56 protein-coding genes and 2 pseudogenes (2 of these 58 only partly in view) are annotated in these 56474 nt (G+C 72.8%); 28 read left to right on the forward strand and 30 right to left on the reverse strand.

The features are described from left to right. The 4 genes and pseudogenes from BJY14_RS17975 to BJY14_RS17985 all read right to left on the reverse strand — a co-directional run. Positions 1-211, reverse strand: partial view of an IclR family transcriptional regulator gene (locus BJY14_RS17975; protein ID WP_179844671.1) — the 5' end (the start) only. Its footprint begins 575 nt before the window's first position; 211 of the gene's 786 nt are visible here — the first part of the coding sequence; the start codon lies at positions 209-211; the stop codon falls past the left edge of the window. A 43-nt stretch (positions 212-254) separates the two neighbouring features. Next, positions 255-1706, reverse strand: coding sequence for an FAD-binding protein (locus tag BJY14_RS17980; protein WP_246396830.1), 1452 nt, complete (start codon positions 1704-1706; stop codon positions 255-257). Between the two features lie 10 nt (positions 1707-1716). Further along, a pseudogene (locus BJY14_RS47720) lies at positions 1717-1875 on the reverse strand (FAD-binding protein); the annotation flags it as partial. A gap of 77 nt (positions 1876-1952) precedes the next feature. Further along, positions 1953-2861: a cyclase family protein gene (locus BJY14_RS17985; protein ID WP_179844673.1), complete on the reverse strand. Its 909-nt coding sequence runs from the start codon at positions 2859-2861 to the stop codon at positions 1953-1955. A 232-nt stretch (positions 2862-3093) separates the two neighbouring features. On the opposite strand from BJY14_RS17985, the gene BJY14_RS17990 reads away from it, so the two are divergent. The 13 genes from BJY14_RS17990 (at position 3094) to BJY14_RS18050 (ending at position 17012) form a co-directional block, all read left to right on the forward strand. Then, the gene (locus BJY14_RS17990; protein ID WP_218905470.1) at positions 3094-3933 is read left to right on the forward strand and encodes an isocitrate lyase/PEP mutase family protein; all 840 of its coding nucleotides are present in this window, start codon (positions 3094-3096) and stop codon (positions 3931-3933) included. A 13-nt stretch (positions 3934-3946) separates the two neighbouring features. Continuing rightward, complete coding sequence (locus tag BJY14_RS17995) at positions 3947-5251, forward strand: 3-isopropylmalate dehydratase large subunit (protein WP_179844675.1); 1305 nt, start codon at positions 3947-3949, stop codon at positions 5249-5251. After that, the gene (locus BJY14_RS18000) at positions 5248-5781 is read left to right on the forward strand and encodes a 3-isopropylmalate dehydratase small subunit (protein ID WP_179844676.1); all 534 of its coding nucleotides are present in this window, start codon (positions 5248-5250) and stop codon (positions 5779-5781) included. Before BJY14_RS17995 ends, BJY14_RS18000 begins: the two co-directional genes overlap by 4 nt. A gap of 1 nt (position 5782) precedes the next feature. Next, complete coding sequence (locus BJY14_RS18005; RefSeq protein ID WP_179844677.1) at positions 5783-7471, forward strand: alpha/beta fold hydrolase; 1689 nt, start codon at positions 5783-5785, stop codon at positions 7469-7471. A gap of 27 nt (positions 7472-7498) precedes the next feature. Beyond that, positions 7499-8677: an ABC transporter substrate-binding protein gene (locus BJY14_RS18010; RefSeq protein WP_179844678.1), complete on the forward strand. Its 1179-nt coding sequence runs from the start codon at positions 7499-7501 to the stop codon at positions 8675-8677. 19 nt (positions 8678-8696) lie between these two features. Continuing rightward, positions 8697-9581: a branched-chain amino acid ABC transporter permease gene (locus BJY14_RS18015; protein ID WP_179844679.1), complete on the forward strand. Its 885-nt coding sequence runs from the start codon at positions 8697-8699 to the stop codon at positions 9579-9581. A 2-nt stretch (positions 9582-9583) separates the two neighbouring features. After that, the gene (locus BJY14_RS18020) at positions 9584-10480 is read left to right on the forward strand and encodes a branched-chain amino acid ABC transporter permease (protein ID WP_179844680.1); all 897 of its coding nucleotides are present in this window, start codon (positions 9584-9586) and stop codon (positions 10478-10480) included. Beyond that, positions 10477-11238 carry an ABC transporter ATP-binding protein gene (locus BJY14_RS18025; RefSeq protein WP_179844681.1) on the forward strand — a complete coding sequence of 254 codons (762 nt, stop codon included), beginning with the start codon at positions 10477-10479 and terminating at the stop codon, positions 11236-11238. The genes BJY14_RS18020 and BJY14_RS18025 overlap by 4 nt, the downstream gene beginning before the upstream one ends. Positions 11239-11255: 17 nt before the next feature. Continuing rightward, on the forward strand, positions 11256-11999 hold the full coding sequence (locus BJY14_RS18030; protein ID WP_179844682.1) for an ABC transporter ATP-binding protein: 744 nt from the start codon (positions 11256-11258) through the stop codon (positions 11997-11999). Next, positions 11996-13615 carry a class I adenylate-forming enzyme family protein gene (locus BJY14_RS18035; RefSeq protein ID WP_312879293.1) on the forward strand — a complete coding sequence of 540 codons (1620 nt, stop codon included), beginning with the start codon at positions 11996-11998 and terminating at the stop codon, positions 13613-13615. The genes BJY14_RS18030 and BJY14_RS18035 overlap by 4 nt, the downstream gene beginning before the upstream one ends. A 180-nt stretch (positions 13616-13795) precedes the next feature. Continuing rightward, a complete protein-coding gene (locus tag BJY14_RS18040) occupies positions 13796-15301 on the forward strand; it encodes an alpha/beta fold hydrolase (RefSeq protein WP_179844683.1) in 1506 nt (501 codons plus the stop codon). A 265-nt stretch (positions 15302-15566) separates the two neighbouring features. Continuing rightward, positions 15567-16190 carry a sugar transferase gene (locus BJY14_RS18045; RefSeq protein WP_179844684.1) on the forward strand — a complete coding sequence of 208 codons (624 nt, stop codon included), beginning with the start codon at positions 15567-15569 and terminating at the stop codon, positions 16188-16190. Between the two features lie 132 nt (positions 16191-16322). After that, complete coding sequence (locus tag BJY14_RS18050; RefSeq protein WP_218905472.1) at positions 16323-17012, forward strand: class I SAM-dependent methyltransferase; 690 nt, start codon at positions 16323-16325, stop codon at positions 17010-17012. A 7-nt stretch (positions 17013-17019) separates the two neighbouring features. Here BJY14_RS18050 and BJY14_RS18055 read toward each other — a convergent pair whose 3' ends face one another. Continuing rightward, the gene (locus BJY14_RS18055) at positions 17020-18270 is read right to left on the reverse strand and encodes an MFS transporter (RefSeq protein WP_179844686.1); all 1251 of its coding nucleotides are present in this window, start codon (positions 18268-18270) and stop codon (positions 17020-17022) included. A 4-nt stretch (positions 18271-18274) separates the two neighbouring features. Further along, complete coding sequence (locus BJY14_RS18060; protein ID WP_179844687.1) at positions 18275-18850, reverse strand: ArsR/SmtB family transcription factor; 576 nt, start codon at positions 18848-18850, stop codon at positions 18275-18277. Between the two features lie 140 nt (positions 18851-18990). On the opposite strand from BJY14_RS18060, the gene BJY14_RS18065 reads away from it, so the two are divergent. From BJY14_RS18065 to BJY14_RS18075, 3 genes are all read left to right on the forward strand, one after another. Then, the gene (locus tag BJY14_RS18065; RefSeq protein WP_179844688.1) at positions 18991-20085 is read left to right on the forward strand and encodes a phospholipase D-like domain-containing protein; all 1095 of its coding nucleotides are present in this window, start codon (positions 18991-18993) and stop codon (positions 20083-20085) included. A 149-nt stretch (positions 20086-20234) separates the two neighbouring features. Then, positions 20235-20663 (forward strand): DUF7144 family membrane protein, encoded by a 429-nt coding sequence (locus BJY14_RS18070; RefSeq protein ID WP_179844689.1) that lies wholly within the window; start codon positions 20235-20237, stop codon positions 20661-20663. 125 nt (positions 20664-20788) lie between these two features. Continuing rightward, positions 20789-22171, forward strand: coding sequence for an MFS transporter (locus BJY14_RS18075; protein ID WP_179844690.1), 1383 nt, complete (start codon positions 20789-20791; stop codon positions 22169-22171). On the opposite strand, the gene hslR is transcribed toward BJY14_RS18075, so the two are convergent. The 5 genes from hslR to BJY14_RS18100 form a co-directional block, all read right to left on the reverse strand. Further along, the gene (gene hslR / locus BJY14_RS18080) at positions 22168-22572 is read right to left on the reverse strand and encodes an Hsp15 family ribosome-associated heat shock protein (RefSeq protein ID WP_179844691.1); all 405 of its coding nucleotides are present in this window, start codon (positions 22570-22572) and stop codon (positions 22168-22170) included. The two genes, BJY14_RS18075 and hslR, sit on opposite strands and share 4 nt — an antisense overlap. A 38-nt stretch (positions 22573-22610) precedes the next feature. Further along, positions 22611-23576, reverse strand: coding sequence for a 1-acyl-sn-glycerol-3-phosphate acyltransferase (locus tag BJY14_RS18085; protein WP_179844692.1), 966 nt, complete (start codon positions 23574-23576; stop codon positions 22611-22613). Position 23577: 1 nt separating this feature from the next. After that, positions 23578-24414: a patatin-like phospholipase family protein gene (locus BJY14_RS18090; protein WP_179844693.1), complete on the reverse strand. Its 837-nt coding sequence runs from the start codon at positions 24412-24414 to the stop codon at positions 23578-23580. 186 nt (positions 24415-24600) lie between these two features. After that, a complete protein-coding gene (locus BJY14_RS18095; protein WP_246395966.1) occupies positions 24601-26529 on the reverse strand; it encodes a glycoside hydrolase family 3 protein in 1929 nt (642 codons plus the stop codon). Between the two features lie 469 nt (positions 26530-26998). Beyond that, positions 26999-28009 carry a DUF2382 domain-containing protein gene (locus BJY14_RS18100; protein ID WP_179844695.1) on the reverse strand — a complete coding sequence of 337 codons (1011 nt, stop codon included), beginning with the start codon at positions 28007-28009 and terminating at the stop codon, positions 26999-27001. A gap of 352 nt (positions 28010-28361) precedes the next feature. Here BJY14_RS18100 and BJY14_RS18105 point away from each other — a divergent pair, with 352 nt between their 5' ends. Beyond that, the gene (locus BJY14_RS18105; protein ID WP_179844696.1) at positions 28362-29369 is read left to right on the forward strand and encodes a matrixin family metalloprotease; all 1008 of its coding nucleotides are present in this window, start codon (positions 28362-28364) and stop codon (positions 29367-29369) included. A 57-nt stretch (positions 29370-29426) separates the two neighbouring features. On the opposite strand, the gene BJY14_RS18110 is transcribed toward BJY14_RS18105, so the two are convergent. The 3 genes from BJY14_RS18110 to BJY14_RS18120 form a co-directional block, all read right to left on the reverse strand. Next, the gene (locus BJY14_RS18110; protein ID WP_179844697.1) at positions 29427-29987 is read right to left on the reverse strand and encodes a class E sortase; all 561 of its coding nucleotides are present in this window, start codon (positions 29985-29987) and stop codon (positions 29427-29429) included. A gap of 110 nt (positions 29988-30097) precedes the next feature. Then, entirely contained in the window at positions 30098-31108 is a 1011-nt protein-coding gene (locus tag BJY14_RS18115) for a chaplin family protein (protein ID WP_179844698.1), read from the reverse strand. Positions 31109-31304: 196 nt separating this feature from the next. Further along, positions 31305-32456 (reverse strand): hypothetical protein, encoded by a 1152-nt coding sequence (locus BJY14_RS18120; protein WP_179844699.1) that lies wholly within the window; start codon positions 32454-32456, stop codon positions 31305-31307. Positions 32457-32820: 364 nt separating this feature from the next. Here BJY14_RS18120 and BJY14_RS18125 point away from each other — a divergent pair, with 364 nt between their 5' ends. Beyond that, the gene (locus BJY14_RS18125) at positions 32821-33072 is read left to right on the forward strand and encodes a hypothetical protein (protein ID WP_179844700.1); all 252 of its coding nucleotides are present in this window, start codon (positions 32821-32823) and stop codon (positions 33070-33072) included. Between the two features lie 73 nt (positions 33073-33145). On the opposite strand, the gene BJY14_RS18130 is transcribed toward BJY14_RS18125, so the two are convergent. The 3 genes from BJY14_RS18130 to BJY14_RS18140 all read right to left on the reverse strand — a co-directional run bounded on the left by BJY14_RS18130 (position 33146) and on the right by BJY14_RS18140 (position 36303). Beyond that, entirely contained in the window at positions 33146-34399 is a 1254-nt protein-coding gene (locus BJY14_RS18130; RefSeq protein ID WP_179844701.1) for an NAD(P)-binding domain-containing protein, read from the reverse strand. Between the two features lie 28 nt (positions 34400-34427). After that, positions 34428-35726 (reverse strand): carboxylate--amine ligase, encoded by a 1299-nt coding sequence (locus BJY14_RS18135; protein ID WP_179844702.1) that lies wholly within the window; start codon positions 35724-35726, stop codon positions 34428-34430. Between the two features lie 391 nt (positions 35727-36117). Further along, positions 36118-36303, reverse strand: a complete 186-nt coding sequence (locus tag BJY14_RS18140; protein ID WP_179841657.1) for a hypothetical protein — start codon at positions 36301-36303, stop codon at positions 36118-36120. Positions 36304-36385: 82 nt separating this feature from the next. Between BJY14_RS18140 and BJY14_RS47725 the strand changes: the two are divergent. Beyond that, positions 36386-36613: pseudogene (locus BJY14_RS47725) on the forward strand (glycosyl hydrolase); the annotation flags it as partial. Between the two features lie 239 nt (positions 36614-36852). On the opposite strand, the gene BJY14_RS18145 reads toward BJY14_RS47725, so the two are convergent. Genes BJY14_RS18145 through BJY14_RS18175 form a run of 8 tightly spaced genes read right to left on the reverse strand, consistent with a single transcriptional unit; the run spans position 36853 to position 46421 of the window. Further along, the gene (locus BJY14_RS18145; protein WP_179844703.1) at positions 36853-38295 is read right to left on the reverse strand and encodes a glycosyltransferase; all 1443 of its coding nucleotides are present in this window, start codon (positions 38293-38295) and stop codon (positions 36853-36855) included. Continuing rightward, the gene (locus BJY14_RS46555; protein ID WP_218905474.1) at positions 38288-39466 is read right to left on the reverse strand and encodes a GNAT family N-acetyltransferase; all 1179 of its coding nucleotides are present in this window, start codon (positions 39464-39466) and stop codon (positions 38288-38290) included. The genes BJY14_RS18145 and BJY14_RS46555 overlap by 8 nt, the downstream gene beginning before the upstream one ends. Continuing rightward, positions 39463-40206: a YveK family protein gene (locus BJY14_RS44465; protein WP_218905476.1), complete on the reverse strand. Its 744-nt coding sequence runs from the start codon at positions 40204-40206 to the stop codon at positions 39463-39465. The genes BJY14_RS46555 and BJY14_RS44465 overlap by 4 nt, the downstream gene beginning before the upstream one ends. Further along, positions 40193-41326, reverse strand: a complete 1134-nt coding sequence (locus tag BJY14_RS18155; protein WP_179844705.1) for a glycosyltransferase — start codon at positions 41324-41326, stop codon at positions 40193-40195. Before BJY14_RS18155 ends, BJY14_RS44465 begins: the two co-directional genes overlap by 14 nt. Further along, entirely contained in the window at positions 41323-42000 is a 678-nt protein-coding gene (locus BJY14_RS18160) for a polysaccharide deacetylase family protein (RefSeq protein ID WP_179844706.1), read from the reverse strand. The genes BJY14_RS18155 and BJY14_RS18160 overlap by 4 nt, the downstream gene beginning before the upstream one ends. After that, a complete protein-coding gene (locus BJY14_RS18165; RefSeq protein WP_312879296.1) occupies positions 41972-43699 on the reverse strand; it encodes a lipid II flippase MurJ in 1728 nt (575 codons plus the stop codon). The genes BJY14_RS18160 and BJY14_RS18165 overlap by 29 nt, the downstream gene beginning before the upstream one ends. After that, positions 43696-45018, reverse strand: a complete 1323-nt coding sequence (locus tag BJY14_RS18170) for an O-antigen ligase family protein (RefSeq protein ID WP_179844707.1) — start codon at positions 45016-45018, stop codon at positions 43696-43698. The genes BJY14_RS18165 and BJY14_RS18170 overlap by 4 nt, the downstream gene beginning before the upstream one ends. Continuing rightward, a complete protein-coding gene (locus BJY14_RS18175; protein WP_179844708.1) occupies positions 45015-46421 on the reverse strand; it encodes an exopolysaccharide biosynthesis polyprenyl glycosylphosphotransferase in 1407 nt (468 codons plus the stop codon). The genes BJY14_RS18170 and BJY14_RS18175 overlap by 4 nt, the downstream gene beginning before the upstream one ends. A gap of 373 nt (positions 46422-46794) precedes the next feature. Between BJY14_RS18175 and BJY14_RS18180 the strand changes: the two genes are divergently transcribed. After that, the gene (locus BJY14_RS18180; protein WP_246395968.1) at positions 46795-48012 is read left to right on the forward strand and encodes a L,D-transpeptidase; all 1218 of its coding nucleotides are present in this window, start codon (positions 46795-46797) and stop codon (positions 48010-48012) included. Positions 48013-48065: 53 nt separating this feature from the next. Continuing rightward, entirely contained in the window at positions 48066-49178 is a 1113-nt protein-coding gene (locus tag BJY14_RS18185) for a hypothetical protein (protein ID WP_179844709.1), read from the forward strand. Positions 49179-49463: 285 nt separating this feature from the next. Here the strand turns inward: BJY14_RS18185 and BJY14_RS18190 are convergent, their stop codons facing one another. Continuing rightward, on the reverse strand, positions 49464-49787 hold the full coding sequence (locus BJY14_RS18190; protein WP_179844710.1) for an ATP-binding protein: 324 nt from the start codon (positions 49785-49787) through the stop codon (positions 49464-49466). Between the two features lie 227 nt (positions 49788-50014). On the opposite strand from BJY14_RS18190, the gene BJY14_RS18195 reads away from it, so the two are divergent. The 4 genes from BJY14_RS18195 (at position 50015) to BJY14_RS18210 (ending at position 52311) form a co-directional block, all read left to right on the forward strand. Continuing rightward, entirely contained in the window at positions 50015-50824 is an 810-nt protein-coding gene (locus BJY14_RS18195; RefSeq protein ID WP_179844711.1) for a helix-turn-helix domain-containing protein, read from the forward strand. After that, complete coding sequence (locus tag BJY14_RS18200; protein ID WP_179844712.1) at positions 50821-51006, forward strand: DUF397 domain-containing protein; 186 nt, start codon at positions 50821-50823, stop codon at positions 51004-51006. Before BJY14_RS18195 ends, BJY14_RS18200 begins: the two co-directional genes overlap by 4 nt. Before the next feature lie 39 nt (positions 51007-51045). Then, positions 51046-51372, forward strand: coding sequence for a DUF397 domain-containing protein (locus BJY14_RS18205; protein ID WP_179844713.1), 327 nt, complete (start codon positions 51046-51048; stop codon positions 51370-51372). 363 nt (positions 51373-51735) lie between these two features. Beyond that, the gene (locus BJY14_RS18210; RefSeq protein WP_179844714.1) at positions 51736-52311 is read left to right on the forward strand and encodes a dihydrofolate reductase family protein; all 576 of its coding nucleotides are present in this window, start codon (positions 51736-51738) and stop codon (positions 52309-52311) included. A 256-nt stretch (positions 52312-52567) separates the two neighbouring features. Here the strand turns inward: BJY14_RS18210 and BJY14_RS18215 are convergent, their stop codons facing one another. The 3 genes from BJY14_RS18215 to BJY14_RS18225 all read right to left on the reverse strand — a co-directional run bounded on the left by BJY14_RS18215 (position 52568) and on the right by BJY14_RS18225 (position 54323). Then, positions 52568-52993 carry a hypothetical protein gene (locus tag BJY14_RS18215; RefSeq protein WP_179844715.1) on the reverse strand — a complete coding sequence of 142 codons (426 nt, stop codon included), beginning with the start codon at positions 52991-52993 and terminating at the stop codon, positions 52568-52570. 263 nt (positions 52994-53256) lie between these two features. After that, positions 53257-53865: an IS630 family transposase gene (locus tag BJY14_RS18220; protein ID WP_179844716.1), complete on the reverse strand. Its 609-nt coding sequence runs from the start codon at positions 53863-53865 to the stop codon at positions 53257-53259. After that, complete coding sequence (locus BJY14_RS18225; RefSeq protein ID WP_179844717.1) at positions 53775-54323, reverse strand: winged helix-turn-helix domain-containing protein; 549 nt, start codon at positions 54321-54323, stop codon at positions 53775-53777. The genes BJY14_RS18220 and BJY14_RS18225 overlap by 91 nt, the downstream gene beginning before the upstream one ends. Before the next feature lie 69 nt (positions 54324-54392). Between BJY14_RS18225 and BJY14_RS18230 the strand changes: the two genes are divergently transcribed. After that, the gene (locus BJY14_RS18230; protein WP_179844718.1) at positions 54393-54653 is read left to right on the forward strand and encodes a hypothetical protein; all 261 of its coding nucleotides are present in this window, start codon (positions 54393-54395) and stop codon (positions 54651-54653) included. Between the two features lie 391 nt (positions 54654-55044). Continuing rightward, the gene (locus BJY14_RS18235; RefSeq protein WP_179844719.1) at positions 55045-55446 is read left to right on the forward strand and encodes a hypothetical protein; all 402 of its coding nucleotides are present in this window, start codon (positions 55045-55047) and stop codon (positions 55444-55446) included. Positions 55447-55658: 212 nt separating this feature from the next. On the opposite strand, the gene BJY14_RS18240 is transcribed toward BJY14_RS18235, so the two are convergent. Then, positions 55659-56021, reverse strand: coding sequence for a hypothetical protein (locus tag BJY14_RS18240; protein WP_179844720.1), 363 nt, complete (start codon positions 56019-56021; stop codon positions 55659-55661). A gap of 210 nt (positions 56022-56231) precedes the next feature. Here BJY14_RS18240 and BJY14_RS18245 point away from each other — a divergent pair, with 210 nt between their 5' ends. After that, positions 56232-56474: the 5' end (the start) of a hypothetical protein gene (locus tag BJY14_RS18245; RefSeq protein WP_179844721.1), read on the forward strand. Its footprint extends 810 nt past the window's final position; the window shows 243 of its 1053 coding nt (coding positions 1-243); its start codon is at positions 56232-56234; the stop codon falls past the right edge of the window.

Raw genomic sequence — 56474 nt, forward strand, 5'->3', positions numbered from 1 at the left:
CCTCGCCCCGGGTCAGCCAGCCGGCCTGGATCAGTGTCGCGGCGAGCCGGTGGACCGTGGTCTTGTTCATGCCGGTGGCCGCGGTGAGGTCCGCGAGGGTGAGGTTGGGTCTCTCCCGGGTGAAGCTCTCCATGAGCTGGCAGGCCTTGAGCACCGACACCACGACGTTCTTGGGGTCGACGCCCGGGCCCTCCTGGTCATCGGAGGCCATCTGACCTCCCTGAGCGTTCCGTAATCCGGTCCATATTCCGATTCTATCGATCCCTGGGGGGCGGCGAGCTCAGGGCGTGCGTGGCCGCGGCGTAGGCGTAGGTGTGGTTGCGCGCGTTCGCGAGGCCGGTGACATAGCCCTTGAGCTCCTTGGTGGCGGCGGCGTTGCCGGTGGCGTAGAGGCCGGTCACCGTCGAGCCGTCCCGCCGTCTGACGCGGGCGTGGCCGTCGATCCACAGCCCGAGCGTGCCCATCCCGAAGCCGACGATCGACAGGGGGAGGGCGTAGTAGGGCGGTGTGGCGAGCGGGCCGAGGTTCGGGTTGGGCGTGTGGAGGGGATCGCCGTAGGCGCGGCGGATGAAGGGGAGGGAGCCGCGGTGGAACTCCGGGTCCTCGCCGCGTTCCGCGTTCCCGTTGTAGGTCGCGAAAGTCGCGGCCAGCCCGTCGGGGTCGATGCCCGCGGCGCGCGCGAGCTCCTCCGGCGAGTCCGCGCGGACGATCGAGTCCGGCCAGGGGTCCCCCGGTCCGTAGGGTCCCAGCCGGTAGCGGCGGTGGAACTCCTCGTCGGCCAGGAACCAGCAGGGGTGGTTGGCCCACCGCTTGTTCCTGCCGTCGAAGCGGCGCAGCGCCCCGATCAGCGCGCCGTAGTAGCTCTCGTCGCCGAAGCGGCGCCCGTCCCGGTTGACGATCATCGAGTGCGGCAGTCCGAGATGCTCCAGCAGCGGCCGGCACAGCGGCACGTCGCTGCCGGGGTGGGTCTCCCCGGGGAAGTGGAAGCCCACGCTGAAGAAGGGGTCGGCGCCCCGGACGGTCGCCGCGCCCGCCCGCTGCGCCAGCAGCAGGGCGTCGCCCTCCACGACGGGCGGTGCGGATTCGACGAGGGCGGGGACGTCCTCCAGCTCGCCGGCGTCGGGGGCGTAGCCGTACCCGCCGGAGGCGATCAGCACGCCGTGCCTGGCCCTCACCGTCACGCGTCCGTCCGGCCCTTCGAGGACCGCGCCCGTGACCGCGTTGCCGTCCGTCAGGAGCTCGGTCGCGCGGTGCCGCAGGAGGCAGTCGACGCCGCGCTCGACGAGCGCCGCGCGGACGAACGCCGCCGAAAGGCCGGAGCCGTGCGTGAGCAGGTCCTGTTCGGCGCCGCGCCGCCGGTCGTCGGCGGGGTCGAGGGCACGCGCGGAATAGATGTCGCTCCGCGGCACGCCGATCTCGTAGTAGGGGCTCGGCCTCAGCTTGTCCCGCCAGGCGCCGAGGGCCGCGCCGGGGAGGACGCACTCCAGCAGGCGCCCTTCGGCGGTCGATCCCGGTGCCGGGTGATAGAGATCGGGGCAGTCGCGGATCACCTCGAACGGCACGCCGGCCGCGCGGTACCACCGGGTGGCCTCGACGGCGAGTTCCAGGTAGGCGCGCCGGGCGCGGCGGTCGACCGGACGGCCCTCCCCCTGAACGTGGTCCATGTACGCCTCGGTCGCGGCGAGCGAGTCGTCGCCGCCGGCCAGGGCCGCTGGCGCCGACCCAGACGAAGCCGCCGCTGTAGGCGGCCACGCCGCCCACCATGTCGGACCGTTCCACGACCAGGACGTCCGCCCCGAGGTCGTGGGCGCGGACGGCACCGGCCAGGCCGCCGAGGCCGCCTCCGACGCACAGGAAGTCGACGGTGCGTTCCATGTTCACCTCTCGGCCGTGGTGGCGGGGGGCATGTGCCTCCTCGACGGGCTGCGTTTCGGGTGGAGCACCGTTCGCCCTCAGAGCACGGCGACGGGGGTGACCGGCGAGCCGGTGCCTCCGGGGACGGCCAGCGGGCCGATGACGAGCATGAAGTCGTCGCGGCCCTCGGCGGCGAGCGCGTCCGCCAGTTCGTCGAGCGCCATGCTGTGCACGAGGTGGACGCCCAGGTAGACGAGCGCGAGCACGTGCACCGGGAGCCGGCAGTCGTCGACCGCGACGGGGAAGGCGTCGCCGGGGCCGTCCGTCCCGACCACGGCGGCGTCCCGGTCGGCGACGAAGCGCAGCGCGTCGGGGTGCAGGCCGGACAGGTGCCCGTACCGGTCGCCGGAGTCGGGGGCGGGCGCGGGCGCGGGCGCGCTCCACCGGCCGGTGCGGACGATCAGCGCGTCGCCCGGGCCGAGGCCGGGCGCGGCGGCGGCGAGTTCGTCGTGGCCGACGGCCGTGCCGGCGGGAAGGTGCTCCACCCCGCGCAGCCGCGGGATGTCGGCCAGGACGGCGCGGGTCACCACGGGGACGGCGGCCGTGATGTCGCATCGGGCCGCGCCGTCCGGGCCGGTCATCGACGCGAAGTCGCGGCCTCCGTACCCGCGGCCGCGGTGCCCGATGTGGCTCAGCGCGTCCATGTGCGTGATCTCCAGGCCGTGGCACTCGGAGGTCAGCCGGTCACTCGCGGCCTGGACGTCGCCGCCCGCGTTGGAGCCCCACCACGTGATCATCTGGTGTTCGAAGGCGGTGTCGCCGGCGCGGGGGTAGTAGGCCGGCAGTCCGTTCCTGAGCGGTCTGGTCAGCGAGATCGCGCGGCCGGTGCGGACGCCGCCCGCGGCGGCGCGGACGCGCTCGGGTCCGGCGAGGTTGAGCGCGCCGCGCTCGTCCTCGTCCCCCCAGCGGCCCCAGTTCGCGCCGAGCCCCGGCCAGAACGTGTCCATGTGCTCCCCCAGCCGCGCATCGATCGGAAGATGTTCCGGATGACGGACTATCACACGAGAGCTTCGGCGCCGTCAACACTCCCGCCGAATCCCTTTGACCAGCCCTCTTCTGATCGGATCTCGCCGGATCGAACTCATTGACAGCCACGAAACCGGTATCTAGTGTCATCCCCGAAATCTGTTCCGCTATCCGGAAAGGCTGGCCATGACAGCGACGCGCCTCCGTGAACTGATGGCAGACGACGTGGTCTTCGCCCCCGGCGTATGGGACGGGCTGACCGCCCGCCTGGCCGAGCAGGCCGGCTTCCCGGCCCTCTGCGCCTCGGGCTTCGCGATCTCCGCGGCACTCGGCCTGCCCGACGCGGAGCTGTACACGATGTCGGAGAACCTCGACGCCGTCCGCAGGATCGCCGAGGCGAGCGACCTGCCGGTCATCGCCGACATCGACACCGGCTACGGCAACGCCCTGAACGCCGCCCGGACGGCCCGCCGGTTCGCCGACGCGGGGGTCGCCGCGGTCTTCATGGAGGACCAGGAGGCCCCGAAGCGCTGCCCGATCTGCGTCGGCGACCCCGTCCCGGTGATCTCCCTGGAGGAGGCCGCCGGGAAGATCCGGGCCGTCCGCGACGCGGCCGGCGACCGGCTGGTGGTGATCGCCCGCACCGACACGGCGGGCGAGGAGGCGCTGGAGCGGGCGGAGGCCTACGCCGCCGCGGGCGCCGAGATGATCATGCCGGTCACCAGGACCTTCACCGGCGTCGACGAGTGGGCCGCCTGCGCCGAGCGCGCCGGCGTCCCGCTGATGGCCACGCTCACCGCGTCCACCTGGGTCGAGCGCGACTTCACCCCGGAGGTGCTGCGCGAGGTCGGCGTGCGGCTGGCGCTCCTGCCCACGCAGATCCTCCTGTCCGCCACCGGGGCGATGCGCGCGACGCTCCGCCGGCTGCGGTCCGGGGAGCCGCCCGCCGAGGTCAGCGCGGACGCGCTCCCCCACCACGACTTCGTCGACCTGATCGGCTTCGCCGACATCGAGAAGGCGCAGGAGAAGTACCTGCCCGCGACCGGAGCCTGAGAAGGGAGTGCGGATGACCAGCACGGACCAGGACCCCGCGCCCCCGGCCGGGACGGCGCGGACCATCACCGAGAAGATCCTCGCCCGCGCGGCCGGGCTCGACGGCGTGCGCGCCGGGCAGAACCACGCCTTCCGGCCGGACTACATGGTGGCCTACGACTTCCCCGGCTACACCGACCTGATGTTCAAGCAGATGCACGACGACTTCGGGATCACCGAGGTCGACGACCCCGAGCGCTACCTGATCTTCATCGACCACATGCTGTCCAAGGGCGACGGCCGCGAGCGGCAGGTCCACGACGTCACCCGGCGCTGGGGCGAGTTCTACGGCATCACCGTGCACGAGGGCCGCGGCATCGGCCACCAGGTGGCGGCCGAGATGGGGTACGCGCTGCCTGGAACGTTCCTCATCCACTTCGACGGGCACATCAGCGGGCTCGGCGCGTTCGGCGCCCTCGGCTGGGGCGTGCGCCGGGACCTGCTGGAGGCCTGGGTCAGCGGCCGGATCTTCCTGGACGTGCCCGCCTCCACGCGCTTCGACCTCACCGGCGCGTTCGCCCCCGGCGTCGACAACCGCGACCTCATCCACGAGATCATCTCCCGGGTCGGCGCGGACGGCTGCGCGCACCAGGTCATGGAGTTCACCGGCCCCGGCGCGGAGGCGATGAGCATCGGCCGCCGGCAGGGCCTGTGCGGGATGGCCATGTTCACCGGCGCCGTCTCGGCCGTCTTCAACCCCGACGGGCTGTCCCTGGAGTACGCCCGGCGCGTCGCCCGCACGGAGTTCGAGCCGCTGTCCAGCGACCCGGGCGCCTCCTATGCCGCGACCCACCGGATCGACCTCGACACCCTGCGCCCCAGGGTCGTGCTCCCCGGATCGGCCCGTGCCGCCAACACCCTCGGCGTGGACGAGGCCGCCGGGACGCCCATCACCCGCGCGTTCATCGGCTCCTGCGCCAGCGGCCGGATCGAGGACATCAGGGCCGCGGCCGAGATCCTGCGCGGCCGCCGCGTCGCCTCCGGCGTGCAGCTCAACGTCGTCCCGACCTCGCAGGTCATCCACCGGCAGGCCGAGGAGGAGGGGCTGCTGGACGTGCTGCGCGAGGCCGGGGCGGACGTGGCCGTCTCCAGCTGCGACTTCTGCTTCGGCTACGCCAGGCCGCTCCAGGAGGGCGAGAGCTGCATCTCCACCGGGGTGCTGAACATCTCGGGGCGCATGGGCAGCCCCGGCGCCGACATCTACATGGGATCGGCCTACACCGTCGCGGCCAGCGCCGTGGCCGGCCGCATCACCGACCCGCGGGAGGTGATGGCGTGACGGCGCCCGTCGTGCCCGGCGTCCTGCGCGGACGCGTCGCCTGGGTGTTCGGCGACGACTTCGACGTCGACCTGATCGTCGGCGTGGAGAACATCAAGTACTACGACGCCGACAAGCTGCGCGCCGTCTGCATGCGGGCCTTCGACCCCGGTTTCGTGGACAGCGTCGAGCCCGGGGACGTGGTGGTGGGCGGACGCAACTTCGGTTACGGGCACCCGCACTACCCGCCGCTGGTCGCGCTGCGGAACGCGGGCATCAGCGCCGTCCTCGCCGAGTCGTTCTCCCCCGGCTTCTGGCGCGGTGAGACCTACAACGGGATGCCGCTGGTGACCGTGCCGGGCATCGCCTCGGCCGTGCGGCGGTTCGACGCCGTCGAGGTCGACTGGCGCAGGGCCCGGGTGCGGCTGGCGGACGGCACCGAGCTGGCGGGCTCCCCGCCCAGCGAGCGCGTCGTCAAGGTCATCGAGGCCGGCGGCAGCCTGAACCTGCTGCTGCGCGAGCACGCCCGCCGGAAGCCGGCGGAGGGCTGACATGCGGGGACGCCATTTCGACACCGGCCACGGCCAGATCCGCGTCTGGCTCACGGACGACCGTCCGGGCGTGCTGGTGCTGCCGGGCATCCGCTGGTCGGGCCGGCCGCTCACGGAGGAGATCGCGCTCTGCGCGCCCGGGCATCCGGTGGCGGTGGCCGATCTGCCGGGAGTGGGCGGGTCCGCGCCCGGAGCGGCCGACGGCGTCGGCGCGGCCGCGGACGCGCTCGCCCAGGTGGCGGGCGCCCTGGGCGTCCACACCGTCGTCGGGCTGGACATGAGCTGCGACCTGGCCGCGGCCGTCGCGGGACGTGTCCCGGGCTGCCGCGAACTCGTCCAGGTGGACCGCGGCCATCTCACAGCCGCGCGGGAGACCGCGCCACCCGACGTCACGCCGCGCGGCGACGGCACCCACCTGTCTCGGCTGTGGCAGACGGTGCGGAACGCCCATCTGTTCGCGCCGGGCTCGGAGCGCGCGACGGTGCCGGGACGGGCCGAACTGCCCAGCCCGGCCGCGCTGGACCGCACCGTCGTCGCGTTCGCGGAGCGGCCCGAGGCCTTCACCGCACTGTGGCAGACCTGGTGCCGCGCGGGCGAGGACCCGCTCGCCGGCGGCCGTCCGGTCACCGCCCAGGTCAACCCGGAGGGCACCGGCCCGACATCCGTCCACGAGTGGCTCGGCAGGCTGTCGAAGGCCCACGGGCACCCCGCGCCCGAGACGCCGGACGGGACGTCGCCGGACAGGCCGGAGGCGGCGCGTGACCGCGCACGGCGGGCGCTGCCCCTGGCCGGAGGTCAGGCGTGCGGGACGCCGTCCAGCCCGGTCGTCATCCGGGAGACGGCGATCCGGCGCGCGTTCACCGACACCTCGGTGGGGCAGATCCACGTGCGCCTCGCGGGAGACCCGGCGGCGCCGCCCCTGCTCGCGCTGCATTCGGCACCCGGGTCGGCGGGGCTCCTCGAACCGCTGATGCGCGGTCTGGCCGAGGACTTCCACGTGATCGCCCCGGACTACCCGGGCAACGGCGAATCCGACAAGCCGTGGCGCGACGGGATCGACATCGGCCGGCTCGCCGACGTGATGGCCGAGGTCGCCGAGCGGCACGCGGGCTGCCCGGCGTTCCTCTGGGGCACGCACACCGGAGCACTGATCGCGCTGGAGATGTGCGTGCGCCGAGCCGACCTGGTGCGGCGCGCCGTCCTGGAGGCGCCGCCCCTGCTGCCGCCCGACTTCACCGCCGACATCCTGGAGCACTACCTGCCGCCCCTGCGGGCGGACCGTTTCGGCTCCCACCTGGTGCGGGCGTGGGGCATGCGGCACGACATGTTCCTGTTCTGGCCGTGGTACCGGGACCGGACCGCAGCCGACCGTCCGCTGCGGGTCCCGCGCGCCCGCGAACTGCACGACTGGACCGTGGGCCTTCTCCAGAGCGGCCCGACCTACCACCTCAGTTACGCGGCGGCCTTCCGGTACCCGACCCGGGACCGGCTGCCGAAGCTCACGGTGCCGGCGCTGATCTGCGCCGGGCCCGACGACATGCTGGCCGACAACCTCCCGGCCCTGCGCTCCGCGGCACCGGACGGCGTCACCCTCGCCACCACGCCCGCGACCTGCTGGTACCCCGACCAGGATCCCGCCGCGGTCGCCGAGACCGTCCGGCGCTACCGGGACTATCTCGCCGCCGCCTGACGGCGCCTTCTCCGAGGAGACCACCCCATGGCACGACCCACCGTCCGCCGCAGGCGGCGCGCAGCGCTCGCCGTCGCCACGGCCGCCTCCCTCCTGCTGGCCGCGGCGTGCGACAGCGGAACGCAGAGCGGCGAGATCAAGATCGGTTTCATCACCGCGACCACCGGGCCCGTCGCCTTCGCCGGGCAGACCTTCGGCAACGGCACCCAGCTGGCCATCGACCAGCTCAACCAGGAGGACTACCTGGGCGGCGGACGCAAGATCAAGCTGGTGAGGAAGGAGGGCGCCGAGAACCCGGCGCGCGCCGTCGAGCAGGCCAAGCAGCTCGCCGGGGACCAGGGCGTCGTGGGCGCGATCTGCTGCATCCTGTCGCCGGTGGCCGGGGCGGTGAAGCCCATCACGTCGGCCGCCAAGCTGCCGCTGGACATCTACGGCGCCACCGACCTCGGCCTGGAGGACCCGCCGTACGTGGTGCGCACCACGACCCTGCCCCAGGACGCGAACCGGAGCCTGGCGCGGAAGGTGGTCGCGCAGGCCAAGCCCGCCTCGGTCGCCTACGCGGTCACCCAGGACAACTCCGGCTGGGTCTCCCAGCTCAAGAGCTTCCAGGAGGGCTTCGCCGGAACCGGGGTCCGGGACCTCGGAACGGTCAACACCCTCGCCGCGCAGACCGACTTCAGCGGCGCGGCGGGCCAGCTCATGGCCAAGAACCCGGAGGCCGTCGTCATCGCCGCGCTCCAGCAGTCGTCCATCTCGCTGATCAAGGCACTGCGCAGCCGCGGCTACCGGGGGCTGATCGTGACGGCCGAGACGATCGGGAGCCCCGGGGCGTTCAAGGCCGCCGGGCAGACGCTCGCGGACGTCCCCTTCCCCGTCTACTTCTTCGCCGGCAAGGCCAGCGCCCAGGGCCAGAAGTTCGCCCAGAGCTACAAGGCCAAGTACGGGACGGACCCCGACGACTACGCGGCCCAGGGCTACATGGCCGCGTACATGATGGCCACGGCCGCGAAGAACGCGGGCAAGGACGTCACGCGCGAAAGCGTCACCAAGGCGCTGTCGAACATCAAGAGCCTCGACGGCACCATCTACGGGTCGGTGCGGTTCGAGAACGGCCAGCTCCACGCCCCCGACAGCATCGTGCACATCACCTGGACCAAGGACGGACGCCAGACCGAATGGACGCCGTCCGGCCGGAGTGCTTCCTGAAAGGCCCGGTGAACTGAGCATGCTGTTCGTCCAGCAACTCATCAACGGCATCGCGCTCGGCGCCGTCTACGCGTTGTTCGCGGTCGGCTTCGGCGTGGTGTTCTCGACAATGCGGATCCTGAACCTCGCGCAGGGCGTCTACGCGACCTGGGGCGCGCTCGTCGCCTACTGGGCGGTCGCGGAGCTCGGGCTGCCGTTCGCCGTCGCCTGCGTGGCCGGCATGGCGGGGGGAGCGCTGACGGCGGTCATGGTGGACCAGGTCGCCTTCCAGCCGCTGCGCTCGCGCGGCGGCGAGCAGCTGCTCGGCACGATCATCACCAGCGTGGCGCTGTGGATCGCCCTGCGGGAGGTGGCCAGCCTGGCCACCGGCGCCGCCCCCCTCGGCTTCCCGCCCGGCACGGTGCCGGGCGGCCTCCTGCACATCGGCGGGGTCCGGGTGCTGACCACCCAGATCATCGCCGTGGTCTGCGCGGTGGCGGTGACCACGCTGATCCACCTGCTGTTCCGGCACACCAGGCTGGGCGCGGCCATCCGCGCCGTCGGACACGACCGCGGCGCAGCGATGCTCGGCGGCGTCAACCCGCGCACGGCCATCCTCACCGCGGCGGCGCTGGCCGGGGCCGCGACCGGGCTCGCCGGGGTGCTCTACGCCGACAACCAGACCTTCACCTTCGCCCTGGGGGACGGGCTGCTGCTCCAGGGCTTCGCCGCGGTCGTCATCGGAGGCATGGGGGACGCGCGAGGCGCCGCGTTCGGCGGGTTCATGATCGGCATCGTCCAGGTGCTGTCGGCCCAGTACATCTCCAACTCCTTCCAGGACGCGATCACGTTCGGGCTGCTGCTCGTCGTCCTGGTCGCCCGGCCGCGCGGCCTGTTCCGGACCGTCGAACTGGGGAGGGCCTAGCGATGGGAACCCAACTCACGCTGCTGACCAGCGCCGTCGAGTTCGCGCTCGCCGGTGCGCTGCTCGCGCTCAGCACGTACGTGACGCTGTGGGCGGGGCTGCTCAGCTTCGCCACCGTGAGCTTCGCCGCCGTCGGGGCGTTCACCGCGACGCACCTGATGTCGTCGGCGGGGCTCGGGCTGTGGCCCTCGCTGGCCGCCGGCGGAATCGGCGGCGGCGTGCTGGCCGGCGCGGCCGGCGTGCTGCTCATCCGGCTGGCGGACCACTGGATGGCGCTCGCCACGGTCGCCCTGATCCTCGTGACCCGGGTGATCGTGGTCAACCTCGGCGACCTCACCGGCGGCTCCGCGGGCGAGGTCGTACCGGCGGAGGTCCACCTGTGGGAGCTCGTGCTGGTCGTGGCGGTGGCGTGCCTGCTGCTGGCCCGCCTCGCCCGGTCCCGGTTCGGGACCGCGGCGGTCGCGACGCGCGAGGACCCGACGGCCGCCGCCACCATGGGCGTGCGGGTGCGCCGCGTCCAGGTGGCCGCGTTCGTCATCAGCGGCGTCCTCGGCGGCGTCGCCGGCGTCCTTCAGGCCGGGCTGCTGCGCTACATCGACCCGGACACCTTCTACATCGACCTGGCCGTCACGGTCATCGCCTGCGTCGTCCTCGGCGGCGCGTACCACTGGTTCGGGTCGGTCATCGGCGCGGTCGTCTTCACCGGGCTGCCGGTGTACGTCAACCAGTTCGTCGGCCAGGGCCAGTCCATCATCAACGGCGCCCTGCTGCTGGTCATCATGATCTGGGTGCCGGGCGGGCTGGTGGACCCGCTGCGCTGGCGCAGGCTGCGGGAGCGGCGGGCCCCCGCCGCCCCGGCGGCCGGCGCCGCGGCCGGACCCGTGGAGGTGCGGTCATGACCGGGGACGCCCTCGTCATCGACGGGCTGGCCAAGCGGTTCGGCGGGCTGAACGTGCTGACGTCCGTCGGCATCACCGTCCCGCGCGACACCGTCTTCGGCATCGCCGGCCCGAACGGGGCGGGCAAGACGACGCTGCTGAACATCGTCAGCGGCCTGATGCCCGCCGACGCCGGTTCCATCGCCCTGTTCGGCGACGCCTGCCACGACCTGCGGGCGGCCGCCCTCGCCAGGAAGGGCGTGGCCCGGACGTTCCAGAACATCCGGCTCCTGCGCGGCCTCACCGTCCTGGAACAGGTGCTGGCCGGCGCGTACCGGCACCGGCGCGTCGGCAGCGTGCGCGGGCTCGCCGGGACGCCGCGCGCCCGCGCCGAACTCCGCGAACTGCGGGAGCGGGCGCTCGAAGCCCTCGACGCCGTCGGCCTGCGCGACGCCGCCGGCCGGCTCGCCGAGACCCTCCCCTACGGCGACCAGCGGCGGCTGGAGATCGCGCGGGCGCTGGCGTCGCGCCCCCGGCTGCTCCTGCTGGACGAGCCCACGGCCGGCATGAACGCCGCCGACTGGGGCGGGATCGGGGACCTGATCACGAGACTGCGCGACGACGGCACCACCATCGTCGTGGTGGAGCACAACATGCGGCTGATCCAGACCATCTGCGACCAGGTCGCCGTCCTGGCGTCGGGCGAGGTCATCGCCTGCGACGACCCCGACGTCTGCCTGCGCCGGCCCGAGGTGCGCAAGGCGTACTTCGGCAAATGAGAGGAAGGGGCCACACCATGCTGACCGTCGAGTCGCTCGAGGTGACCTACGGTTCCATCCGCGCCGTCGCGGGCCTCGACATCGCCATCGGCAAGGGCGGTGTCACCGCCCTGCTCGGCGCCAACGGCGCGGGGAAGTCGAGCACGATGAGCGCGATCGGCGGACTGCTCCGGCCGTCCGGCGGACGCGTCCTGTTCGACGGGGCGGACATCACCGGCATGCCCGCCCACCGGGTGGCCCGCCGGGGGCTGGCGCTCGTCCCCGAGGGCCGGATGGTCGTCGGGTGCCTCACCGTCCAGGAGAACCTGGACCTGTCCGCCTACGCCCGCGGCCGGCGCCGCACCGCCCTGGTCGACGAGGTGTACGACCTGTTCCCCCGGCTGGCCGAGCGCCGCGCGCAGACCGCCGCGCTCATGTCCGGCGGCGAACAGCAGATGCTGGCGATCGGCCGCGCGCTGATGACCGCCCCGTCCGTCCTGCTGCTGGACGAGCCCTCGATGGGCCTGTCCCCCGCCATGGTGGACACCGTCTTCTCCGCGATCACCGCGATCCGGGCCTCGGGCATGACGATGCTCCTGGTCGAGCAGAACGCCGCGCTCGCCTTCCCGCTGGCCGACCACGCCTGCCTCGTCCAGCGGGGGGCGATCGTCGCCGAGGGCACCCCGGAGGAGCTGGAGCGGGACCCGGCGACCATCGCACGGCACCTGGGCATCGACGAGGAGCCGCGCCCGGACCGGACGTCGAAGGGAGTCACCGCGTGAGCCCCCACTGGCACTCCCTGTACGGCGAGGGCGTCCCCGGGGAGATCGACCCCGGGCCGGAGAACGTCGTGGAGATGTTCCGCCGCCACGCCGCCGCCCGCCCGGACGCACCGCAAATCCGCTACTTCGGTGCGACCCTCGACCGCGCCGGGACCGACAGGCTGAGCGACGCGTTCGCGGCGGGACTCGAACGGCGCGGCGTCGGCGCCGGGGACCGGGTCGCGGTGGCGTTGCAGAACACCCCCGCCTGCGTGCTGGCCGTGCTCGCCGTGTGGAAACTCGGCGGCACGGTCGTGCCGGTCAACCCGATGTACAAGGCGCGGGAACTGGCCCACCTGCTCGCCGACTCGGGCGCCCGGGTCCTGGTGGCCCACCCCTCCGCGCGCGCGGAGGTCGCGGCCCTTCCCGCGGGCGGCGCCCCAGAGCACGTCCTGTACTCCCGCGGCGGCGCGTTCGCCGGCGACCTGGGCGGCCCGTGGCCGCAGGAGCCGGACGACGTCCTCGCGATCCTCGATGAGGGCGGCGTCCCCCGGGCCCCGGTCTCCCCCCGTCCCGGCGACGCCGCGCTGCTCAGCTACACGTCCGGGACGACCGGCCCCGCCAAGGGCGCGATCAACACCCACCGCAACCTCGCGTACCAGGTCGCGGCCTGCCGCGCCTGGATCGGCCTGGACGAGCGCGACTCCGTCCTCACCATCGCCCCGCTGTTCCACATCACCGGCCTCGCGATGCACCTGGCCCTCGGCCTCGGCGCGGGGCTGCCGCTCGTCCTCACCCACCGCTTCGACGCCGCCACGACCGCCGCCCTCGTCGAGCACCACCGGCCGACCTTCACCATCGGGTCGATCACCGCGTTCATCGCGCTGCTCAACGAGCCCGCCGCCCGCGACCGCGACCTGAGCTCGCTGACGAAGGTCCTCAGCGGCGGAGCCCCCGTCCCCGCGGCCACGGTGCGCGCGTTCGCCGACGCGTTCGGCACCTACGTCCACAACGCCTACGGGCTGACGGAGACGACATCGGCCGCCGTGGCCGTCCCGCTCGGCAGGACGGCGCCGGTCGACGAGGCGTCCGGCGCCCTCGCGATCGGCGTCCCCCTGCCGAGCGTCCACGTGGAGATCCGCGACGAGCGGGGAGAGCCCCTCCCGCCGGGCGAGATCGGCGAGCTGGCGATCACCGGCCCGCAGGTCGCCGCCGGGTACTGGCGCAACCCCGGGCAGACCCGCGCCTCCTTCCCGGACGGGGTGCTGCTCACCGGCGACGTCGGCTTCATGGACACCGCGGGCTGGGTCTACCTGGTCGACCGCAAGAAGGACATGATCGTGGCCGCCGGCTACAAGATCTGGCCGCGCGAGGTGGAGGACGTCCTGTACGAGCACCCCGACGTGCGGGAGGCTGCCGTCATCGGCGTCCCCGACCCCTACCGCGGTGAGACCGTCCACGCCCATGTCAGCCTGCGGCCCGGCGCCACCGTCACCGCCGAGGAACTGCGCGCCTTCTGCCGCGAGCGGCTGGCCGTCTACAAGGCGCCGGCACGAGTACGGATCGAGGAAGAACTGCCCAAGAGCGTCTCCGGCAAGATCCTCCGCAGAGCCCTGCGCGAAGAACCACCCACCTGACGCGCGGGAAGCGGCGTCCCGGACCGACCAGCAGCGTCCCGGACCGACCAGCCCGGTGACGTGTCGCCCACGACCGCCGCGCGGCGCGCCATGGCCCGGTTCGATCACTCTCGGGTAGGGGTGGGGGGTTCCCCTTGCGGGGCGATGCGCGGTCGGCGGGCCGGCGTTCATTCTCCGTGCATGCAACTGATCTCCAGAGTGGTGGGACTGCCGGCGGCCGCGCTCGCCGTGGTCGCGGCCGGCGGCATGGCCGCCGCGCCGGCGGGAGCCGGGACGCCTCAGCAGGCGCCGCGGAGCGAGTCGGTCAACTGCGTGCCGGTGGCCCGTGCGGTGTGCGGGACGGTGCGGGTGCCGCTGGTACGGGCGCGTCCCGACCTCGGCAGCACCACCGTCGCCTACACGTTGATCGGACACCGCGACACGTCCCGTCCCGCCGGGGGAACGGTGACGATCAACCCGGGAGGCCCCGGCGACTCGGCGATCGCGTCCGCCTCCAGGTACGCGCGGATGTTCCGCGGCCTGCTGGAGGACCACGACCTGCTGCTGGTCGATCCGCGCGGGGTGAACCGCTCCGATCCGGTCACCTGCGGGGCCCTCGGCTCGCTGCCCGCGACCCGTGACGGGTTCGTCCGGGCGGTCGGCGAGTGCGGCCGGACGCTGGGGGTCCGCGCGCGCGGCTACAGCTCGGCCGAGACCGCCGACGACATCGACGCCGTCCGCGCCAGGCTGCGGATCAGGCGGCTGGACCTGTTCGGGGAGTCCTACGGCACCTACCTCATGACCGTCTACGCCCAGCGTCATCCCGGCCGGGTGCGCTCGGTGGTGCTCTCCAGCGCCTACCCGCTCGACTTCGACATGTGGGCGCGCCCCAACGCGAGCGCCGCCCGCCGAGCGCTGCGGCTGATGTGCCGGCGCAGCGCGGGCGCCTGCGACGGCGACCAGGTCCTGCGCGACACCGCGCGGCTCTCCCAGCGGCTGCGCGCACGGCCGATCCCCTACACGCTGGACGGTCAGCGGCGGCTGCTGGACGACACCGCACTGGCCGCGATCATCTACGACTCGGCCAAGTCGGCCCCCGCCGGGATCGGCGACCTGCCCGCCATGGTCCGCAAGGCCCTGCACGCCGATGACACGGCGCTGGTCGACGCCGCCCGGCAGACATCCCCGCTGAGCGGTTCGGCGCTCCGCCGCGCCGAGGAGCAACCCTTCAATCCCGAACTGGCCGCGGCCGTGATGTGCAACGACTACCCGACCCTGTGGAACCGCCGAGCACCGGTCCCCACCAGGCTCCGGCAGTTCTCGGCCGGACGCGCGGCACTGTCCGAGCGGACCTACTGGCCCTTCGGCAAGACGGCCTGGACCAGCATGAGCTACGACCAGGGCAACGCCTGCATCCGCTGGCCCGACCGCCACGGCCCAGTGCAGCCGACCGACGGCCCGCTCCCCGACGTCCCGGTCCTGGTGGTCTCCGGCGACCTGGACGCCAACACCCCGACCAGCATGGGCCGCCAGGCCGCGCGCCAGTTCCGTCACGCCACGGTCGTCGAGGTGCCGAACGTCGGTCACGTGGCCGAACAGGAACCCAGCGGCTGCGTGGCCGCGATACAGACCGGCTTCATCCGCGGCCTGAAGATCCGAGGCACCTCCTGCCTGGCCGACATCCCGCCCGTCCCCGTACGGCCCTGACCGATCCGGCTCCCGAACTGGCAGCGCGGCTCCGAAAGCATCCCGGTCCGGGCGGTGGCCCAATATTTGGTCGCCCGAAAAATGGATGTATTGAGCGACCGATATAGGTGGCCCCCTATTGGTCCGCCGGGACGGTAGGGGACGAAGGAGGGGCGCCCAAGACCTGGCGTCCACAAACGAGATGAAGAAACAAGAGTCGCTGCATGTACTGCAGCAAAGGATCACAGCGATCCGGGAATCGGTCTCGGATCTCCCTGGAGCGGGGTTGACCGGTCCCGCCTGGACGCTCAGTGCCGAGAAGCGGACGCTGGACCTACTGATCGCCACAGCGCTCTCACCGGTGTACGTGCCCACGGCCGCCGTCGGAGCAGCGCTGATGTTCCTGGAGGACGGCCGGGCGCCGATCTTCCGGCAGTGGCGGATCGGCAGGGACGGCGTGCCGTTCAAGCTCGTCCATGTCCGGACGATGCGGGACGGCAAGGGTCTAGACGCGAGCCTCGGCTCCAACGACCCTCGGGCGTCCCGTCGCGGGAGGATCCTGCGCAAGGGAACCTTCGACCAGTTCCTGGAGGTGCACCACGTGTTCCGCGGCCACATGTCGATGGCCAACCCGCGTCCCCTGCTGGAGTTCGACCGGGAGCTGATGAGAGAAGTCCTGCCCCGCTCCGTGTACAAGGAGTGGAGCTGGGCGGCGACGATCGGCAGGCCCGGCATGTACAGCACGTTCGGGAACGTGAGCATCGGTCTGGAGCCGCTGAGCGAGGAGTTCCTGCTCCGGCGGTCCGAGTGCGACATCCAGGACGCGCACTGCGCGAGCCTGGAGCGGGATCTGAAGATCCTGAGTGATACGGCGAAGATCGGCTGGTCCTTCGTCAGCCGCGCCTCGTAGGTCGCCGAGCACCACCGGGGGGAGGGCGCGGCCGGCGGCCGCGCTTTCCCTCCCATCGGTTCGCAGGATGACGAGCGACGACGGAAGTAGGGTCGAGTGGTGTTTTCGGAGCGGGGGCCCTCCCTTCGGGAGTTGGCGGTTCAGGCGTTGTCCTCTGTCGAGCGCGGGTATGACCTGCTGGCTCCCAAGTTCGATTACACGCCCTTCCGGACGCCTGACCAGGTTCTTGAGGCGTCGGCCGAGGCGCTGCGGGCGTACGGGCCGTTCGGTGAGGGGCTGGACGTGTGCTGCGGGACGGGCGCGGGCATGCGGGTGCTCGGGGCTTTGTGCGAGGGGCGCGTCACGGGGGTCGACTTCAGCGCGGGGATGCTTGCGCAGGCGCGGCAGGCGCACCCGGAGGCGGGGTGGGTGCGGGCCGATGTTCGGGCCCTGCCTTTCGATGGGGCCTTCGACCTCGCGGTCACCTTCGGGGCGCTCGGGCATCTGCTGCCCGGCGAGCGGCCCGCGGTGTTCGCCGGGGTGTATCGCGCGCTGCGGCCCGGCGGAGTCTTCGCCTTTCCTGTCGGAGCGCCGCCCCCCGTCGCGTCGCGCCTGTACTGGGCGCTGCTCGGGTTCGATCTGGTCATGCGCGTCCGGAACGCGGTGTGGCGTCCCCCGTTCGTCATGTACTACCGGACCTGTCCGCTGCAGGCGCTCCGGCGCGACCTGGCAGCTGCCGGTTTCCGTGTGACGACCGTCCCCTTGGATGCCTTGGGCACGCGCGAGGACGGCGGTCCGCGTGGGCGGCTCGTGCTGGCGCGCAAACCCGGATCGCAAGACTGACCCACGCTCAGCCGGGGTGCGCCGGGAGATCCCGGTCATGGCGGAAGGGGCCTGCCAGGAGGATCAGGCCGGTGAGTGCCAGCACGCCCGTGGTGATCCACATGGCGGGACGGACGCCCAGGGCCGTGCCCAGGGCACCGCCCGCCAGGGCGCCCAGAGGGATGGTGCCGTAGCTGACGAGTTGCATGCTCACGGTGATCCGGCCGAGCAGGGGACGGGGGCTGTAGGTCTGCCGGAAGGTTCCCTTGAGGACGTTGCCCGCCGCGGCGCCCGCGGCGATGACGAACCCGCCGGCGAACGCCGGAAGCAGCCCCGCCCCCGGTCCGGTGAGGGGGATCAGCAGGCCGAACGGCGCGGCGCCGATCTCGGCGGCGAGCAGGGTGCGGGCCGCGCCGAAGCGGCGGGACGGGACGGGGACCGCGGCGGCGCCGAGGACGGCGCCCAGGCTGGTCGCGGCGGCGAGGGCCCCGACCGTGCCCGGGGTGACGCCGACCTCGCGGACGAGGAACACCACCAGGATCGACTGGTACCCGAACAGGCAGATGTTGCTGGCGGCCGAGAACAGCGTCAGCACCCGCAGGTAGGGGTCGCGGGCCACGAAGCGAAGGCCCTCGGTGATCTCCTGGCGCAGCGTCCCGCGCCGGGCGGGGGCGGGGCGAGGCTCGCGCGTCCGGATCGCCAGCAGGCAGACGGCCGAGACGAGATAGCTGAACGCGTCCAGCAGGAGGGCGTTCACCGCCCCCGCGAGCTGGGTGACCAGTCCTGCCAGGCCGGGGCCGCCGACCTGGGCGGCGGCCTCGGTCGCCTGCACTCTGGCGTTGCCTTCGGCCAGTTCGCCGGGGTCCAGCAGGGACGGCAGGTAGACCTGGTAGGCCGTCTGGAAGAACACGCTCGCGCAGCCGGCGCCCAGCGCGGCGCCCGCCAGGTGGACGATGGTCAGCCGGTCGAACCAGGCGGCGGCCGGGACGCTGAGGAAGAGCAGGAGGGCCAGCAGGTCGCAGGCGAGCATCACCGGCCTGCGCGGCAGGCGGTCGACCCAGGCGCCCGCCGGAAGGCCGACGAGCAGCCACGGCGCCCAGGCCGCGGCCGAGAGCAGCGCCACCTGGAGGGTGCTCGCGTCGAGCGTGGCGACCGCGACCAGCGGGAGGGCCACGCTGGTGACGCTGCTTCCCAGCTTGCCGGTGGCCTGGCCGATCCACAGCAGGCGGAAGTCGCGGTGCCCGCGCAGGCCGACGCGCGCCGGGGCGACGGCGGTCACGGTGTCACGGTTCGGCGGGGACGCCGTGGGCGAACAGGAAGACCGGCTCGCGGGCCTGCCCGTCGTCCGGGACGCCCCGCCGCCCCCACCGGTCGAGCAGCGCGAGGATCTCCCGCTCCAGTTCGCCCAGTTCGGCGGGTGTCAGGTGGAGCCACTTGTCGACGGAGAAGGCGGCCCCGTTCCATGCCTCCCGCTGCTCCCGGACGGCGTGCCAGGCGCGGACCAGGCCGATCTGCCGGTCGAGCGCGAGGGAGACCGCCGCGCCGGCCACCGCCTGGCGGGACGGGTCGTCGTCGAAGTCGCCGGTGACCCAGCGCAGTTCCGGTGCCGCGAGCCGCCACCAGCGCTCGCGGCGGTCCCGGGCGAGTTCCGGCGCCTCCACGATCAGGTCCGCTGCGGCGAGCACCTTCAGATGGTGGCTGATGTTGGCCACGGCCTGGCCGGTCCGGTCGGCGAGGGCGCTCGCGGTGGACGGGCCGTAGACCTTGAGGACGTCCAGGAGGCGCCGGCGGAGCGGGTGCGACATCGCTGCCAGCACGCGGGAGTCGGTCACCGTGGGCACGCCGTCCGGGTCGGTCATGCCGCCATGGTGACATGCACAAGAGTTATTGCGCAATGACTCTTGTACAACGGGGGTCGAGAGTGGCCACGTCGAGGCCGGTGGAGAGCGGGCGAGCCGGGGAATGCTGCCAGCGAGGCGGTCGCGGATTTGGGGGCGCCATGCCGGTACGGGTGGGCGGAATCGAGTTGCACGCGGGTCCGACGTCGCTCGGCGGGCCCGACGATCTGGACGCGGTGATCCGCGAGTTCATCGGCGGAGCGCGGCACACGCTGCGGATCGCGGTGCAGGAGCTCGACTCCCGGGCGGTCGCGGACGCCGTCCTCGCCGCGCGGGCGGCCGGGGTGCGGGTGCAGATCATTCTGGAGGGCGACTACCTGCGGGAGGAGCGGCCCGCCGCGGACCCCTGGGCGGCGGCGGGGGCCAACGAGGAGAACCGGCTCATCTACGCGGCGCTGCTGCGCGCGGGGGTGGACCTCATCACCGACCTGAACTCGGCGATCTTCCACCAGAAGTTCATCGTGCGGGACGCCGGGGAGTCGACGGCGGCGGTGCTGACCGGGTCGGCGAACTTCACGCTCACCGACACGGGGACCAACCCGGCAGGGACTGGCAAGGCGGGCAACAACCTCAACCATGTGGTGGTGCTGCGGGGCCAGCGCGCCGCGTCCCTGTACCTGGAGGAGTTCCTGCGGATGCGGTCGGGGACGTTCGGGGCGCTGCACGAGCGGGTCGAGGCGCGTCCGGCGGAGTTCCGGCTGGGCCGGGTGCGGGTGAAGCCGCTCTTCGCGCCCCGGCACGGGCCCGAAATGGAGATCATGAAGCAGATGCTCAAGGCGTCCGCGAGCGTGGACTTCGCGATGTTCACCTTCGCCCGCTCGTCCGGCATCGACGACACCATGATCCGGCTCGCGGGCCCGCTGCGGATCCGCGGGGTGCTGGACCACGGGCAGGGCGTCCAGGACTGGGCCGCGACCGGGCCGCTGAAGGCCGCCGGGGTGGAGCTGTTCGCGAACAGGCGGGGAACCGGGGTGCGGAAGGTGCACCACAAGCTGATGGTCGTGGACGAGCGGCTGGTGATCGCCGGCAGCTTCAACTACACCGCGCCCGCGACGACGCTGAACGACGAGAACATCATCGTGCTGGGCGACCTGGAGGAGACGCGCGAGGACGCCGAGGCCGGCCAGCGGGCCATCGCCGCCTACGCGCTCAAGGAGATCGAGCGCATCATCGCCGAGCTGGCGGAGCCCGCGTGACCGGGTGCGCTCGGCGGGGGCGGGCGGCCAGGGGCACACTGCCTCCACGTTTACTTCAAGGCGGCGTCAAATGCCTTGGCACCATGGTTCCCCAATACGCATAAAAGGGGACTTCCCGACATGAACTTGCAGCTCGATCGGGAGGTCTCATGACGACAAGGATGACCCACGGGGGCCCGTCGGTCTCGGCACGTCGGAACTACCAGCTCTCCGGATGGCTCACCTTCGCGGGAGTGCTCTCCATCGTGGTGGGCGCGTTCAACGTCATCGACGGGGTGGTGGCCCTGTTCAAGGACAGCTACTACGTCGTGAACTCCAACCAGATCCTGGTCTTCGACTTCACCGCGTGGGGCTGGTACTGGCTCGTCCTCGGCGCCCTGCAGATCGTCGTCGGCGTGGGGATTCTCACCGGCAAGATGTGGGCGCGGGTGGTCGGCGTCGCGTTCGCCTTCCTCGCCGCCATCGGGCATCTGGCGTTCCTGGCGGCGTTCCCGATCTGGTCGGTGCTGACGATCGCGCTGTGCATCCTGCTGATGTACGCGCTCATCGCCCCACCGGCCGGCGCGCGCGGAGACTGACGTCCCGGCGCGGGACGCGGACCACGGAACCCCAGGTCACCGTGGCCGGCGGCGAACATACCCCGGCCGCGCACGGGCAGTAGAGCGCCATGGCACCGGCGTCGGCCCCGCGGCCGTGGAGGCGGGTGGGCACCGCACTGGCGGACCGGCTGGGTGGGAGGCGCCGGGCGCGCATCGTGGTGCTGATGGCCTGCGTCCTCGCGCTGAACGCGGCGGACACCGGGGTCATCGGGGCGATCGTCCACGAGCTGCGCAGCTCGCTGCACATCGGCAACACGCAGGTCGGAGTGCTGACGGCCGTGCCGGCGGGGGTCGGCGCGATCGCGACGGTGCCGGTGGGGCAGCTCACCGACCGGGTGCGGCGGGTGCCGCTGCTGGCGGGCAGCGTCGTGCTGTGGAGCCTCGCGATGGTCGCCGGCGGGCTGGCGGAGTCGTACGGGTGGCTGCTGGCGTCCCGGGTGGTGCTCGGCGCGGTGACGGCGACGGCCGGGCCCACGGTGGCGTCGCTGATCGGCGACCTGTTCCCGCCCGAGGAGCGGGCCGCGACCTGGGGGCGCATCCTCGCCGGGGAGCTGATCGGGGTCGGGTTCGGGCTGCTGGCGGGCGGCAACATCGCCGCGTTCGCGAGCTGGCGGGTCTCGTTCTGGTTCGTCGCGGCGCTGGGGCTCGTGCTGGCCGTGCTGCTGTGGAGGATGCTGCCCGAACCGGCGCGCGGAGCGCAGGGCTCGTCCGGCGGACGGGGCGGGGAGGAGCTCGCGCAGCGGCAGGTCGACAGGGCGGGCGTGCGGCCGGACCCGCGCAACGTCCTGGCCGAGGACCCCGAGCGGATGACGCTGGTGCGGGCCGCCCGCTACGTGCTCGCCATCCGTACGAACGTGATCATCATTCTGGCGTCCGCGGCCGGCTACTTCTTCTTCGCCGGACTGCGCACGTTCGGGCTGGTCTTCGTGCTGGAGCGGTACGCGGTCGGGCGGGGCGGGCTGTCGGCCTTCCTGCCGGTCGCCGGGGCGGCCGCGCTCGCCGGAGTGCTGGCCGGCGGGCGGCTGGCCGACCGGCTCCTGCGCCGCGGGACGGTGACCGCGCGGGTCGGCGTGCCTGCCGCGGCGTTCGCCGCGTCGGCGCTGCTGTTCCTGCCCGCCCTGCTCACCGACCGGGCGCTGGTCGCGCTGCCGCTGTTCACGCTCGGCGCGGCCGCGCTGGCCGCGGCGAACCCGCCGCTGGACGCCGTGCGGCTGGACGTCGTCCACTTCCGGCTGTGGGGACGCGCGGAGGCCATCCGGACGATCGTGCGCATGTCCGGGGAGGCGGCGGCGCCGGTGCTGTTCGGCTGGCTGTCGGGGGTGCTCGGGGCGGGGCTCGCGGCGGGCGTCGGCCTGGACCGGGTGTTCCTGCTGGCGCTGCTCCCGCTGCTGGCCAACGGCCTGCTACTGCTCGGGGCGCGCCGCAGCTACCCGCGGGACGTGGCGTCGGCGCTGGAGTCGGAACGCCGCTACGCCGGTCCGCCCTAGTCGTCCTTCGGCGGCTCGTTCAGGATGCGGTAGCGGTCGAGGACGCGTTCTAGCTCGCGGCGGTCGCGCTTGGTCGGACGGCCCGCGCCGCGCTCGCGGCGGCCGATCGGGATGAGCGCCTCGCGCGGCGGCGGGGGCGGGCTCTTGTCGATCAGGCACTCCTGGGCGGCGGGCGCGCCGACCCGCTTGCGGACGAGCTTCTGCACGACGACGATCCGCTCCCGCCCGTCGTGGCGGAGCCGGACGACGTCCCCCGGCTTGACCGCGGTGGACGGCTTCGCGCGCTGGTCGTTCACGCGGACGTGGCCCGCCCGGCACGCGGTCGTCGCCATCGAGCGGGTCTTCAGCAGCCGCACGGACCAGATCCACAGATCGACCCGCACGGACCCCTCATCGCCCATGCGTCCATGATGTCACTCGGGTACGGCGCGCCGGAATCTCATTTCGGCGCGGGCGCCCGCTGCGCGCTGATCCACGCGTCCGCACGCTCCCAGTTCTCGTAGAGCCAGCTGACGCGGGCGTCGCGGTCGCGGGGGACGTCCTCGGCGGGCACCCGCCACCAGCGGGCCTGGACGGGCGAGGTCAGCGGGACGCGCCGCCAGATGTCCCCGGCGGTGGCCATGTGGTCGAGCCCGCAGTGCGCGACGAACACCACGTCGGCGGACGGGGCGGAGTCGAGCGCGGCCAGCACGCCGCCGGGGCGGGGCGGCATCACGTTGCGCATCGCGGCGGCGCGGGTCGCCTCGTCCGCGCGGCGCATCCGGGCCAGCCGGCGGATCGCGCGGCGGCGGCGCTCCGGGGAGAAGTTGCCGCCCTCCGGGAAGATCAGCAGCGCCTCGTCGGGGCCGAGCCCCTCGGCGAGCCCGCCGACGGCATCGGCGGCGCCGCCGGGGGTGACGAACACGTTCGGCACCCGGTTGGCGGCGATGTCGATGCAGGGGTCGAACTGGAGCAGCGCCTTCATGACCACCCGCGGGCGGCGCCGGTACTCCGACAGCAGATGGTGGACGATCAGCAGCGCGTCGCCCGGCCCGGCGTGCCGGCTGAGCACGATCAGGGGGCGGTCGCCCCCGGTGCCGTCCCAGGTGCCGTCCACCTCGACGCGCAGGCCGAGGCGCTGCTGCGCGGACGTGTAGAGGGCGCCGACGTAGCGGCGGATGATGTCGTAGTGCCGGTCGTCGTGCGTGCGGCGCCGGAGCCACAACCATCCGCATTCCAGGACCGCCGCCGTCTCCCGCGTCCCCCACGTGAGGGTGAACCAGAGCAGGCGCTGGGCCCGCCTGCGCTCGCGTCCGGCCAGGGACGTCACCGCGTAGGCGACCGGGAACAGCACCACGACCAGAAGGGTCAGGGCGAACAGCAGTGGCGTGCACACCAGGCGGCGCACGAAACGGGGTGGCAGCATCTCACGCTCGCTCTTTCAGGTACTTCAAAGATGCCTGATAGGCGCGGTCGATGTGAGCCTGGATTCCGGACGCGTTCCTGTAGCGGACCTGGGTGAGGTCGACTCCGGCCTTCTGCGACCTGGCCCCGGCGGGCAGGACGTGGACGGTCAGGCCGTCCGGGAGCGTCGCCATCTCCTCGAAGAACCGGTGCCGGCGCGCGATCTCGAACGCGACGAGGCCGACCTCCCAGGGCCAGCGCGGCGGCGCGAGGTCCCGCTCGATCCGGCCGACGTGCAGGACGTAGATGTCGGTGGCGCCGAGCATGACGGCCCGGCTGACCGGGATGCTGTGGACGAGGCCGCCGTCGTAGTAGTGCCGCTCCCCCACCCGGACGGGCGGCAGCAGCCCCGGCGCGGCCGACGACGCGAGCACCGCCGGGATCAGCGGGCCCTCGGTGAACCAGTGCGCCATCGCCGTCTCGATCCCGGCGGCGACGCACTGGAACGGGACCTCCAGGTCCTCGAACGACGGGACGGGGAGCAGCTCGTCCAGCATGCGGCGCAGCGGCTCGCCCGAATGCAGGTGCGTGCCGGACCGGGCGAGCCTCCACAGCCGGGCGAGGACGGGCGAGCCGAACACGTCGCGGACGGACTCGTCCGACCACAGGCTGGTGAGCCGCTCGACCGCCGAGTCCGGCCCGGCCGCGACGAACACGCCGTTGAGGGCGCCGATCGACGTCCCGACCACGACGTCGGGGCGGACGCCGGACTCCCGCAGCGCCCGGAGCATGCCCACCTCGTGCGCGCCGAGCACGCCTCCGCCCCCGAGGACGAACGCCGTCCGCGGCTCCCGTTCCACCCGGTCTCCCCTTGTGCCGATCAGCAGAGCGCTCCGCCCGTCGGGCGCTGGATGCAGCCTCACCAATGCGAAGCGGGATAAACCGGGCCAGGGAAGGGTGGGCCCGTGACCTGCGGGGCCTCGCGCGAAGGGGGCCGGCCGCCCTGGGGGTGGGGCCGGCGACCGGCCCCCGGCGCCGGACGCCGGTCAGTGGTGGACGCGGGTCTTCAGGCCGTGGCCGTAGGGGAACAGGGGCCTGTAGTCCCGGTCGCCGACGTTGATCGGCTCCTGTGCCTCGCTGCGCGGCCAGCTCACCGAGAGCCTGCCGGTGAAGGGGCGCTTGCCGAACAGGACGTCGGCGACGCCGGCGCCCTCGCTGCCCGGCAGCCAGGACATGACGAACGCGTCCGTCTTCGCCAGCTGGTCGGTGACGATCTGCGGGCGTCCCGCGACGTCCAGGACCACGCACGTCCTGATGGCGGAGCAGACCTTGTCGACGGCGGCCTTGTCGGCGTCGGACAGGTTCAGCGTGTGGCCGTTGCCCACGTCCCCGACGCCCTCGGCGTACGGCTTCTCGCCGACGACCACGATGCCGACGTCGCTGCCGGCCGTCGGCGCCGACGCGTCCTTGCTGTAGGTGACGTGGGACGAGTTCTGCTTGATGCCGTCCAGGATCGTCGTGCCCGGGATGATGGCGCCGGACGAGCCCTGCCAGGTGACCGTCCAGCCGCCGGCCTGGTTGCCGATGTCGTCGGCGTTGGCCCCGGCCACGTAGACGCGCCGGTCCTTGCGCAGCGGCAGCGCGTTCCCGGAGTTCTTCAGCAGGACCTGCGACTTGGCGACGGCCTCCCGGGCGACCGCGCGGTGCTCGGGCGACCCGATCGTCTTGGCGTTGGCGCGGTCGGTGTAGGGGTGCTCGAACAGGCCGAGCTCGAACTTCGCCTTCAGGATGCGGCTGACCGCGTCGTCGATCCGCGACATCGGCACGCGGCCCGCCTGCACCTCCGCCAGCAGCGTCTGGACGAACTGCGGCGTGCTGTAGGGCTCCATGAACATGTCCATGCCGGCGTTCACGGACGTGCGGACCTGCGTGGCGTAGTCGCCCGGGATCTGGTGGATGGCCTCCCAGTCGCTGACGAGGAAGCCGTCGAACCCGATCTTCCGCTTGAGGACGTCGGTCAGCAGCTCCTTGTGCGCGCTCATCTTGACCGGGTTGCCGACGCCGTCCTCCTTCCAGTCCACGCTGGAGAACGACGGCATGATGCTGCCGACGCCGTACTTCTTGACCGCCACGACGTAGGGGGCGAGGTCGACCGCCGCGAAGTGCTCGCGGTCGGTGACGGTGACGCCCTGGTCGATCGTGTACGTCCCGCTGGTGGACGAGCCGAACACCGTGTCGCCGTCACCGGCGTAGTGCTTGGCCGTCGCCAGGACGTGGCGGTTCGTGGCGAGGTCGCTCTTGCGCCGCCCCTCGAACCCCTCCAGGCCGGTCTCCATCTGGACGACGAGGCGCGGGTCCTCGCCGAAGCTCTCGTAGGCGCGTCCCCACCGCAGGTCACGGGTGACGCAGACGCAGGGGGCGAACACCCACTGGGGTCCGGTCGCCCTCGTCTCGACGGCCGTGATCTGCTCCTCCCGGCGGACGAGGCCGGGGTCGCGGGTCGCGCCCATCGCGATGTTGTGCGGGAAGACGGTGGCGCCGATGAGGTTGTTGTGGCCGTGCACCGAGTCGATCCCGTACAGCAGCGGGATCCTCAGGCGCGTCGCCAGGGCCTTGGACTGGTAGGCGTCGACCATGTCCGCCCAGCCCGCGGGAGTGTTGTCGGCGGGGGTCGACCCGCCGCCGGAGAGCACCGACCCGAGGGCGAGCTTCGTGATCTGGTCGCGGTCGCCGTCGATGGCGCCGCGCTCGGCCTGCGCCATCTGGCCGACCTTCTCCTGCACGGTCATGCGGCCGAGCAGGTCCTTCACCCGCTCCGCCACCGGCAGCCGCGGGTTCAGGTACGGGGCCGTGCGGGGGGCGTCGGCCATGGCGGGCCGCGCCGCGAGGGCCGACGGAAGGGCGGCGACGGTCGCGAGCGCGACCAGTGATCGCCCGATCCGGGTGGCGATGGCACGTCTGCGGGAGTGTGGCAACTCGTCCCTCCTGGGTCGCTCCGAAGGACGCCGCGCGGCCCGGCGGGCCGCGCGCGGCCGGACGCCGGGGTCACGGCTCGCCCGGACGGCCATGACCCCGCGCCGGCGACGTCACCTGGAACCTCCCCCGCCGCCGGACGGCTGTCAACGGATCTTCACGGGTCCGGCCGCGGCCTTGTGGAAAACATGGAAGAGGGCTTGACGGCCACTAAGTTCACACGTTGAATCATGGGCCGAACAAAGCCGGTCGGACGGGTGGCGGGCATGCGCCCACCCGTCCGGCCGCTGTGCGTCCACGACGGGCACCCGCCGGAACATGCCGCAACTCCGGCACCGCTGGCCACACCCGGCCAGCGGGCCTCCGCACGGGGCCCGCGGCCGCGGAAACCCCGGAACGGGTGCCCCGCCGGCCGGCGGGTGAGTATCGACCGGCGGGACGCTCCGTCATCCGGGGTGGTTCTGGATCAGGTCACGCGGAGCCGCCGCCCTCCCCGCGCTCCTCGCCGTGCGGACCGCGGGCGCCGTCGTCGCGCGTGACCTCGATGCGCTCCTTGCGGAGCTCGCCGCGCACGGTCTGCTCGTCCTGCACCTGCTCGGTGCGGAGCCGGACGCGCTCGACCGGCACGGTCTCCTTGGAGATGACCGGGCGCTCCTCGTAGAGGATGATCTCCTGGTCGGCCTCGGAGATCGTCACCTTAGGGTCGGGGCGGCCGCCGGCGATGGGCTCGCGGTCGATCCGGATCTCCTCGTGCGAGACCGGGATCGTCTGCTCGACCATCTCGGTCTCGATCCACTTGCGCACCTGGACCCGGCCGGACTCGTGCCGCTCGGTGCCGATGCGCATCTGCTCCTCGGACCGGGTGATCTCGGTCATCGGCGCCTCGGCGCCCTCGCGCGCCGACTGGGGCGGCATGGTCCGCCCGGCGGACCGTTCACCGGCCGTGCCGCGCTTGCCGCGCTCGGGGTGGACGGCCATCCCGGCGGCGCCCGTCGTCCCCGCGGTTCCGGTGGTTCCGGTGGTTCCGGACGTCTCTGCGGCGGCCCTCGTCTCGGCGGCGCCCTGACCCCCGGTGGTCTCGCCCGCCTCGGCGGTGCTCTCCGTCCCCGCGCTCTCGGTCGTCTCGGTGGTGCCCGTCTCCGTCTCCCCGCCCGTGCGGCGGCCGCCCGGGGGACGCACTCCGTAATGCCGGTACAGGTCCACGATCTGCGCATGCGACAGGTGCTCGTCGGCGTCGACGTTCGGGGCGCCCTTGATGGTCTCCTTGTCGTACGGAACCTGCAGGGCGTCCTGGCCCTTGCGGGCCCCGGACAGCGGGACGAAGCTCTCACGCATCCCGAACCAGCCGGTGTGCACGGTCACCCACTCCGGGGACCCGGAGTCGTCGTTGAGGTAGACCTGCTTGACCGTGCCGACCTTCGTCCCGTTGGTGTCGGTCACGCTCATCCCCATGAGCTCCCGCACCTGTGTCTGCGTCTGCACGTTGAGCACCTCCGCTTCCGTGAACGCTCCCGGACGGCGGGGGGCCGGGGGGAGGTGGAGCCCGCCACTCGGTAGCGGTGTTCAGTTGATCCCGAGTTGCCGCATTACCTGCTGCTTTTCCGGACGCGGTGACCATAAACACGTTTGCAGGAATATAGAGAACGATTTACCTCATATTTACGACGACCACCCTGCCCTCTCCACCGCACCTTTTCCGACATAAACCCACAAGTAACTCATTTGCGAATGACACCTTGGTCAACATGGTGATCATTTTATCCGGGCGCGGTTTTCCCCGCCCCGCTCCGCGCGAAGACTGCGAGGGACGTTCCCACAGCATCGGAGAACCGATATGCGCGACTTTTCTCGGGCGGCCCGGCGGCCGTGGGCGGGGCCCGCCCCCCTGGCGGCGGCGGTGTCGGCCGCCCTGGCGTGCACGGCGTTCACGGGGGCCGGGGCCGCCGCGGTCCGGCGCCCGCCCACCTGGTGCAAGCCCGGCGGGACGCTCACCGCCCGCGCGATGCCGCAGAAGATCAAGATCGCCGACTGCGACCTGCGCGGCCGCACCGTGCGCGGCGCGAACGGGCTCACCGCGACCGTCCCGTCCGACGGGACCTCCCTGATCGCCTACACGCTGCGCACCGACGGCGCCGCCGAGCTTCGCATCGGGGTGGACTCCCGGGCGGGTGAGATCAGCATCGGCACGCACGGAGACCGGGTGCCGCAGGGCAGGCCGCGCCAGTTCCGGGCGCCGGCGGCCGCCTGCCAGGACGGCGCGTACCGTCCCCAGTCCAGCAAGTGGCCGAAGGGCACCGCCGTCCAGTGGAGCTACTACGCCGGGACGGCCGGCCTGCCGAGGGATCCCATCGCCAGAGGCATCGCCGCCTTGGCCGAGGCCCGCACCGACTGCACGAGCGCGGGACGCTTCACGCCTCCGCCGGACGTGACCGAGCGGTACGCGGGCCAGAGCAGCCGGCCCCCGAACGTGACCGGCGCGGCCGCCTGCGGGACCCGGGACCGGGCCAACACGTTCGGCTGGCTGGCCATGCCGAGCGCGGAGACCCCCGTCCTCGCGGCGACCTGCTCGTGGTTCTCCGGCCCGACGACGGTCGAGACGGACATGGCGGTGCAGGCGCAGGGCAAGCGGTGGTGGACCGGCGGGACGTGCCCGTCCGGGAGCTACTCCGCCGAGGCGGTCGCGACGCACGAGGCGGGCCACGTCTTCGGCCTCTCCCACGTCGAGGGCGCCGAGCACCGCATGCTCACGATGACGCCGTCCCTCGCGTCCTGCGACAACGGCCCCGCCACGCTCGGCAAGGGCGACTACGACGGGCTGATCGCCCTCTACGGCGGACGCTGAGCGGCGCGAGCCGCACGCACCGTCCCAGCGTCCCGCCGCGAAGCGTGACCGGACGGGTCAGCGCTTTGAGTCGATCTTGCCGACCACGACGAGGCGGTGCCGGTCCGAACCCTTGGGCGTGCAGGTGACGAGCGTGAGGTACCGGCCGTGGGGCGCGCTGGCCCGCTTGAACGGCACCGGCTCCAGCGCCCGCCGGTCACGCGGGTCGACGACGCGCTTGGTCCGCACCCGGTACACGTAGGACTTCCGGCCCACCCGCAGGACGATCCGGTCGCCCCGCCGCACCCTGTCGAGCTGGTAAAACGGCGCGCGCCAGGTCGTCCGGTGGCCGAGCAGGACGGTATTGCCCACCCGCCCGGGGAGCGCCGTCCCCGGGTAGTGCCCGACGCCGCGCCGCAGCACCGCCTCGCTGACGCCCTGCCTGACGCCCATCTTCAGGCCCATCCGCCTGATCCGGATCTGCGCGATCATCGCGCCGGTCCGCGGCCGGGCCGCGGTGACCGCCGCCGGAGCGGTGGCCGCCGCCGGCGCCGCCCGCGCCCCGGTCACGGCGCCGAGGACGGGCACCGCGCAGCACGCGGCGAGAGCCGCCGCGAACAGGGACCTTCGGTCGAGCATGGCTCCCCTCTCCATAGCTCGGGACTTCGTGACATGGGAAGGGGCGGCACGTCTGCCGCCCCTTCTCCGCTGTTCATCGGCCGCGGATCGTCATCCAGGCCGACGCGCGCTCAGCGCAGGATCGGAGAGCCGAGGGTGACGGGCGCGTCCTTGCCCGCGGGAACCTTCGGGCCGATCTGACCGGGCTTGACGTCCACTCCGGGCACCTTCACCGCGCGCCGGAGCCCGTCCACGAACCCTTTGACGGCGGGCAGGGCGTCCGCGCGGCGGTAGTTCGGAGCGGTCGCCGGTGCGGTGTTCGCGATGCGCTGGCCTTCCGAGCGCATCGTCGAGGGCAGCTTCTTGTGCTTGGCGGCCGGACGGTGCTTGGACGGCTTGTACGGCTTCTTCTTCTTGGGCGTCCGCAGGGTGGGCGGCAGCTCCTTGTGGCCGTGCCCCTCCTCGACGGTCGCCCCGCCCTTGCACTGCGCCTCCGCGAGGCCGAGCAGCGAGACGGCGTTGCCGCACGCGTTGATCGGAGCCTTGATCGGGACGTAGGCCTGGGTGCCGTTCGCGGCGCCGAAGTTGCCGGAGCTCGTCATCTTCACCTTGGGGTCGCCGTGCCGCTTGACGGACGCGCCGCCCTTGCACGCGGCCTGGGCCGCGCCGAGCACGCCGACGGCGTTGCCGCAGACGTCGACGGGGATGCTGATCGGCGCGAACACCTGGGTGCCGTTCAGCAGTCCGAAGTTGCCGGCGCTCGTCATGTCGACGCCGCGGCCGCCGTGCTCGCCGCCCCAGCCGCCGCCGCCCCAGTCGCCGGCCGTCCGGTAGCCGGAGCCGGCCTCCCGGTGGTTGCTCTTGACGGACGCGCCGCCCTTGCACTGGGCCCGCGAGAGCCCGGCGACCGCGATCGCGTTGCCGCAGACGTTGACGGGGATGCTGATCGGCGCGAACACCTGGGTGCCGTTCAGCAGTCCGAAGTTGCCGGCGCTCGTCATGTCGACGCCGTGGCCGCCGTGGCCTCCGCCGAACGACTCGTCGGCGTTGGCCGGGACCGCGGTGGCGAAGGCGGCGCCGACGGCGAGGGCGCTGGCGGCCACCAGAGCGGCGCGGCCGGTGTTCCTGGACCAGATGCGCATGATGTGTTGCTCCTGTCGGTGTTTGCGAATCGGTGGTGATCGGTGGTGATCGCTGCGCTGCACCATCCGGGTGGGCGCAGGACTGGCAGCGGCCAGGCGCGGCCGTGCCTTCCGGGAAAGATCGAGGTGAGGGCGGGCGGCGTGCGTCGCGCACGCGGCCGCCGTGAGCCGGCCGTTCACGGCCGGGCGGGGGCTTCTAGTCGGGGACGACGGAGGGGCCGCCGGGCGCGGCGACGTCGCGCAGCGCCGTACGGCGGAAGGTGCCCGGGTCCGCGCCGGACGGCGCCGCCGGGTACTGGCGGTTCAGCAGGTCGGCGATCGGCGCGAACGGGTGCCCGCCCGCCGAGCCGCCTCCGCGCGGACCGTCCTGACCGGACGGCAGCGCGGGACCGGGCGAAGGAGCGCGGTCGTCGCCGCAGCCCGGGCAAGGGGTGACGTTCTCGTGTGCCGGTGCGCCCACGGCCACCGCGGTGAACGGCATGGCGGCGGACCTGGCACGCGGGCTGGCGACGGGCGCCGCCTCGTCCCGGACCCGGTCGACGCCGCGCTGCGCCGTCGGCCCCTGCGGGACCCCGGGCGTCGCGCCGTCGTTCAGGAGGGACTGCTGCTCGGTCACTCGGTGGACGAGCCCCCCGATGACAGGACGCCCCTGCAGAAGGTCGGGCACCCCCACCCCCGGAACACCGGCCTCGTCGGCCACGTCCCGCACCTGCCGAACGGCCCGGTCCTTACCGTCGAGCACATCCTGCTGCCGCGCCCGCAGATACCGCACAGGCTGGTCGCCGATCTCCCGCACCCCAGAAACAGCACCGGGAACGGCCCCGGCCCCCAAGGCATCCCCAACCGACGACTCCAACCGCCCACTCTGCCGAACCTGGCCGCCGTCCTGGCGGACCGGCCCGTCGTTGCGACCCTGACCGTCGTTACGGACCTGACCGTCCTGGCGCCCCTGACCATCGTTACGGCCCTGGCCGTTGTGGTGGGCCTTACCGACCTTGTGGTGGGTCTGGCTGCGCTGGTGGTCGGCCTGGCCGTTGCGGTGGGCCTTCGGGGTTGAGCGGCGGTTGTGGGTGGTGGTGAGGTGGTTGAGTTCGGCGGCGGCGTCCAGGTTGGCGACGCGCGGGGTTTGGCCGAGCAGGTCGCCGTCGTTGCGCACGGCGTTCGGGCCGGCGGCGGGGTGTGCGTTCCGCTCGGCGGCGAAGGCGGAGTGGGTCAGCGCGGAGAGCGTGAGCCATCCCGCGAACACGAAGCCCGCGATGGCGACCAGGCGCACCAGAACGGACGGGAGGGCGTGCCGCGGCCGACCCTGCGGGCGCTTCGCCCCGCGCTGGATCGGTTCGGTGTGCACAGCCGCTTCCCCTCGTCGCCGAGGCCGTTTTTCCGGCCCGGGTCGTTCTGGACGGCAAGAACGTAGCACCGCGACGGAACCGATCAAGGGGCCATTGCCCGGTCTCCCGCCGTGTCTCCGCATCATTTACCTTGGCATTAATCCGGCTTTTATCGCGGCCGGTTTCCCGGTGCACATCGCCCTTTTTGTCAGGCTCTTGCTATTTGCCGAGACGGGTGCGCTTTCTTCGGGGTTCCGGCACCCTTGCGTGACCGGGAGGGACCGGCCCCATGCCTGGCGTCCGGGAGAAGCATGGCGGACGGTATCGGTGCGCTACATTCAGTGAACAGGCGGTCACTCCTGACCGTTCAGCGAGGAGCCTCCGATGATCGATCCCTCGTCCGCGATGGCGCGCCTGCTGCCCGCGCGCTCCCAGCGCCCCAGGCGCGAGACCCGCCGGTTCGTCACCCGCGCCGACGCCGACCTGATCATGCTCTCCGCCGTTTCCACCGCTCAGGACGCGGCGCCCGCGCGCGGCCGGTGCGGCGCGTGGACGCTCTACTCGCGCCTGCAGTGGTCCGTGGCCGTCGCCAGGGCCGAGCGCGCGCGCCGCCGGGCACGGCCGCCCTGGGGGTGACGACCGGCCGGTCCCGGAAAGCCGGAGGCCGGCGGGCGCCCTGAGGCGCACCGCCGGCCCGGAGGAGGATCCTTCACCGCTGGGAGGAGGTTCCCGGCTCCAGGAAGCCCGCCGGGCGGCTCGCCGGCACCCGCACGCGCGGCGTCCGCCGGACGATGTGGTGCGCGATCCGCCGCGCGGCGAAGTCGGCGCCGTGCACGAACCGCATGACCGGCCCGAAGGTGGAGGCGGCGGCGAGCCCGGCGAAGTAGAGCCCGGGCGTGGACGCCTCGAAGTCGCGGCTGAGCACCGGCGAGCCGAGCCGGGTCGTGATGCGGTCGCGCAGCTCGGGCGCGAGCAGGGTCAGCCGCTCGACGTCGGGCACGAACCCGGTGGCGGCGATGACGTGCTCGACCTCCGTGACGAGGCGGCGCCCCTCATGGTCGGTGGTGGTGAGGGAGACGCCGTCGTCCTGCTCGACGGCCTTGGCGAGCATGCGGCCCGTCGAGACCCGGATCCGCTCGTCCAGCCGGTCGCGCAGCCACCAGGCGCCCGCCGGCGGGAGCGTCTCGCGGACGATCCGCCGCCGGGTGCGCTCCGGCAGGTACCGGACGATCCCGGGCCGCTCCGCCCACAGCCACGTCCGGTAGCCGGTGCCGAGCCCGGACCGCGGGCCCTCACGCAGCAGGTCGCGCGGCGACCGGTGCTCCTCGGGGACGGTGTTCCAGTCCAGGACGCGGCGCCGGGCGATCAGGTGCGGCCGTGCCCCCGCGTCGGCCAGCAGCACCGCCGTCTCCAGCGCGGACTGCCCGGCGCCGACGACCGCGACCTCCTTGCCGGTGAACAGGCCGAGGTCGCTGTGGGCGCTGCTGTGCGAGACGAGCCAGGACGGCATGCCCGCCAGCTGCTCCGGGATGTGCGCGAACGGCCCGACGCCGACCGCGACGACGACCGCGCGCGCGGCGATCGCCTCGCCGGACGACAGCGTGACGAGGTAGCCGCCCGCGATGCCCTGCTCGACGTTCACGACCTGCGCGTCCTCGGTGCCCGGGACGGCCTCGGCGGCGAACCAGCGCCCGTACTCAACGAACGTCTCCAGCGGGATCGGCTGCCCGATCCGCCAGCCCGGGTGTCGGTCGGTGAACCGCAGGCCCGCCTGCGGCGCCCCGAGGTCGGAGGCGAACGGCTCCGACTTCAGGTACATGCCGAGCGGCATGTTCGCGTCCCAGAACCGCATCGGCTCGCCGATGACCCGGACGTCGAGCCCGAGGTTCTGCAGGTAGGCCGCGGTCGACAGGCCGTAGGGCCCGGCGCCGGCGATGACGACGTCGCTGGCCGAGTCGCTCATGTTCCATTCCCCCCGTGTGTGCGTGGTGTTACCTGGTGCGGAGCCGTTCGACCGCGCGGAGCGCGCTGCGCCGCCCCATGGCGAGGAAGGGCGGCAGGTCGTCGCCCGCGTACCAGGCGAACTCGTCGGCCTCCCGCAGCGGGCGGAGGGTCTCCCGCAGCGGGCGCAGGGCCTCGCGCAGCGGGCGCGGTGGCTGCGCGGGACGCGGAGGCCTTTCGTGGCGCGGGCGCCGGGCCGACCGCGCGAGGTAGTGGTTCTCGACGAGCAGGTTGCGGCCGGGGGCGGGCCGCGCGTCGGGGACGGGACGGCCCGACTGGTGCAGGTGCAGGACGCGCGCGAGGTCGAGGCCGTTCCCGTCGGTGAACAGCCGGAACTGGGCCCCGATGCGGGGGTTGAAGTCCAGCAGGTGGTGGACGCCGGCGCCCGCGTCGAACCGGAAGTCGAGGTCGACGAGCCCGCGGCAGCCGAGCAGCCGGACGATCCGGACCGCGTGGCGTTCGAGCTCGGGGCTGGCGACCCATTCGCCCGCGACCGTGTGGCCGGCCTGCGGCGGGTGCGCGAGGTGCTTGCGGCCGGTCCCGCCGAACAGGCAGTCGCCGTTCTCGTCGAAGTAGCCCTGGAAGAACCAGTCGCCGCCCGCCGGCGGGATGCGCCGCTGCAGGATCAGCGGGCCCGCGTCGCCGCCCGGGTCGCGGTCGCGGGTGGCGGCGAAGAGCCGGTGCAGCTCGCCGAGCGTGGGCACCAGCGTGGTGCTGCGCATGCCGGGGCGCAGCCGCCACGGCCGCGCCCACTTGGCGATCAGCGGCAGGCCGAGCGCGGCGGCGGCCTCGTCGATGTCGGCGTCCGACTCCGGCGTCAGGCTCGGCGGGCACGGGACGCCGTACCGGTGGCACGCCTCCAGCAGCCGGGCCTTGTCGGCGACGCCGCGAGGGACGCCGGGGTCCTGGCGGGGGAAGACGAAGTGGGGGGCGAGGCCGTCCGCGTGCTCGGCGACGAAGATCGCCCCCGCGTCGTCCATCGGGACGAGGAGCGCGGGGCGGCCGATCCGCTCGCCGACGGCCCGCAGGTGGAGCAGCAGTTCGCCCGGCTTCGCGGCGGGCGGGCCCCAGGGGTGCCCCCGGTACAGGTAGCGGGACCGGGACGAGGGGTTGCCGCGCCCCTCCAGGATCGCGTGGACGGGGACCCCGGCGCGGCCGAGGCTGCGGATCGCCGCGAGGGTGCCGTGGTGGAACAGGTTGCGGTCGGTGCGCAGCAGCAGGACGGGAAGGCCCGGGTCGAGGCGCGCGTTGCGGGGCTGGGCGGCCCGCGGCCGGCTGTCGAAGAACATTCGTTCAGGCCCATTCCCTCGTATCGCGGCGCACGGCATCCCTTCCCCACGGTAAATTTTCACATTTCCACCCGGCCGGCTTTTTCGCGGCGGGCGCCCGAGGGCATACGATACGCATGCGAGCTGCGGATATCCATTCGGCAGGACGGCCGTTCGAACCCCGGCGGAAAAGGTCGCCGTTCTGGTGTCCGCTCCCTCCTATTCTGGCCGCATCCGTGGTGTTGTTCGCGCTGATGGCGTCGGCACTGGTGACGTGGCAGCAGCCCCGGGCAATTCACCGATGGACGGCACATGTGCCGTTGGGGGCGTTTCTGGGGTCGGGTCCGGAGGGCGTGGCCCGGGTGGCCCGGTTCGAGCGCTGGCTCGGCTCGACGGTGACGGTCGGGCGCACCTACCTGCCGGGCGACGACTGGCCGGCGATCGAGGGGCCGCGGGGGATGCTGGCCGCGTGGGCGCACTGGAAGGCCGCCGACCAGCGCCGCATGCTGGTGGTCAACGTCCCGATGATGGCGCCGAACGAGGCGGGGATCCCGGTGCCGGTGCTGGCCTCGCTGCTGCGCGGCGGCGCGCGCGGCACGTTCGACCACCACTACCGGACGCTCGCCCGGCGGCTGGTCTCTCTGGGCGTGGGCGACGCGGTCATCGTCCTCGGCTGGGAGATGAACGGGGAGGTCTACGCCGGGCGGTGCGCCCCGGATCCGTCGGCGTGGAAGGCGTATTGGCGCAGGATCGTCGGCACCATGCGCGGCGTGCGGGGCGCGCGTTTCCGTTTCGATTTCGCGCCGTCGCGAGGGCGGGACGCGATCCCGTGGACGGAGTGCTATCCGGGTGACGACGTCGTCGACATCATGGGTTCCGACAGTTATGACCAACCCGAGGGAAAGTCATTCCAGGATTTCGTTGACGAGCCGTACGGGCTGCGCGAGCAGGCGGAGTTCGCGACCGCGCACGGCAAGCCCTTGTCCTTTCCCGAATGGGGCCTGTTTCGCAATTCCGACAATCCGGCCTATGTCCGGGGGATGCACGACTGGATCATGTCGCACGACGTCGTCTACCAGTCGATCACCGACTACTGCCCGCACGGGGTCTGGTCGTGCGGCGGCGGCAACCCGCGCTCCTCCGCCGCCTACCGGGAGCTGTTCGGTGGCGTGACCGCCCCGCCGCCACCGGGCAAGGGACCGTTCACCCCGACGCCGGCCGCCTCCGCGCCCGCCGTGCCGACGACCCCGGCGGCCCCGGCTTCGGCCGAGCCGGCGCCCTCTCCGCCGACCCCGCCGACACCGCCGGCCCCGCCCACGGCGCCCTCCAGCAAGCCGTCGATCAAGCCGCCCCCGAAGCCTCCCTCGAAGCCTCCCTCGAAGCCGCCCGCCAAGCCGGTGACGCCGCCGTGGACGGCGCCTCCCGCCACCGCCCGCGCGTCCACCAGGGCCTCCGCGGGAGTCTCCCCGAACCCGGCGACGTCGCGGGTGACGGCCGCGAGGAGCGCCACCGTCCGGCCGATGTCGTAGGCGGCGGACGCGGCGGCCGCCGCGCGCCCCTCCCGCTCGGCGATCCCGGGGAACAGCAGCCGCCCGGCCATCTCCTCGGCGAGCGCGCCGGGGTCCTCCATGGGCACCAGCGCGCCCAGCCCCGGGCGGACGACCTCGGTGATGCCCGGGATGTCCGTCCCGACGAGGGGGCGCCCGGTGGCCAGCGCCTCCAGCGCGGTCAGCGGCAGGCCCTCCCACCGGGACGGCAGCACGATGAGGTTGGACGCCGAGAGCCAATCGCGCGGGTCCTCCACGGCGGGGACGAACCGGACCCCGGCCACGCGCTCGCGGCGCAGCCGGTCCAGGTCCTCGCCGTCCCCGACGATGGCGAGCTGGGCGGCCGGGCAGCGCGCGGTGACGCCCGGCCACGCCGCGACCAGGACGTCCTGCCCCTTCTGCCGGGTCAGCCGCCCGATGCACACCGCGAGCGGCACGGCGGCCTCCAGGCCGAGCCGGGTCCGGGCGGCGACGCGCGCGGCGGCGTCGGCGGGCGCGAACCGGCGCCGGTCGACGCCGTTGCGGACGAGCCGGTACGGCCCGCGCACGCCCGCGCGCATGCCCTCGCGCAGCTCGCCGATCCCGACGCAGACGAGGGCGTCGCTCCACCTGGCCCCGACGCGTTCCCACCGGCGGCTGAGGGCGTCCAGCCGCCCGGTGGCGGCGAGCCACGACCAGCCGTGCGGCTGGAAGATCGTGGGCGTGCCGAGGGGGCGGCGCAGCAGCCGCCCGGCCAGGCCCGCCTTCGAGGAGTGCAGGTGGACCACGTCCGGGGCGAATCCCTTCACCAGGCGGCGGAGACTGAGCGCCTCCAGCAGGGTGCGGGGGCCGGGTGCGCGCCCGGCGTCCCAGTTGAGCCAGGGCACCCCCGCCGCCATGCACCGCTCGGGCAGATCGCCGCCCGGCGGGCAGGCGACCGCCACCTCCCAGCCGCGCCGGCGCTGGTCGCCGGCCGCCTGCCCGACGTAGACGGCGACCCCGCCCGCGTTCGGCTGGCTGACGTGCAGGATCCGCAGCGGGGTGCCGTCCCGCGGGTCAGTCATGGAGCAGCGGGGACGGGCTCCCGGACGGTCCGGCGGGCGTCCCCGGCCCGCCGCGCCGCCGCTCCGACAGGTACGCGCGGGTCCGGGCGAGCCCGGCGTAGGCGGTGGCCGCGGCGGTCCGCCCGAGGATGATCCGCTCGTTCCGGACGGGCGTCGGCCGCCACTTCAGCTTGTACGGCTCGTCCCCGCGCAGCAGGCTGACGCTCTGCCGGTGCCGGTCCCGGGCGAGGGCGAGGTCCTCGCGCAGCATCATCAGCGAGACGTCCACGCGGGACCGCAGGTCGGGGAGCGCCCCGTACAGGTAGGCGCCGACGTGGCGGTGCCCGATCAGGACGAGGTCGCCGGCGACGAGCCGGTCGTCCCACCGGTACTGCAGGACGGCGGCGCGCCCGTCGCGGACCATCCCGGCGGCCGCCTCGGCGAGATGGCGGCGGAACCGCTCGCGGGTGTGCTCGGGGTTGATCGGGCGGCCCCGCCACTGCCGGGTGTGCAGGTCGAGCAGCGCGTGCACGGCGTCCGGGACGCGGTCCGCCGGGACGCTCTCGGCCGTGATGCCGCGCACGTCGATCTTGCGGAGCTTGGCGCGCATCTTCCCGGCGGTGCGGCGCGGGAGCCGGTCCAGGACGGCGTCGATGCCCGTCTCGGAGCCGGAGTCGCCGGCGGGCAGTTCGAGGCACACCGACGACGGCGTCCGCCACGCCCGCCGCGGCCACCGCGCCGCCACCAGGTGCGCCGCCGAGCCGGGGCGGACCTCCCGCAGGTCGAGCGCGCACCATCCGCGCTCGTCCAGCAGGGCCCGGGCGAGGTGCCGGACGGCGCCGTCGGCGTAGGCCGGGTCGAGGAGCACGTCGGTGAAGTCGCTCTGGTCCGCGGCGATCGGGACGAGCACGGGGAACCCGTGCCGGACGCCCGCCGCCAGCGGCGCCGCCGCGACGAGCCGGCCGCGGCACCGGACGGTGGCGAGGCGCAGCCGCCCGCGCGTCCCGTACCAGCCCCACCACGACTTGATCCACTCGTAGGTCTGGAAGGGCGTCGCGGCCGGGCTGCGGTCGTAGAGGTCGCGCAGGTCGTCGGCCAGGGCGATGAGGGCCTGTTCTTCCCGGTGCACCTCGGCCGTCCACTCGGCGGAGGCGCCGGGGGCGGCGAGCCGGGAGGGCGCGGTCACGGTCACGACCCCACCTCCACGCGGCCGGTGGGGACGGGACCGGGAAGGGCGGCCGTTCCCGCCGCCGCGGGGAGGCGGCCCCTCTCCCGGCGGCCGGCCCGCCCGCGCCGTCCGCTCATGACGGCGGCGGCGAGCCCGGCGAGCAGGATCCCGGACGCGGTGCCGACGGCGACGCCGAGCGGCAGGTTCGGCGAGGACGGCTCGGCCGGCGGTTCGGCGAGCGTCATCAGCGCGACGCGGACGCCGGTGTCGGAGCGGTGGGACGTCCCGTACCGGACGAGCGCGTCGGCGGCGGCGTTGGCGAACGCGGCGGCCTCGCGGGCCGTCCGGCCGCTGCCCGCGAGCTTGATCAGCGGGGTGTCCGGCGAGGTGGACGCCTGGATGTGCGCGCGGGTGGAGCCGCTCTCCCCGTCCGGCAGCGGGAGCGAGGAGTAGGCGAGGGTCTCCGGGAGCGGCGCGAGCCGCCCGAACGCCTGCGCGAAGCTGACCGCCGCGGGGCCGGACTGGCCCTCCCCGGCGTCCACGACAAGGACGAACGCCGTCGCCGTGTAGGTGGTGGGCGCGAACACGGCGTAGCCGAGCCCGCCGAGGAACCCGGCGAGCACGAACGCGACGGGCAGGCCGAAGCGCCGGGCCGCCGCGATGGACCATCCGCGCAGGCGCCGGGCGGCCGGGCCGAGCCGGCCGGCCCGCCGCACCGATCTCGGCGGTCTCGGCGGCCTCCTCCTGGCGTCACGTCGCTGCATCTTGAGCCCTTTCTCGTATCGGTTCGGCCCCGCCGGCGAACGGGCCGGGGCGGTAGAGCCGGGCGAGCTCGGCGGCCCGCTCGGCGACGGCGTAGCGGGCGACGGCCGGCGGCACCCGCGTCCGGTCGCGGGGTTCGCGCAGGACGCGCGCGAGTTCGGCGGTCCAGGCGCCGGCGTCGGAGGGCAGGCGGCGGGCGTCCGGGGCGTCGCCGGGCGGGAGGCGGTCGAGGGCGGGGCAGGCGGTGTAGCGGACGGGCAGCCCGGCGGCCAGCCCCTCCAGGACGCCGAGCCCGAACGTCTCCTGGACGGACGGCGCGGCGAGCACGTCCATGGCGGCGAGGGCGCCCGCGACGTCCGACGTCGCCCCGGCGAACACCACGCGGCCGGAGACGCCGCGCTCGCGGGCCTGCCGGGCGAGCGCGTCCCGGGCCGGGCCCGCGCCGACGAGCAACAGCCGGACGCCGTCCATCCGCGCGACCGCGTCGACCAGCAGGTCGAACCGCTTGGTCGGGACGAGCCGCCCGAGGCCGCCGACGACGGGCTCGTCCAGGCCGATGCCGAGGCGGCGGCGCGTCGCGGCCCGGCGGGCCGGGTCGAACGCGAACGCGGCGGCGTCGACGCCGTTCGGGATCATGACGATCCGGCCGGGCCGCACGCCCCAGGCGCGGAGCCGGGCGGCGACGGCGGGCGACACCGCGACGGTCGCGGACCCGAGCCGCTCGGTCGCCCGGTACAGGGCCCGGACGCCGCGCGTCGTGGCCCGCCCCTCGATGTGGCCCTCGCCGAGCGAGTGCTCGGTGGCGATGACGCGGGGCGTCCCGGCCATGCGCGCGGCGATCCGGCCGTACACGCACGCCCGGTAGAGATGGGTGTGGACGACGTCGTACCGCCCCCGGCGGATCAGCCGGGCGAGCCGGGGCAGCGCCCCGAGGTCCCGGTTGCCGCGCATGCCGATCTCGTGGACGGGCACGCCCGAGCGGCGGATCTCCGCGCCGAGGGCGCCGGCCCGGGTGAGGGTCGCGACCTCGCACGAGACCGGCAGGTGGCGCAGCAGCAGCGCGAGCTGGCGTTCGGCGCCGCCATGCTCCAGCCCGGTGATGACGTGCAGGACCCGGGTCACACGCGGCTCCTCCGGCGCAGCTCGTGGCGGACGAGCTTGACGCGGAGCCGCAGCGGGCCGTCCCGGTCGCCGACGTAGGTGCGCGGAAGGGCGTGCCGTCCAGGCTCCTCGGGCCGGATGTCGCACGCGTAGTCGTATCCGGCGGCGCGCACGGCCTCGACCTCGCGGGCGGTGGCGTGCCCGTAGGGGTAGGCGAAGCCGGTGACGGGGCCCTCGACGAGGTCCTCCAGGACGGCGCGGCTCTCCTCCAGTTCCTCGCGCAGCTCGGTGTCGTCCGTCTCGGGGAGTGAGACGTGGTGGCGGCCGTGGGAGGCGACCTCCATGCCGACGTCGGCGACGGCGCGGATCTGCTCGGCCGTCATGAGCGGCTTGCGCGGGCCGTCGTCCCAGGCGTTGTAGGTGCCGATCCGCCCGGACACGACGAACACCGTCGCACCGAACCCGTACCGCACCAGCGCGGGGACGGCCCGGGTCGCGAAGTCGGCGTACCCGTCGTCGAAGGTGAGCCCGACCAGGCCGCGGGAACGTCCGGCGGCGTGCGCGTCCAGCAGCTCGCGCATGCCGACGCCGCGCAGGCCGCGCGCCCGCATCCACGCCATCTGCCGCCCGAACCGCGCGGGCGACACCGTCACCAGGTGCGGGTCCTCATCGAAGTGGTCGACCGAGTGGTACATCAGTACCGGCGGCGCGTGCCGTATGCCCTCGGCCGTCCGCCTCGGTCCTGGCAGCTGGGCCGGTTCGGTCGGTTCCGTGAGAGAGGTGGGTTCTGTCGGCTTGCTCACTGCTGTCCCCCGATTCGGTGCGGCCACGCCGGTGGCGCCCACCGAGCGGCCGTGAAGCGATCCATGGAGCAACAAGGTCTGGGCCCGCCAGGACGGCGAGGACGGCGAAGACCGCGGCGACCGCGAGGCCGCCGACCACCGTCCGGACGAGCGCGGGCGTGCCCGGGGCCCCGGCGGCGAGCATCCCCACCGCGCAGGCGCCCGCGGCGCAGGCACCCGCGGCGGCGAGCGCGAGCCGCGACACGTCGGCGGCGATCCGGCGCAGCGGGACGGGCGCGACGCCGCGCCGCAGCCCGGCCAGCATCAGGACGGCGGCGAGGGTGATCCCGGAGGCGTTCGCGGCGGCCAGCGCGAGCGTCCCGGCGGACGCGGCGAACGCGCCGCCGATCGCGGCCGTGGCGGCCAGCCCCACGGCGAGCACGCCCGCCGGGCGCCAGGTCGGCTTCTTCTGCGCGAAGAACGCGCGGGCGGCGAGGCCGACGGTCGTCTGCCCCCACAGGCCGAGCGCGTACACGCGCAGGATGGCCGCGGTGCTCGCGGTGTCGGCGGACGTGAACTCGCCGTGCTCGAACAGCACCCGGATGACGGCCGGCGCGCACGCGACCAGGAACGCGGTCGCGGCCAGCACCATCGCGCTCGCGACGGCGAGGTCCTGCCGGATGCGGCGGGCGACCTGCGCGGTGTCCCCGTCCGCCGACGCGCGGGCGAGCCTCGGGAACGTCACCGTCACGATCAGCAGGGACAGCACCATCGGCACCTGCGCGACCTTCTGCGCGTAGTTCAGGTGCGAGATCGACCCGGCGGCCAGCCCGGCCCCGAGGAACCGCTCCACGAACACCTGCGACTGGCGCGTGACCGTGTAGACGACGATGGGCGCGATGGCCGCCAGCCCGAGCCGCACGTCCACGTTCCCGGACGGCGCCGCGCCCCGTTCCCCGGGCGCGCCCCGCAGGCAGCGCAGGAACGCCGGGAGCTGCACCGCGACCATCAGGAAGCTTCCGCAGGCGACGCCGACCGCCGCGCTGGTTATGCCGACCGCGCCGGACAGGCCCGCGATCAGCGCGAGGATGCCGACGTTGTAGGCGAGGTAGATGGCGGCGGGCGGCCCGAACCGGTGGTGGGCGCGCAGCGTCGCGCTCATGAAGCCCGCGACGCCGAACGTCACGACGGTGACCGCCGTGAGCCGGACGCACTGGACGGCCGGGCCCTGCTCGGCGAGCCCGGGCGCGAGGGCGTCCACCACGGCGGGCGCCGCGACCGCGAGCGCCCCGGCGACCGCCGACAGGCCGAGCACCATGCGGGGCAGGGCCGTGCCGACGAGGGGGCGCAGGCCGTTTCCGCCGGCGAGGAGCCGCGTGACGACGGGGACCATGAGCAGGGCCATGGCGTCCTCGATCAGCAGCGGCGAGACGGTCTCGGGGATCGTCCAGGCGACGAGGAACGCGTCCGTGCTGCCGCTGGCGCCGAACAGGTCCGCCATCACGAGGTCGCGCAGGAACCCCAGCCCGGTGCCCGCGGCGATGAGCACCCCCGACACGATCGCGGCCCGTCCCACCGAACCGGAGGGGAGACGCTCGCTGCGCTCGGTCACGGCGTCCTCCCGGGAAGAGTTGAGGAGGCTTCGACCGACCCGAACGCGCGTGCCGCCGTGAGGCCGAGGATGACGCCGACGAGCGCGCACGTGGGCCCGCCCAGGTCCGCGTACAGGAAGTTGATCAGCAGGAACGCCAGCAGCGCGACGCTCGCGAGCCAGAACGGGTCGCGGGCGTCGCGGCGCGTCCACAGCCCGGCGACGATCGCGGCGAGCAGCGCGGCGAACCCGGCGAGGCCCACCACGCCCTGCTCGGACAGGAACAGCAGGTACTCGTTGTGCGGCGACAGGAGCGGCTGCCGGACGTACCCGTTCACGGGGTCGTCGGTCTCGCTGCCGGACGACAGCTCGATCGTGGCGTAGGTGTCGCGGTAGGCCGGGAAGTTCTTCACCCCGACGCCGGTGACCGGGTGGTCCTCCCAGATCCTGACGGCGGCCGCCCACAGGTTGTACCGGTCGTCCACGGACTGGTCCGGGTGGCTGACCGAGCCCACCGTCGACTTCGCCCGCTCGACGACGGCCTGCGACCCGCCGCCCGCGGCGCCGAGCAGGACGAGCATCAGCGCGCCGCAGCAGGTCAGCACCTTGACGGCCGTCCACCGGTCGAACAGCACCAGGGTGAGGACGGCGGCGGCGCCGAGCGCGATCCACGTCCCGCGGCTGAGCGCCAGCGCCAGCGCGGCGCCGAGGACGGCGATCCCGGCGAGGGCGGCCGGGACGGCGGCGGCACCGTGCCCGGGCGCCGTCAGCGCGAACGCGGTCAGCACGAGGAACGCGAACCCGACGACGATCGACATGGCCATCACGTCGAGCGCGCCGAACGTCCCGACCGCGCGGATGTTCTGGCCGCCCATCGACGCGCCGTTCCCGGTGACCGCCTGCCAGATCCCGTACACCGCCTCCGCGAGGCCGAGGCCGAGCACCGCCCAGCAGACGGTCGCGAGGTCGCGCCGGTCCCGGACGAGCACGACGACGGCGAGCGGCACCAGCACGAAGACCTGGAGGTCGCGGACGAACCCGGCGAGGCTGGTGCCGATGTCGGCCGAGTGCACGGTGCTGATCGCGAGCGCCGCGACCAGCGGCCCGAACGCCGGAAGGGCCCGGCGCGGCATCCGCGCCCGGCCCGTGACCAGCATCCCGACCGCGACGAGCACGAGCACGGCACTGGCGAGGTCCCCCGCGGTGGCCTGCGGGCCGGCCCCGAGGCCCTGCGCGCCGGGCGGGATCCCCGCGCACGCCACGGTCACCGCGATCAGCAGGCTCGGACGCCTCGGCAGCGGCCTGGCCAGGAAGAGGACGGCGGCGGCGTGCGTCGTCATGCGGGGTCCCGGAAGAGCATCGCCCGCGCCGTCAGCAGCAAGATCTTCAGGTCGCCGGTGAACGACCAGTGGTCGATGTAGTGGTTGTCGAGCCTCGCCCGCAGCTCGATGGAGGTGTCGCCCCGGAACCCGTGGATCTGCGCCCAGCCCGTCATCCCGGCCGGGACGCGGTGCCGCGCCGTGTAGCCGGGGCAGGTGCGCGAGAACTGCTCCACGAAGTGGGGCCGCTCCGGGCGCGGCCCGACGAGGCTCATGTCGCCGCGGATGACGTTCCACAGCTGCGGAAGCTCGTCCAGCGACGTGGCGCGCAGGAACCGGCCGACCCGGCCCATCCGCTCGTCGTCCTTGACGGTCCAGCGAGTGTCGGCCTCACGCTCGTCCGCGGGCTTCAGCGTCCGGAACTTCAGCAGGACGAACTCCTCGCCGCCGAGCCCGATCCGCCGCTGCCGGAACAGCACGCCGGGGCCGCCCTCGGCCCGCACGGCGATCGCGCACGCCGCGAGCAGCGGCAGCGCGAGCACAAGGACGAGGGACGCCACCACGACGTCGAGCACGCGCTTGGCGCAGCGGGCCGCAGGGCCCCGCAGACCCCACTCGACCCGCGCGCACGGCAGCCCGGCGAGGTACTCGCGCCGCCCCTGGGCCACCGGGACGACATCCGACGGCGGCTGGACGAGCAGCGTCTCGCAGGGCAGCCCGAACGACATCCGCAGCACCGCGTCCAGCCGGTCGGGCGGCACGTCCTCGGCGACGACGACCAGCGTCTCGATCCCGTGCGCCTCGACGATCGACGGGAGGTCGGCGGTCTCCCCGAGGACCGGCGCCGCGCCCGGAGGCCCCTCCGGATCTCCCGCGGACACCTGCCCGGCCACCGCGAGCCCGAGATCGCCGCGCTCGCGCAGCACGTCGAGCACGTGCGCGGCGGTCCCGCCCGTCCCGACGACCAGCGCGGAGCGGGCCCGGGTGCGGCGGCTCCGGTACGTCCGGACCGTCGCGTTCACGAACCCGCGCGTGCCGAGCTGCACCGTCCCGCACAGGGCCGCCGTCCACAGCCAGGCCGGGGCGTCCGCCCGCAGCAGCGCCGCGATCCCGCAGACGAGCAGCGTGCGGAGAAGGAGCGGCGGCGCGTCGGCGAGCAGGGACGGGGCGCGGCGCGCCCGGTACAGCCCGCCCGCGCCGTTGAGCGCCACGACCGTTAAGGCGGCGAGGCCCGGTAGGGCGCCGCCCCCGGTGAGGGACACGGCGAAGCCCATCGTCCAGCCGTCCAGTACGGCGAGGCCCGCCGGGCACAGCCCGGCCAGAATCCGCGCCCTTCGCGGAGCGACCCGCCGGCCGCCCGCCGATAGGAGTTCCGGAGGGACCGCGCCGGAGTCGACGGAGAAACTCAGCCCCTGGGCTCTCATCGCGCGTCCCCTTCACAGACAAGCACCTTGCGGGGCCGTCGCAGGCGGCCAGGGATCAGCATCGCACCTGGTCAGAACGCAAATCGCCGCTTTTAACCGGGGCCGCCGCAGTCTTGAAGAGAAGATCGACGGGACGTTTCCCACGGCCCCCCGCACGACCGTGGCCTCAGAAAGATCATGCGAAGTGGTCACCGCATGCGAACCTCTGCGAGACCATGGACGTCTATAGGTGAGTCGGACGCCGAGACCGGCCGTCCCGCCTCCGGGCGGGGCGGAATAAAGGCCGTTCCGTATTCGATCTTGTTGCCGGACCCGCGTCGCGCGGGACCCGGCGGGCTGTTGAGGGAGAACGGTGCGAGGTAAGGCGTTGGTGATGGCCCTCGTCCTGGGCCTGGCGACCGCGTGCGGCGGGAGCAGCGGCGGTGGCGACGGCGGCGGCGGGACGACCACGAAGGGGGACGACGGCGCCCCCCAGGTGACGATCGCCCCGGCGAACGGCGACGGCAAGGCACGTCCCGACCAGGGCGTCACCGTGATGGCCGCGGGCGGCAAGCTCGGCGACGTCTCGGTGAAGCTCAAGGGCGTCGACGTCCCCGGCAGCCTGTCGTCCGACAAGACCAAGTGGCGCTCGAACTGGACGCTGCAACCCGGCGGCAGCTACCAGGTGTCGGCCACGGCGACGTCCGACAAGGGCAAGTCCGTCACCGCGACGAGCGCCTTCCGTACCACCCGCTCGACCGCCGCCACCCGCGTGAACAACGTCGTGCCGAGCCAGAACGAGACGGTCGGCACCGGGATGCCGGTCTTCGTGCAGTTCAACAAGGCCGTCCCGGAGAAGGCCAAGCCCGCCATCGAGCGCGCCATCGAGATCTCCTCGACGACGCCCACCGAGGGCGCCTGGCGCTGGCTGAGCGCGGGCGAGTCCTTCAACGGGCTGCCCTCGGTCGTCTTCCGTCCCAAGCACCCGTGGAAGGCGCGCCAGACCGTCACCGTCAAGGTCCACTTCGCCGGCCTGAAGATCGGTGACAACGTCTTCGGCGACCGCGACACGGTCCGCACCTTCAAGATCGGCGACTCCCACGTCGTCAACATCAACGCCAGGACGCACCGCGCCGTCGTGAAGAAGAACGGCCAGACCGTCCGCACCTGGGGCGTCAGCCTCGGCAGCGGCGGCGACGTCCAGGGCGACGGCGTCGACCACCTGCTCACCACCAGCGGCGTCCACCTGACCATGGACCACGTCCGCCTGGAGCGCATGCGCCCGCCCGGCAAGAAGAAGGGCGACCCCGGCTGGTACGACGAGAAGGTCCCGTGGGCGACCCGCATCTCCAACAGCGGCGAGTACATCCACCAGAACATGGACGACCCGACCTGCCTCGGGAACCGCAACTGCAGCCACGGCTGCGTGCGCTCGCCCGCCAACGACGCGCAGTGGTTCTTCCACTGGTCCTACCGGGGCGACCTCGTCACCATCACCGGCACCAAGCGCAGCCTCCAGTGGACGAACGGCTGGGGCTACTGGCAGCTCCCCTTCTCCAAGTGGACCAGCGGCGGCGCCCTCGGCAAGCCCATCACCACCTCCCACGCCTGAGCCGTCCGGGCCACTACCCTTCGTGACCGACAGGTCGCGGAGGGAGTGCCCGGGTGGCGGCGAGGATCATCCTTCACATCGGCGTGCAGAAGTCGGGCACGACGTTCCTGCAACACGTGCTCCAGGCGAACGCCGACGCACTCGTCAAGGCGGGCGTCCGCTACCCCGTCAGCCCTGACTGGGCCCGGGGCAAGCGGACCGTCGCCAACCACGAATGGGCGAGCTACGGCCTGCTGGGAACGGAGTTCCCCTGGGTCTCGCAAGACCGCGCGTCCGAAGAGACCTCCTCCTGGCAGACCCTGCTGGACGACGTGAAGTCGAGGCCCGGCACAGCCCTCCTGTCCGCCGAGGCCCTCTCGGTCATCCGGACCCCCGCGATCCACCGCCTTCTCGACGCGCTGGGCGCCGACGAGGTCGAGGTCGTGATCACGGCCCGCAACCTGGGCTGGGCCCTGCCCTCCCTCTGGCAGCAGCACATCCGCAACGGCCGCTCGGTGAGCTTCGAGCGCTACCTGACCGGCCTGGCCGCCGAGCGCGAGAGGGGCCGGGACCACATCGAGACCGACCGGTCCGCCCACCTGTGGCGAGCGTTCCACCTGGGCGGCCTGGCCCAACGCTGGTCGGACGCAGGCGCCACCCGCGTCAGCGTCGTCACCACCCCCGGCAAACCCCCGCACCTCCTGTGGCAACGCTTCGCCGAGGCGATCGACCTCCCCTCCTTCGCCGAGCCGCCCACCATGCCCACCGACCGCGCCCACACGGGCCTGACGGCCCCGGAGACACTGGTCCTGTCGTCCATGAACGCGGCCATACGCCAGACGTCCTGGAGCGGCCAGAACGCCGACCTGATCCGCCAGGCCGTCACGGCCCGCTTCCAGTCACGTGCCAAGCGCGGCAACAAGGTCGCCGCCCCACCCGAATGGCAGGCCCGCCTAGCTGAATGGGCCGAAGAAGACCTGGCCACCCTCCAGAACACCCCGGCGCACATAGTCGGCGACCTCGAGGACCTGCGCCACGACCCGTCCACGGAACCGGCAGCCCCGCCGACCCCCGAGGAGATAGCCCAGGCCGGCGCCGAAGCAGCCCTGGCCCTGGCAGCGGTGGCCCTCCAGGAAACCCTGATCCAACGCAACATCCGCCGCCTACGCCACCGCCTCACCACGTAGCCGGAAACAACCGCCCTTTCAGAACAGAGTCGACCCGCTCCGCCGCAGCCTTGGCGTCCCCGCAAGGAAAGAGGACGCGCCCGCGCTGGACGTCCTGGTAAACCCACGCACCGCCAACGGCCCGTGCCCTCACGACCACGCCCACGTCTTCCGCGACCCCACTCGCGTACACCCAGAGGAGCGGCGTAGGGAACTCGCGCCCATAGAGCTTCACGCACCGCCACCCGAGCGCCCCGACCGCAAGCGCCAGCAGATCCAGATACCGGACGGCCCTGCGCCTCCGCCTCAGCACGAGACCCTCGCCCACACCCACTTGCCGGGCGCGGTCCCGGTCACCCCGCACGCGGACGCCAGCGCCTGCACAAGCGGCAACCCCCACCCGCCGGTCCCGTCGTCATACCCGTCGTCTAGCGCCCGAGCGTCCGCCCCGATGTCCCCCGGCCCCATCAGCGGCCGAGTCACCGGCCTCTCCTCAGCCGGATCCCACACGGCCACCAGAACGCCCCGAACCTCTCGCACGCACCTGACCCGGATCTCCCGCTCCCCCGCGACCCGCACGGCATTGGTGACGAGCTCCGCGACGATCAGCAGAACGCTGTCAGCCACCACCCCGAGCCTCCATTCCGAAAGCCGCAACCCGACCCCCGTCGGCACCATCCCCGGCACGGTCCGGTCAGCCAGACAAGAAATGTCCACCTCACCCGCATCCACGGCATCTAACGCCATTTCCACCACCCTCTTTTCACTGGCTTGTCGAGACAACAGTGGGATCCCCGGGTTATTTTGGCCACACTTTCACCGGCACCGAAAACAAACGATCTCCGGGAGGATCAGCAATGGAAAGCCACGACTCTCTCGATCCGCGATCATCACTCTGGGACCTCGTGGCCGTTCAGCTGCGACTTCTCCGCCTGCACCATGGTTGGACGTGCCAGCAGGTCGGGGAGGTGGCGAACGCCTCCCGGTCGCATGTTTCAAATTGGGAGGCGGGCCGCCGGCGACCTCACCAGGCCAACCTTGCTCCGCTGGACGAGGCATGGAGGACGGCAGGATTACTGACATCTCTAGCCGAACACGCCAAGGACGGCCACGACCGCCCACGCGTAGGCGCCTTCCTGCAGTACGAGCGCGACGCCACGTCCATCAGGAACTACACATCCGACGTCGTGTTCGGTCTGCTCCAGAGCGAGAGTTATGCTCGCGCGTTGTTCCGAAGAGGCGGCGTGGTTGAGGACGTCGAGAGCGCCGTGAAAGATCGCCTACAGCGGCAGGAACGCCTGTACGAGGCGAACCCACCCCACCTCTGGGTGATACTCGCGCAAACGGTCCTGTGGTGGCAGGTGGGTGGGCCAGAAGTGATGTCCGGTCAACTTTCCCACCTGCTCCGAATGATGGAGTTCGAGCATGTAAGCCTGCGCATCTTTCCCGTTTCAGCAGGATGGCCGGGAGTGAGTGGCTCGCTCAGCCTCATGACCACGCGAGACTCCGAGGTCGCTTACCTGGAGTCGGGACGCATGGGGCGGCTGGTCGAACGCCCTCCGGAAATCCGAGAGTTCGGCGTAAGCTATGACCGAATTGGGGCGCTTGCGCTTCCGGAGGACCAGTCGAGGACGCTGATCAAGCACATGCTAGGACTGATGAAATGATCACTTGGCGCAAGTCCACTCACAGCGACGAGACCGGCGGCCAGTGTGTTGAACTGGCCGCGCTCCCCCACGCGGTCGCCATCAGGGACAGCAAAGCCCCCGACGCAGGCCACCTCACCCTCACCCCCCACGCCTTCGCCGACCTCCTCACCCGCGCCAAACTGGACAGACTCCCACACTGACCCAGTCGCCTGCGGACACGGAACGAGGTAGGAGACGCTGTGACGGAAGACCGCCCCGTGTGGCGCAAGAGCAGCCAAAGCACCCAGGGAACTTCCGAGCAGTGCGTGGAAGTCGCCCGTCTTCCCTGGCGCAAATCCACACATAGCGACGAGACTGGGGGCCACTGCGTGGAACTCGCCCTGTTTCCATGGCGCAGATCCACTCGCAGCGACGAAACCGGCGGCCAGTGCGTCGAGCTGGCCGCCTTTCCCCACGCGATCGCCATCAGGGACAGCAAAGCCCCCGACGCAGGCCACCTCACCCTCACCCCCCGCGCCTTCGCCGTCCTCCTCAGCCGGGCCAAGCGAGACACCCTGCCGCGTTGAACATCGGGATGATGCTGGAACCCGACGGTCCCGACCTGGAGTTCCCACGCCCGAGACCGCACATCCGCACCTCGCATCCTGGCCTTGAACGGCCAATTAGAGCCCGACCCGATGACCTTCGCGGTCTCCTCCACCCTGGCCCTGCCGGTCCGCTGGCCCTTCACCTCCAAGCCGAGCTCGTCGAGGCGGCAGGGCGCGCCGAGAGCTACACCCTCGATCCGCAAGAGCCCGGAAGAGTCCGCAAGAGCCCGGAAGATTTTCGAAAGAAATCCGGGAGGCGTGTCGGGTTGGGGCGGTGGTGTTCGTAGCAGGGGTGAGGCCGCCGCAAGGCGCGGCGCGACCGACTTCCCGCAGGGAGACACCGTGACTGCCACGTACACCTTCGACATCTTCTCCACGCTCGACGGCTTCGCCAACCACGAGGGCGACTGGGGCGGCTACTGGGGCAAGCAGGGCCCCGAATTCCTTGCGCACCGCGCCGCCGCCTACCGCGACCCGCTGCGCATGGTGCTCGGGGCCAACACCTACACGTCGAACGCGCCGTTCCTCGCCGCAGGCTTCGATCGCAGCCTGTTCGACGGGTGGATCACGCGCATGTTCGATTCCCCGGTCACGGTGCTTTCCAGCCGGCTGACCGAGCCGCTGAACTGGCCGGACACGACCATCGAGTCCGGCGATCCCGTCGAGGTGGTAACGCGCCTCAAGGCCGAATCCGACGTGCCGCTGCGCTCCCATGGCAGCCTGAAACTCAACCGGGCGCTGCTGAACGCCGGCCTGATCGACACCATCGAGGTGACGGTCTTCCCAGTCATCTCCGGAGCGACGGGTGTTGACCGGATCTTCGACGGTGCGGACGACTTCGACCTGGAGCTGCTCGACGCCCGGACTTTTGACGCCCACACGCAGGTGCTGACCTATCGGCCGACCCGGCACGGTTGATCGGCTACAGGGGGCCGATGAGCTGATCGATTCCGTAAGAGGATCGGGCGCTGGAGGCCGGTGGCGGGGCGCGACCGTGCTGGGGTTCCGCCTGGAACACCCGCGCGGAGGGCCGCCCCCCATCCGCCCCGGGGCTCGCTCAGACCGGTGTTTGCCTGATGTCGGTCTGACCACCCCGGGTGGCGTGGTGGTCGTCAAACCGATCGGGCGGCCAGGAACTAAGTCCTGGCCGCCTGTAGGTGTCGGTTCTCCGGCCTCACTTCTGTGAAGCGCCACCGGAGGACTTGGAGTTCTGCCCCTGTGGGGCCACTGTTCCCGCGGCGCGGACGGTGCCGCCGCTGCGGGCGACAGAGTCGGCGAGGACGCCCGCGAAGCAGGCCAGGCCGATGCCGAAGGCGATGGCAGTCCCGTCATGACCGAGGGCGAACTGGTAGGCGCCATTGCCGAGCAACGCGATGCCGACCACCAGGGCGGAGTAGAAGGCGGTCTTGCCGAAGAAGACGATGAACGCGCTGGCGATGACGGCGCACAAGGCGCCGGCGGCACCGCCCACCATGACGACCGCTGCGACTTCCTGCCCGTAGATGTCGCCGGCCATGGAGACGACCAGGACCAAGCTGCCCACCACACCGCCAATGAGCGCGGCGACGAGGACGGTGAGAAGGTTCGTGAGACCCTTCATGATTCTCTCCTGCTTTAGATTTTTCCCGCTTTCTCACACGGGCTCGGAAGAGACCGTACAGAACACGACCGCGTCGACGGGAATCGGCGGCACGAAGTCTGATCGCCGGCCATTCCTGGAACGGGATCTCCTCGCCACCGCCGAGACCGAGCGGGATCAGACGGCCCGGAGTTGATCCGGGCTCCGCGTGTGGACGCGCGTGCATTACCGTCCAGGCGTGATCACCTCGCCGTCCTTCGCCTAGAGAGCTTTAAGAGTTGGGGTTACCAGAGTGGTAGGTGGGTGTGGGCGAGGAGGCCGTTGAGTAGGGCGGGCCGGTGCTGGATGCGTTTCAGGCGGGTCTTGATGAGCGTGATGAGCTGGTCGATGGTGTGCTTGACGAGGTTGGCCAGGGACCGTTTCAGGTGTGCCCAGACGCCTTCGACGGGGTTGAGTTCGGGGGCGTAGGGCGGCAGGTAGAAGACGGTGAGCCAGTCCCGGGCGGCCAGGTAGCGGCGCATCCGGGCCGAGCGGTGAGTGTTGAGGTTGTCCCACACGAGGACGATCGGTCCGCCGAGTTGCTGGTGAGCGGCGTCCAGTAAGCGGATGTAGTCGCCTTCGTCGAACCCCTTCTTCTCGTCTTTACGGCCGTGGTAGGCGTGCGCCCGGTAGATCAGCCGGGGCCGCCGGCCGGGTTTGACGGCCACCAGTGCGGCCAGCGAGACCCGGTGGGTGCCACGGGCGGTGACACGCACCACCGGTGTGCGTCCGCGTCGTCCCCAGGTGGTGCCTTTGGGCGGCCTCAGCCCCTGGCCGGCTTCGTCCTCGAAGCAGATCCAGGCGCCCAGGTCCGCCGCGGTGTTTCCACCGTTGGCCACACCTCCGCCCGCCACCGGTCGATCTTGCCCTCGTCGCGCTCGGCGGCGCGGCGGGAGGGTGCCTGCACGCTCCACCCGATCCGGTGCAGCAGCACATCCACACCGGCCAGGGTGTAGGAGACCGCGAACAACTCCCAGATCACCTCGGCTATCCGCGCGAGCGTCCACCGCTGGTCCTCGGTCCAGCCGTGCGCGGCCGGACCGGCCTCCAACGCCTCCTCCAGGAGCTTCACCTGGTGGTGGGTCAGCTTGCATTTCGCGCCACTGGCGCCCTTGGAGGCCAGCGCCGCCGTCCCTCCGGTCTGCCAGGCCCGCCGCCACCGGTTCACCGACATCCGCGACACCCGGAACCGGCGCCCGATCTGCGCATCGGACAGGCAGCCCTGCTCGAAGAGCCCGGCCACCTCTCGCCGCAGCGCCTCCCGCCGCGCCCGCTCCGCAGCGGTCAACCCGCCGCCCTCGCCATACCGCATCCACCAGAGGTAACCCGCCCCCACCCCGCAGGCCAGTCACCGCAAGGACACAGTCGGTAACTCTAACTATTGAAGCTCTCTAGCTGGAAGGCCTGCTCGGGAGCCGCACCCGACGATCCTCGGCTGGTCGAGCTGCACCGGGCCCACGGTCTGCGTCCACCGCCGATGTTCCCCACCAGGGACGGCTGGGACGGCATGGGCGTCCCCGAGCACGGCTGGGAGATGTCCTACAAGGCCACCGTGAGGATCCCCGGCCGCTACACATATGACGAACCGGCCGTGGAGATCAGCCCCAACTGCGGAAAGCGAACTCTCCGCAAGAGCGCCTGATCCACCACGCCAACGGCGTCACCGTCACCAAGGCTTCGCCACCGAGCGCCACCGCGCCTGCGCGCCTGCGGTGATCGCGATCGTCCCGCGTCCCGACGAGAGGGCTGATCATCGCCGCTCGTGCTCTCCGTGCGGGAGGGGGATCACATGCCACACGTCCCAGGAGGGCGCGGCCGGAGCATCGCCGTAGATGCGGCAGGCTCCTGAGCATCCTGAGAAGGAGTGGTGTCGTCCTGCCTGCCGCGTCCACCGCGCGGCCGACGGTGGTGACGCCCGCGACAGACCAACAAGATCAAACCACGCATATTGCGCCATATGCTGACCTGCACAGACTTTGTTCAGCGGGATCGACCGGGGTGACGGGACAGCGATGCCTACTCACGAGTGGACCATGGCCAATGACGAGTACGGCTCGCGTCCCCGCCCGAGGCGGAAGACCTTCCTGATCATCGCCTTGGGTTTGCCGGGGCTCCTAGGACTGCTCGCCGTGCTCTACTCGATCGGTGCGCTGGAAGGGAACACCCCGTCCCTTGGCCCGAAGAACTACAGGGCCAACGTCGATTGCCAGGTGAATGCGGCCGGATCGCAGGGCACGGTGACGATCAGCGGCACGATCACAGGCGACGCGACGCGCTACTCGGTCACCGTCGAGGTTCTGGACGCGGCCTCTCATCAGCGGGTCGGCCTGCAAACCTTCGAGGTTCGAGGCACGAAGACCTTCGGAGGAACCTCCGCGGCGCAGACTCCGATCGGGCCCGCAGGCATCGAATGCAAGATCACCAAGGTCGCCTGAGACGCCGCCTCGTTCGGCGAGACGGCGGTGGCAGGTGGACGGCGGCGCAGGCGGCGGCAGACGCGATCGCCTAGGCGGCGCCTGTCAGAGATCGTGTCCTGACCAGATGAACCCGGCGCGGTGCGCCGGTACCCGGGTGGCGCGGTGGCCGTCGAACGGGTCGGCGACCGGGAACAGGGTCCCGGCCGCCGATGGGTGTCGGTTCTCCGGCCTTACTTCTGCGAAGCATCACCGGAGGACTGGGGGTTCTGCCCCTGCGGCGCCACTGTTCCAGCGGCGCTGACGGTGCCGGTGCGGCCGGCGATGTAGTCGGCGAGGACGCCCGCGAGGAGGCCCAGGCCCGTGGCACACGCGAGGGGCCCCTTGCCGCCGAAGACGAACATGAAGCCGCTCAGGCCAAGCATCGCGAGGCCGGTACCCAGCCAGGTGTACGAGGCGACCTTGCCGAGGATGACGGTGTCCACGCCGGCGATGATGACGATGGTCACGCTGGCGATGATGGCGAACAAGGCGCCGACGGTACCGCCCAGCATGACGGCCCTTACGACATCCTCCCCGCTGACGTCGCCGACCAAGGAGTTGACGTAGGCTCCCGCTTACTCGCACGGGCTCAGCAGAGACAGTACAGAGCGCGACCACATCGACGGGAATCGGCGGCACGAAGTCTGATCGCCGGCCATTCCTGGAACGGGATCTCCTCGCCACCGCCGAGACCGAGCGGGATCAGACGGCCCGGAGTGGATCCGGACCCTCCGTGTGGACGCGCGTGCCACTACGGTCCAGGTGTGATCATTTCGCCGCCCTTCGCCCTGCTGGAAGGCCTGCTCGGGAGCCGCACCGACGATCCTCGACTGGCCGAGCTGCACCGGGCCCACGGTCTGCGTCCACCGCCGATGTTCCCCACCAGGGACGGCTGGGACGGCATGGGCGTCCCCGAGCAAGGGTGGGAGATGGCCTACAGGGCCACGGTGAGAGTCCCCGGCCGCTACCCCTCATCCCGGGTGCGCGGCTGCGGTCCGGTGATCGGC

It is taken from the genome of Actinomadura luteofluorescens (assembly GCF_013409365.1).
Lineage (GTDB): Bacteria > Actinomycetota > Actinomycetes > Streptosporangiales > Streptosporangiaceae > Spirillospora > Spirillospora luteofluorescens.

Bases quoted from the DNA above. Each gene is read 5' to 3' on its own strand.
- BJY14_RS18005 (WP_179844677.1), top strand. From the start codon at position 5,783: ATGCGGGGACGCCATTTCGACACCGGCCACGGCCAGATCCGCGTCTGG.
- BJY14_RS18065 (WP_179844688.1), top strand. From the start codon at position 18,991: ATGCCGGTACGGGTGGGCGGAATCGAGTTGCACGCGGGTCCGACGTCG.
- BJY14_RS18235 (WP_179844719.1), top strand. From the start codon at position 55,045: ATGGCCAATGACGAGTACGGCTCGCGTCCCCGCCCGAGGCGGAAGACC.
- BJY14_RS18040 (WP_179844683.1), top strand. From the start codon at position 13,796: ATGCAACTGATCTCCAGAGTGGTGGGACTGCCGGCGGCCGCGCTCGCC.
- BJY14_RS18030 (WP_179844682.1), top strand. From the start codon at position 11,256: ATGCTGACCGTCGAGTCGCTCGAGGTGACCTACGGTTCCATCCGCGCC.
- BJY14_RS18135 (WP_179844702.1), bottom strand. From the start codon at position 35,726: ATGTTCTTCGACAGCCGGCCGCGGGCCGCCCAGCCCCGCAACGCGCGC.
- BJY14_RS18070 (WP_179844689.1), top strand. From the start codon at position 20,235: ATGACGACAAGGATGACCCACGGGGGCCCGTCGGTCTCGGCACGTCGG.
- BJY14_RS18180 (WP_246395968.1), top strand. From the start codon at position 46,795: ATGGCCCTCGTCCTGGGCCTGGCGACCGCGTGCGGCGGGAGCAGCGGC.
- BJY14_RS17990 (WP_218905470.1), top strand. From the start codon at position 3,094: ATGGCAGACGACGTGGTCTTCGCCCCCGGCGTATGGGACGGGCTGACC.
- BJY14_RS18125 (WP_179844700.1), top strand. From the start codon at position 32,821: ATGATCGATCCCTCGTCCGCGATGGCGCGCCTGCTGCCCGCGCGCTCC.
- BJY14_RS17985 (WP_179844673.1), bottom strand. From the start codon at position 2,861: ATGGACACGTTCTGGCCGGGGCTCGGCGCGAACTGGGGCCGCTGGGGG.
- hslR (WP_179844691.1), bottom strand. From the start codon at position 22,572: ATGGGCGATGAGGGGTCCGTGCGGGTCGATCTGTGGATCTGGTCCGTG.
- BJY14_RS18015 (WP_179844679.1), top strand. From the start codon at position 8,697: ATGCTGTTCGTCCAGCAACTCATCAACGGCATCGCGCTCGGCGCCGTC.
- BJY14_RS44465 (WP_218905476.1), bottom strand. From the start codon at position 40,206: ATGCAGCGACGTGACGCCAGGAGGAGGCCGCCGAGACCGCCGAGATCG.
- BJY14_RS18010 (WP_179844678.1), top strand. From the start codon at position 7,499: ATGGCACGACCCACCGTCCGCCGCAGGCGGCGCGCAGCGCTCGCCGTC.
- BJY14_RS18115 (WP_179844698.1), bottom strand. From the start codon at position 31,108: ATGCGCATCTGGTCCAGGAACACCGGCCGCGCCGCTCTGGTGGCCGCC.
- BJY14_RS18060 (WP_179844687.1), bottom strand. From the start codon at position 18,850: ATGACCGACCCGGACGGCGTGCCCACGGTGACCGACTCCCGCGTGCTG.
- BJY14_RS18105 (WP_179844696.1), top strand. From the start codon at position 28,362: ATGCGCGACTTTTCTCGGGCGGCCCGGCGGCCGTGGGCGGGGCCCGCC.
- BJY14_RS18200 (WP_179844712.1), top strand. From the start codon at position 50,821: ATGATCACTTGGCGCAAGTCCACTCACAGCGACGAGACCGGCGGCCAG.
- BJY14_RS18215 (WP_179844715.1), bottom strand. From the start codon at position 52,993: ATGAAGGGTCTCACGAACCTTCTCACCGTCCTCGTCGCCGCGCTCATT.
- BJY14_RS18175 (WP_179844708.1), bottom strand. From the start codon at position 46,421: ATGAGAGCCCAGGGGCTGAGTTTCTCCGTCGACTCCGGCGCGGTCCCT.
- BJY14_RS18085 (WP_179844692.1), bottom strand. From the start codon at position 23,576: ATGCTGCCACCCCGTTTCGTGCGCCGCCTGGTGTGCACGCCACTGCTG.
- BJY14_RS18195 (WP_179844711.1), top strand. From the start codon at position 50,015: ATGGAAAGCCACGACTCTCTCGATCCGCGATCATCACTCTGGGACCTC.
- BJY14_RS18130 (WP_179844701.1), bottom strand. From the start codon at position 34,399: ATGAGCGACTCGGCCAGCGACGTCGTCATCGCCGGCGCCGGGCCCTAC.
- BJY14_RS18145 (WP_179844703.1), bottom strand. From the start codon at position 38,295: ATGACTGACCCGCGGGACGGCACCCCGCTGCGGATCCTGCACGTCAGC.
- BJY14_RS18020 (WP_179844680.1), top strand. From the start codon at position 9,584: ATGGGAACCCAACTCACGCTGCTGACCAGCGCCGTCGAGTTCGCGCTC.
- BJY14_RS18170 (WP_179844707.1), bottom strand. From the start codon at position 45,018: ATGACGACGCACGCCGCCGCCGTCCTCTTCCTGGCCAGGCCGCTGCCG.
- BJY14_RS18110 (WP_179844697.1), bottom strand. From the start codon at position 29,987: ATGCTCGACCGAAGGTCCCTGTTCGCGGCGGCTCTCGCCGCGTGCTGC.
- BJY14_RS18025 (WP_179844681.1), top strand. From the start codon at position 10,477: ATGACCGGGGACGCCCTCGTCATCGACGGGCTGGCCAAGCGGTTCGGC.
- BJY14_RS18160 (WP_179844706.1), bottom strand. From the start codon at position 42,000: ATGTACCACTCGGTCGACCACTTCGATGAGGACCCGCACCTGGTGACG.
- BJY14_RS17995 (WP_179844675.1), top strand. From the start codon at position 3,947: ATGACCAGCACGGACCAGGACCCCGCGCCCCCGGCCGGGACGGCGCGG.
- BJY14_RS18225 (WP_179844717.1), bottom strand. From the start codon at position 54,323: ATGCGGTATGGCGAGGGCGGCGGGTTGACCGCTGCGGAGCGGGCGCGG.